Annotated in this window: 52 protein-coding genes (1 of these 52 only partly in view); 23 read left to right on the plus strand and 29 right to left on the minus strand. The window is 65.7% G+C overall.

Features of this window, described 5'->3' with window-relative positions:
* From brnQ to sdhC, 10 genes are all read right to left on the minus strand, one after another.
* Positions 1 to 1,121: branched-chain amino acid transport system II carrier protein (gene brnQ, locus QO207_RS20895; RefSeq protein ID WP_301534226.1), on the minus strand; the 1,121-nt coding region annotated here is incomplete at its 3' end.
* Between the two features lie 482 nt (positions 1,122 to 1,603).
* Entirely contained in the window at positions 1,604 to 2,485 is an 882-nt protein-coding gene (gene sucD / locus QO207_RS20900; RefSeq protein ID WP_038803160.1) for a succinate--CoA ligase subunit alpha, read from the minus strand.
* Positions 2,485 to 3,651 carry an ADP-forming succinate--CoA ligase subunit beta gene (gene sucC / locus QO207_RS20905; protein ID WP_296290622.1) on the minus strand — a complete coding sequence of 389 codons (1,167 nt, stop codon included), beginning with the start codon at positions 3,649 to 3,651 and terminating at the stop codon, positions 2,485 to 2,487. Before sucC ends, sucD begins: the two co-directional genes overlap by 1 nt.
* A gap of 159 nt (positions 3,652 to 3,810) precedes the next feature.
* Positions 3,811 to 5,247: a dihydrolipoyl dehydrogenase gene (gene lpdA, locus QO207_RS20910; protein ID WP_301534227.1), complete on the minus strand. Its 1,437-nt coding sequence runs from the start codon at positions 5,245 to 5,247 to the stop codon at positions 3,811 to 3,813.
* Between the two features lie 81 nt (positions 5,248 to 5,328).
* Positions 5,329 to 6,561 carry a 2-oxoglutarate dehydrogenase complex dihydrolipoyllysine-residue succinyltransferase gene (gene odhB / locus QO207_RS20915; RefSeq protein ID WP_301534228.1) on the minus strand — a complete coding sequence of 411 codons (1,233 nt, stop codon included), beginning with the start codon at positions 6,559 to 6,561 and terminating at the stop codon, positions 5,329 to 5,331.
* A gap of 42 nt (positions 6,562 to 6,603) precedes the next feature.
* Positions 6,604 to 9,435, minus strand: a complete 2,832-nt coding sequence (locus QO207_RS20920) for a 2-oxoglutarate dehydrogenase E1 component (RefSeq protein WP_301534229.1) — start codon at positions 9,433 to 9,435, stop codon at positions 6,604 to 6,606.
* Between the two features lie 250 nt (positions 9,436 to 9,685).
* Positions 9,686 to 10,393, minus strand: coding sequence for a succinate dehydrogenase iron-sulfur subunit (locus tag QO207_RS20925; protein WP_045208028.1), 708 nt, complete (start codon positions 10,391 to 10,393; stop codon positions 9,686 to 9,688).
* Positions 10,394 to 10,404: 11 nt separating this feature from the next.
* Positions 10,405 to 12,177: a succinate dehydrogenase flavoprotein subunit gene (sdhA, locus tag QO207_RS20930; protein ID WP_138216625.1), complete on the minus strand. Its 1,773-nt coding sequence runs from the start codon at positions 12,175 to 12,177 to the stop codon at positions 10,405 to 10,407.
* Positions 12,178 to 12,180: 3 nt separating this feature from the next.
* Entirely contained in the window at positions 12,181 to 12,549 is a 369-nt protein-coding gene (gene sdhD / locus QO207_RS20935; protein ID WP_081517058.1) for a succinate dehydrogenase, hydrophobic membrane anchor protein, read from the minus strand.
* The gene (gene sdhC, locus QO207_RS20940) at positions 12,543 to 12,929 is read right to left on the minus strand and encodes a succinate dehydrogenase, cytochrome b556 subunit (protein WP_167523168.1); all 387 of its coding nucleotides are present in this window, start codon (positions 12,927 to 12,929) and stop codon (positions 12,543 to 12,545) included. The genes sdhD and sdhC overlap by 7 nt, the downstream gene beginning before the upstream one ends.
* A gap of 354 nt (positions 12,930 to 13,283) precedes the next feature.
* Between sdhC and gltA the strand changes: the two genes are divergently transcribed.
* The gene (gltA, locus tag QO207_RS20945; RefSeq protein ID WP_184594752.1) at positions 13,284 to 14,567 is read left to right on the plus strand and encodes a citrate synthase; all 1,284 of its coding nucleotides are present in this window, start codon (positions 13,284 to 13,286) and stop codon (positions 14,565 to 14,567) included.
* 419 nt (positions 14,568 to 14,986) lie between these two features.
* Here gltA and QO207_RS20950 read toward each other — a convergent pair whose 3' ends face one another.
* From QO207_RS20950 to QO207_RS20960, 3 genes are all read right to left on the minus strand, one after another.
* Positions 14,987 to 15,592 (minus strand): START domain-containing protein, encoded by a 606-nt coding sequence (locus tag QO207_RS20950; protein WP_024765475.1) that lies wholly within the window; start codon positions 15,590 to 15,592, stop codon positions 14,987 to 14,989.
* A gap of 125 nt (positions 15,593 to 15,717) precedes the next feature.
* Positions 15,718 to 15,972 (minus strand): YkgJ family cysteine cluster protein, encoded by a 255-nt coding sequence (locus QO207_RS20955; RefSeq protein ID WP_054907940.1) that lies wholly within the window; start codon positions 15,970 to 15,972, stop codon positions 15,718 to 15,720.
* A gap of 22 nt (positions 15,973 to 15,994) precedes the next feature.
* Positions 15,995 to 18,196 carry an alpha-glucosidase gene (locus tag QO207_RS20960; protein ID WP_301534230.1) on the minus strand — a complete coding sequence of 734 codons (2,202 nt, stop codon included), beginning with the start codon at positions 18,194 to 18,196 and terminating at the stop codon, positions 15,995 to 15,997.
* A 118-nt stretch (positions 18,197 to 18,314) separates the two neighbouring features.
* Between QO207_RS20960 and QO207_RS20965 the strand changes: the two genes are divergently transcribed.
* The gene (locus QO207_RS20965; protein WP_301534231.1) at positions 18,315 to 18,656 is read left to right on the plus strand and encodes a DMT family protein; all 342 of its coding nucleotides are present in this window, start codon (positions 18,315 to 18,317) and stop codon (positions 18,654 to 18,656) included.
* Between the two features lie 63 nt (positions 18,657 to 18,719).
* On the opposite strand, the gene QO207_RS20970 is transcribed toward QO207_RS20965, so the two are convergent.
* Positions 18,720 to 19,598, minus strand: coding sequence for an NAD(P)-dependent oxidoreductase (locus QO207_RS20970; protein ID WP_301534232.1), 879 nt, complete (start codon positions 19,596 to 19,598; stop codon positions 18,720 to 18,722).
* A 102-nt stretch (positions 19,599 to 19,700) separates the two neighbouring features.
* On the opposite strand from QO207_RS20970, the gene QO207_RS20975 reads away from it, so the two are divergent.
* Together QO207_RS20975 and QO207_RS20980 are read left to right on the plus strand one after the other, a co-directional pair.
* Entirely contained in the window at positions 19,701 to 20,252 is a 552-nt protein-coding gene (locus QO207_RS20975; protein WP_301534233.1) for an exonuclease domain-containing protein, read from the plus strand.
* A 111-nt stretch (positions 20,253 to 20,363) separates the two neighbouring features.
* Positions 20,364 to 20,645, plus strand: coding sequence for a pyrimidine/purine nucleoside phosphorylase (locus QO207_RS20980; RefSeq protein ID WP_024765480.1), 282 nt, complete (start codon positions 20,364 to 20,366; stop codon positions 20,643 to 20,645).
* Between the two features lie 142 nt (positions 20,646 to 20,787).
* Here QO207_RS20980 and QO207_RS20985 read toward each other — a convergent pair whose 3' ends face one another.
* Entirely contained in the window at positions 20,788 to 21,705 is a 918-nt protein-coding gene (locus QO207_RS20985) for a GTP-binding protein (RefSeq protein WP_301534234.1), read from the minus strand.
* Positions 21,702 to 23,450: an amidohydrolase gene (locus QO207_RS20990; protein WP_301534235.1), complete on the minus strand. Its 1,749-nt coding sequence runs from the start codon at positions 23,448 to 23,450 to the stop codon at positions 21,702 to 21,704. Before QO207_RS20990 ends, QO207_RS20985 begins: the two co-directional genes overlap by 4 nt.
* A gap of 111 nt (positions 23,451 to 23,561) precedes the next feature.
* On the opposite strand from QO207_RS20990, the gene QO207_RS20995 reads away from it, so the two are divergent.
* A complete protein-coding gene (locus tag QO207_RS20995) occupies positions 23,562 to 24,608 on the plus strand; it encodes an AraC family transcriptional regulator (protein ID WP_301534236.1) in 1,047 nt (348 codons plus the stop codon).
* 86 nt (positions 24,609 to 24,694) lie between these two features.
* Here QO207_RS20995 and QO207_RS21000 read toward each other — a convergent pair whose 3' ends face one another.
* Together QO207_RS21000 and QO207_RS21005 are read right to left on the minus strand one after the other, a co-directional pair.
* A complete protein-coding gene (locus QO207_RS21000) occupies positions 24,695 to 25,111 on the minus strand; it encodes a VOC family protein (protein WP_296284366.1) in 417 nt (138 codons plus the stop codon).
* A 17-nt stretch (positions 25,112 to 25,128) separates the two neighbouring features.
* Positions 25,129 to 25,554, minus strand: a complete 426-nt coding sequence (locus QO207_RS21005; RefSeq protein ID WP_301534237.1) for a YciI family protein — start codon at positions 25,552 to 25,554, stop codon at positions 25,129 to 25,131.
* A 242-nt stretch (positions 25,555 to 25,796) separates the two neighbouring features.
* Here QO207_RS21005 and QO207_RS21010 point away from each other — a divergent pair, with 242 nt between their 5' ends.
* From QO207_RS21010 to QO207_RS21075, 14 genes are all read left to right on the plus strand, one after another.
* Positions 25,797 to 26,450 carry a hypothetical protein gene (locus QO207_RS21010; protein WP_301534238.1) on the plus strand — a complete coding sequence of 218 codons (654 nt, stop codon included), beginning with the start codon at positions 25,797 to 25,799 and terminating at the stop codon, positions 26,448 to 26,450.
* A 70-nt stretch (positions 26,451 to 26,520) separates the two neighbouring features.
* Positions 26,521 to 26,988, plus strand: a complete 468-nt coding sequence (locus tag QO207_RS21015) for a YbaK/EbsC family protein (protein ID WP_301534239.1) — start codon at positions 26,521 to 26,523, stop codon at positions 26,986 to 26,988.
* Between the two features lie 942 nt (positions 26,989 to 27,930).
* The gene (locus QO207_RS21020; protein WP_301534240.1) at positions 27,931 to 29,154 is read left to right on the plus strand and encodes an SfnB family sulfur acquisition oxidoreductase; all 1,224 of its coding nucleotides are present in this window, start codon (positions 27,931 to 27,933) and stop codon (positions 29,152 to 29,154) included.
* 9 nt (positions 29,155 to 29,163) lie between these two features.
* Entirely contained in the window at positions 29,164 to 30,537 is a 1,374-nt protein-coding gene (locus QO207_RS21025; protein ID WP_301534241.1) for an LLM class flavin-dependent oxidoreductase, read from the plus strand.
* Entirely contained in the window at positions 30,537 to 31,202 is a 666-nt protein-coding gene (locus tag QO207_RS21030; RefSeq protein WP_192434518.1) for a methionine ABC transporter permease, read from the plus strand. The genes QO207_RS21025 and QO207_RS21030 overlap by 1 nt, the downstream gene beginning before the upstream one ends.
* 128 nt (positions 31,203 to 31,330) lie before the next feature.
* Positions 31,331 to 32,101: a MetQ/NlpA family ABC transporter substrate-binding protein gene (locus QO207_RS21035; protein WP_301534242.1), complete on the plus strand. Its 771-nt coding sequence runs from the start codon at positions 31,331 to 31,333 to the stop codon at positions 32,099 to 32,101.
* Between the two features lie 174 nt (positions 32,102 to 32,275).
* Positions 32,276 to 33,511 (plus strand): SfnB family sulfur acquisition oxidoreductase, encoded by a 1,236-nt coding sequence (locus QO207_RS21040; protein ID WP_301534243.1) that lies wholly within the window; start codon positions 32,276 to 32,278, stop codon positions 33,509 to 33,511.
* A 9-nt stretch (positions 33,512 to 33,520) separates the two neighbouring features.
* Positions 33,521 to 34,720, plus strand: coding sequence for an SfnB family sulfur acquisition oxidoreductase (locus tag QO207_RS21045; RefSeq protein WP_301534244.1), 1,200 nt, complete (start codon positions 33,521 to 33,523; stop codon positions 34,718 to 34,720).
* A 289-nt stretch (positions 34,721 to 35,009) separates the two neighbouring features.
* Positions 35,010 to 36,407, plus strand: a complete 1,398-nt coding sequence (locus tag QO207_RS21050; protein ID WP_301534245.1) for an LLM class flavin-dependent oxidoreductase — start codon at positions 35,010 to 35,012, stop codon at positions 36,405 to 36,407.
* A gap of 22 nt (positions 36,408 to 36,429) precedes the next feature.
* The gene (locus QO207_RS21055) at positions 36,430 to 37,227 is read left to right on the plus strand and encodes a MetQ/NlpA family ABC transporter substrate-binding protein (RefSeq protein WP_301534246.1); all 798 of its coding nucleotides are present in this window, start codon (positions 36,430 to 36,432) and stop codon (positions 37,225 to 37,227) included.
* A gap of 241 nt (positions 37,228 to 37,468) precedes the next feature.
* Entirely contained in the window at positions 37,469 to 38,530 is a 1,062-nt protein-coding gene (locus QO207_RS21060; protein WP_301534247.1) for a methionine ABC transporter ATP-binding protein, read from the plus strand.
* A complete protein-coding gene (locus tag QO207_RS21065) occupies positions 38,493 to 39,167 on the plus strand; it encodes a methionine ABC transporter permease (RefSeq protein WP_301534248.1) in 675 nt (224 codons plus the stop codon). Before QO207_RS21060 ends, QO207_RS21065 begins: the two co-directional genes overlap by 38 nt.
* 135 nt (positions 39,168 to 39,302) lie before the next feature.
* Complete coding sequence (locus tag QO207_RS21070; protein WP_301534249.1) at positions 39,303 to 39,812, plus strand: hypothetical protein; 510 nt, start codon at positions 39,303 to 39,305, stop codon at positions 39,810 to 39,812.
* Positions 39,813 to 39,850: 38 nt separating this feature from the next.
* Positions 39,851 to 40,204 carry a VOC family protein gene (locus tag QO207_RS21075; RefSeq protein WP_301534250.1) on the plus strand — a complete coding sequence of 118 codons (354 nt, stop codon included), beginning with the start codon at positions 39,851 to 39,853 and terminating at the stop codon, positions 40,202 to 40,204.
* An 80-nt stretch (positions 40,205 to 40,284) separates the two neighbouring features.
* Here QO207_RS21075 and QO207_RS21080 read toward each other — a convergent pair whose 3' ends face one another.
* Complete coding sequence (locus tag QO207_RS21080; RefSeq protein WP_301534251.1) at positions 40,285 to 41,106, minus strand: alpha/beta fold hydrolase; 822 nt, start codon at positions 41,104 to 41,106, stop codon at positions 40,285 to 40,287.
* Between the two features lie 262 nt (positions 41,107 to 41,368).
* Here QO207_RS21080 and QO207_RS21085 point away from each other — a divergent pair, with 262 nt between their 5' ends.
* Positions 41,369 to 43,309, plus strand: a complete 1,941-nt coding sequence (locus tag QO207_RS21085; RefSeq protein ID WP_301534252.1) for a hypothetical protein — start codon at positions 41,369 to 41,371, stop codon at positions 43,307 to 43,309.
* Positions 43,310 to 43,323: 14 nt separating this feature from the next.
* Here QO207_RS21085 and QO207_RS21090 read toward each other — a convergent pair whose 3' ends face one another.
* The 5 genes from QO207_RS21090 to QO207_RS21110 all read right to left on the minus strand — a co-directional run bounded on the left by QO207_RS21090 (position 43,324) and on the right by QO207_RS21110 (position 48,500).
* Complete coding sequence (locus QO207_RS21090) at positions 43,324 to 43,608, minus strand: hypothetical protein (protein WP_301534253.1); 285 nt, start codon at positions 43,606 to 43,608, stop codon at positions 43,324 to 43,326.
* 148 nt (positions 43,609 to 43,756) lie between these two features.
* A complete protein-coding gene (locus QO207_RS21095; protein WP_301534254.1) occupies positions 43,757 to 44,392 on the minus strand; it encodes a LysE family transporter in 636 nt (211 codons plus the stop codon).
* Positions 44,393 to 44,446: 54 nt separating this feature from the next.
* Positions 44,447 to 44,836, minus strand: coding sequence for a VOC family protein (locus QO207_RS21100; RefSeq protein ID WP_301534255.1), 390 nt, complete (start codon positions 44,834 to 44,836; stop codon positions 44,447 to 44,449).
* A 66-nt stretch (positions 44,837 to 44,902) separates the two neighbouring features.
* On the minus strand, positions 44,903 to 47,779 hold the full coding sequence (locus QO207_RS21105; protein ID WP_301534256.1) for a C1 family peptidase: 2,877 nt from the start codon (positions 47,777 to 47,779) through the stop codon (positions 44,903 to 44,905).
* 220 nt (positions 47,780 to 47,999) lie between these two features.
* Positions 48,000 to 48,500: a VOC family protein gene (locus QO207_RS21110; RefSeq protein ID WP_301534257.1), complete on the minus strand. Its 501-nt coding sequence runs from the start codon at positions 48,498 to 48,500 to the stop codon at positions 48,000 to 48,002.
* Positions 48,501 to 48,718: 218 nt separating this feature from the next.
* Between QO207_RS21110 and QO207_RS21115 the strand changes: the two genes are divergently transcribed.
* A complete protein-coding gene (locus QO207_RS21115) occupies positions 48,719 to 49,474 on the plus strand; it encodes a class II aldolase and adducin N-terminal domain-containing protein (protein WP_301534258.1) in 756 nt (251 codons plus the stop codon).
* Positions 49,475 to 49,611: 137 nt separating this feature from the next.
* Here QO207_RS21115 and QO207_RS21120 read toward each other — a convergent pair whose 3' ends face one another.
* From QO207_RS21120 to QO207_RS21130, 3 genes are read right to left on the minus strand one after another with little or no spacing between them, the layout of a single operon-like run.
* Positions 49,612 to 50,634, minus strand: a complete 1,023-nt coding sequence (locus tag QO207_RS21120; protein ID WP_301534259.1) for a GlxA family transcriptional regulator — start codon at positions 50,632 to 50,634, stop codon at positions 49,612 to 49,614.
* Positions 50,635 to 50,643: 9 nt separating this feature from the next.
* Positions 50,644 to 52,302, minus strand: a complete 1,659-nt coding sequence (locus QO207_RS21125; protein WP_301534260.1) for a choline dehydrogenase — start codon at positions 52,300 to 52,302, stop codon at positions 50,644 to 50,646.
* 3 nt (positions 52,303 to 52,305) lie between these two features.
* Complete coding sequence (locus QO207_RS21130; protein WP_301534261.1) at positions 52,306 to 53,472, minus strand: aromatic ring-hydroxylating dioxygenase subunit alpha; 1,167 nt, start codon at positions 53,470 to 53,472, stop codon at positions 52,306 to 52,308.
* A gap of 290 nt (positions 53,473 to 53,762) precedes the next feature.
* Here QO207_RS21130 and QO207_RS21135 point away from each other — a divergent pair, with 290 nt between their 5' ends.
* Entirely contained in the window at positions 53,763 to 54,404 is a 642-nt protein-coding gene (locus tag QO207_RS21135) for an HD domain-containing protein (RefSeq protein WP_301534262.1), read from the plus strand.
* Here QO207_RS21135 and QO207_RS21140 read toward each other — a convergent pair.
* Complete coding sequence (locus tag QO207_RS21140; RefSeq protein ID WP_301534263.1) at positions 54,401 to 55,324, minus strand: LysR family transcriptional regulator; 924 nt, start codon at positions 55,322 to 55,324, stop codon at positions 54,401 to 54,403. The two genes, QO207_RS21135 and QO207_RS21140, sit on opposite strands and share 4 nt — an antisense overlap.
* A gap of 131 nt (positions 55,325 to 55,455) precedes the next feature.
* Between QO207_RS21140 and QO207_RS21145 the strand changes: the two genes are divergently transcribed.
* The gene (locus QO207_RS21145; RefSeq protein WP_301534264.1) at positions 55,456 to 56,214 is read left to right on the plus strand and encodes an SDR family NAD(P)-dependent oxidoreductase; all 759 of its coding nucleotides are present in this window, start codon (positions 55,456 to 55,458) and stop codon (positions 56,212 to 56,214) included.
* Positions 56,215 to 56,330: 116 nt separating this feature from the next.
* On the opposite strand, the gene QO207_RS21150 is transcribed toward QO207_RS21145, so the two are convergent.
* A protein-coding gene (locus QO207_RS21150) for a DUF2025 family protein (RefSeq protein ID WP_301534265.1) crosses the window boundary here: on the minus strand, positions 56,331 to 56,523 show its 3' portion. Its footprint extends 128 nt past the window's final position; 193 of the gene's 321 nt are visible here — the last part of the coding sequence; the start codon falls outside the window, past its right edge; the stop codon is at positions 56,331 to 56,333.

Here is a 56,523-nt window from a genome sequence, read left to right on the forward strand (position 1 = left end):
ATCACCGGGGCGACAATGCGGGTCTGCGAACGCCACAGGCTGGCGCAGAAGCTCAGCGCCACCAGCACGATGCACGGCGGGTAGATGGCGGTCAGTACCGGGATCGAGAACTGGATGAGCTTGGTCAGGCCCAGGTTCGATACCAGCAGCGAGAAGCCGGCGAGGATCACCACCAGGCTGCGGTACGACAGCGGCACGATGCGGCAGAAGTACTCGGCGCAGGCGCAGGTCAGGCCTACGGCGGTGACCAGGCAGGCCAGCGCGATGAGCACGGCGAGGAAGGTGCTGCCCAGCGAGCCGAAGGTGTGCTGCACATAGGCGTGCAGGACCGCGGCGCCGTTGGCCGCACCGGCGGCGATGTCATGGCTGCCCGAGCCGAGGCGGAACAGGCTGATGTACACCAGCGCCAGACCGACCCCGGCGATCAGGCCGGCGATGATGGCGTAGCGGGTGATCAGCCGCGGCGAGTCGACGCCACGGGAGCGGATCGCGTTGACGATGACGATGCCGAAGACCAGCGCACCGAGGGTGTCCATGGTCAGGTAGCCATTTACGAAGCCCTGGGAGAACGCAGCAGCCTGGTAGGCCGGTTCGGCGACGCCGATGGGGCCGGCCGGCAGCATGAAGGCGGCGATGCCCAGCGCGGCCAGGGCGATGATCTTCAGCGGGGCGAGGAAGCGGCCAACGGTATCGAGCAGCTTGCCCGGATACAGCGAGATAACCAGCACCACCGAGAAGTACACCAGGCTGTAGAGGAACAGCGGCAGCGCGCCTTCACCGGTCAGCGGCGCCAGGCCCACTTCGAAGGATACGGTGGCGGTGCGCGGGGTGGCGAACAGCGGCCCGACAGACAGGTAGCAGACAGCCGCCAGCAGCCCGCCGGCGACCTTGCCGATGGGGTGGCTCAGGGTGTCCATCGCACCACCGACCTTGGCCAGGGCGACGACGGTGATCACCGGCAGGCCGACCGCGGTGATCAGGAAACCCAGCGCGGCCATCCACACGTGCGGCCCCGACTGCAGACCCACGATCGGCGGGAAGATGATGTTGCCCGCGCCAACGAACAGCGCGAAGGTCATAAAACCAAGTGCCAGGACGTCCTGGCCTTTCAAGACTTTCATGAGGGGAAATACCACAGTGCTGAAACGGTTTCGTGGTCTCCCAAGGCACCTCGACCGTACAGACGTGACAAAGCCGCATCGAACGGGATTGGCCAACTCACGCGGGGTGAGCCTGGGCATCCTGTGATGCTGCTGTCATCGGTACGGTGATTTGTTCTTGGAAGTCCGATAGCAGAGGTTTTCCATGGGCTCGTGGCCCGGTTGCTCCTGCATTCTGGTTATCCCGACATCCTTGCCGGTCAGGAATCGCCGTCGCTTCCGGGTAGGAATGGACGGTGAGCGAGCCTTCCCTTGTGGGGAACGCGACGCTTCATATAGTTGCTAGCCTAACGATCTATTCCGATGAGCTGCACTGACATACGTCAGATCGTCCGCGGAATGAAAGCGGGTGTCGCCTGAACGACACTTTGTAGACGCGGCCATAACGACAGAGGCCACCCGAAGGTGGCCTCTGTTGACGGGCGGTTAAATAAGCGAGGCGCTTACTTGACCGGCCAGCCGGTCAGCTCGGCCAGGGCCTTGCCGATGTCAGCCAGGGAACGCACGGTTTTCACACCAGCGTCCTGCAGGGCGGCGAACTTCTCGTCCGCAGTGCCCTTGCCGCCGGAGATGATGGCGCCGGCGTGGCCCATGCGCTTGCCGGGCGGTGCGGTAACACCAGCGATGTAGGACACCACCGGCTTGGTCACGTTGGCCTTGATGTAGGCAGCCGCTTCTTCTTCGGCCGAACCACCGATTTCGCCGATCATGACGATGGCTTCGGTTTTCGGGTCTTCCTGGAACAGCTTCAGGATGTCGATGAAGTTGGAGCCCGGAATCGGGTCACCACCGATGCCCACGCAGGTGGACTGGCCGAAGCCGGCGTCGGTGGTCTGCTTAACGGCTTCGTAGGTCAGGGTGCCGGAACGCGACACGATGCCTACCTTGCCCGGCAGGTGGATGTGACCCGGCATGATGCCGATCTTGCACTCGCCGGGAGTGATCACGCCCGGGCAGTTCGGGCCGATCAGGCGAACGCCCAGCTCGTCGCACTTGACCTTGGCTTCCAGCATGTCGATGGTCGGAATGCCTTCGGTGATGCAGACGATCAGCTTGATGCCGCCGAAGGCCGCTTCCAGGATCGAGTCCTTGCAGAACGGAGCCGGAACGTAGATGACCGAAGCGTCAGCGCCGGTAGCTTCCACGGCTTCCTTGACGGTGTTGAACACCGGCAGGCCCAGGTGGGTGGTGCCGCCCTTGCCGGGGGTCACGCCGCCAACCATCTTGGTGCCGTAGGCGATGGCTTGTTCGGAGTGGAAGGTACCCTGCGAGCCGGTGAAGCCCTGGCAGATGACTTTGGTGTCTTTATTGATCAGGACGCTCATTACTTACCCTCCGCGGCCTTGACGACTTGCTGGGCAGCGTCGGTCAGGCTGGTCGCCGCGATGATGTTCAGACCGCTTTCGGCCAGGACCTTGGCGCCGAGGTCGGCGTTGTTGCCTTCCAGACGAACGACAACCGGGATTTTCACGCCGACTTCTTTCACGGCGCCGATGATGCCTTCGGCAATCATGTCGCAGCGAACGATGCCGCCGAAGATGTTCACCAGAACGGCAGCGACGTTGCTGTCGGACAGGATGATCTTGAACGCTTCGGTCACGCGCTCTTTGGTGGCACCGCCGCCAACGTCGAGGAAGTTGGCCGGCTTGCCGCCGTGCAGGTTGACGATGTCCATGGTGCCCATGGCCAGGCCAGCGCCGTTGACCATGCAGCCGATGTTGCCTTCCAGCGCGACGTAGTTCAGTTCCCACTTCTGCGCATGGGCTTCACGAGCGTCGTCCTGGGACGGGTCGTGCATGGCGCGCAGCTTGGGCTGACGGTACATGGCGTTGGAGTCGATGTTGATCTTGGCGTCCAGGCAGTGCAGGTTGCCGTCTTTCTTGATCACCAGCGGGTTCACTTCCAGCAGCGCCAGGTCGTAGTCCTGGAACAGCTTGGCCAGGCCCACGAAGATGTGGGTGAACTGCTTGATCTGGTCGCCCTTCAGGCCCAGCTGGAAGGCCAGCTCACGACCCTGGTACGGCTGCGCGCCAACCAGCGGATCGATGGTCGCCTTGAGAATCTTCTCAGGGGTTTCATGCGCCACTTTCTCGATGTCCACGCCACCTTCGGTGGAGGCCATGAAGACGATGCGACGGCTGGAACGGTCGACTACGGCGCCGAGGTACAGCTCCTTGTCGATGTCGGTGCAGGATTCCACCAGGATCTTGCTGACCGGCTGGCCGTTGGCGTCAGTCTGGTAAGTCACCAGACGCTTGCCCAGCCAGTTGGCGGCGAACGCCTTGGCGTCCTCTTTGCTCTTGACCAGCTTCACACCGCCCGCTTTGCCGCGGCCGCCAGCGTGTACCTGAGCCTTAACGACCCATTCGGTACCACCGATCTTTTCACAGGCTTCTGCGGCCTCTTCGGGTGTGTCGACGGCGTAGCCCTTGGATACGGGCAGGCCGTACTCAGCGAACAGCTGCTTACCCTGATATTCGTGGAGATTCATGCTTGTCTACCGTTTTCGTCTTGGGTATTGCGCATAAGGCGCGGCGCTCGTGGCGCCACGCCACCTGTGACCGAGTCCCCACAGGGGGACAATCGATCCGGCGGGTCGGGGGCAGCCCCTCGCAAAAGACTGCCGCCCTCCCCGCCGTGGTCCCGTTCCTTAGCGCTTCTTGCGGTTGGCGATGTGGATGGCGTGGCCATTCACTGCCAGGGCCGCTTCGTGCAGCGCTTCGGACAGAGTCGGGTGGGAGAAGACCATCATGCCCAGGTCTTCGGCACTGGTGCCGAATTCCATGCCGATCGCGCCCTGCTGAACCAGCTCGGCGGCGCTCGGGCCGATCACGTGGACGCCCAGTACGCGGTCGGTCTTGGCATCGGCGATGACCTTGACCAGGCCGGTGGTGTCGTTGGCAGCCATGGCACGGCCGCTGGCAGCGAACGGGAAGGTGCCGATGTTGATTTCGACGCCTTCACCCTTGAGCTGCTGCTCGGTCTTGCCGACCCATGCGATTTCCGGGTGGGTGTAGATCACCGACGGAATCAGGTCGTAGTTCATCTGGGCCTTGTGGCCGGCGATGCGCTCGGCAACCATCACGCCCTCTTCCGAGGCCTTGTGCGCCAGCATGGCGCCACGGACCACGTCACCGATGGCGTAGACGCCCGGAACGCTGGTCTTGCAGTGGTCGTCGACGAAGATGAAGCCACGCTCGTCCAGGGTCACGCCACTGTCGGCGGCCAGCAGGTCGGTGGTCACCGGGCGACGGCCCACGGCCACGATCAGCTTGTCGAAGACTTCCTTCTGCTCGCCGTTGGCGTCGGTGAAGGTCACGGTAACCTGCTTCTTCTTCACTTCCGAAGCGGTAACGCGAGCGCCCAGGCGGATATTCAGACCCTGCTTGGTCAGGACCTTCAGGGCTTCCTTGGCGATCTGCTCGTCGGCAGCCGGGAGGAACTTGTCCAGGGCTTCCAGGACGGTGACTTCAGCGCCCAGGCGAGCCCAGACCGAACCCAGTTCCAGGCCGATGACGCCAGCGCCGATCACGCCGAGCTTCTTCGGTACGCTCTGGAATTCCAGGGCGCCGGTGGAGTCGACGATCACGTCGTCGGTCAGCGGAGCCGGCGGGATTTCCACCGGGCGCGAGCCCGAAGCGATGATGATGTTGTCGGCTTCCAGAACCTGGGTCTTGCCGTCCAGACCGGTCACTTCGATCTGCTTGTTGGCGAGGACCTTGCCGTGGCCTTCGAAGGAGGTCACGCCGTTGGCCTTGAACAGGGTGGCGATGCCGCCGGTCAGGTTCTTCACGATGTTGGCCTTGCGGCCGATCATCGCCGGAACGTCCATCTTCACGCCGCCGGTGGAGATACCGTGGACGTCGAAGCCTTCTTTGGCTTCCTTGTACTTCCAGGAGCTGTCCAGAAGGGCCTTGGACGGAATGCAGCCTACGTTCAGGCAGGTACCGCCGAGAGCAACCTTGCCCTCTTTACCGATGTACTTCTCGATGCAGGCGGTCTTCAGGCCGAGCTGGGCGGCACGGATGGCGGCTACGTAACCGCCGGGGCCGGCACCAATCACAACCACGTCGAATTTCTGGCTCATGTCTCAATCCTTATTCCGGTGAAGCGGACGGCCCCTTGCGGGGCCGTCGTGTAGTACGGGGCCGTCGTGTTAATGGACGAATCAGACGTCCAGCAGCAGGCGAGCCGGATCTTCCAGCAGATCCTTCATGGTGACCAGGAAGCTTACCGCTTCCTTGCCATCGATCATGCGGTGATCGTAGGACAGCGCCAGGTACATCATCGGCAGGATGACCACTTGACCGTTAACGGCCATCGGGCGCTCCTGGATCTTGTGCATGCCGAGGATGGCGGTCTGCGGCGGGTTGACGATCGGAGTCGACAGCAGGGAACCGAATACGCCACCGTTGGAAATGGTGAAAGTACCACCGGTCATGTCTTCGATGGACAGCTTGCCGTCTTTGGCTTTCTTGCCGAAGGTGGCGATGCCGTTCTCGATCTCGGCCAGGCTCATGAACTCGGCGTTGCGCAGTACCGGTACGACCAGACCGCGGTCGCTGGAAACTGCCACACCGATGTCCTGGTAGCCGTGGTAGACGATGTCGTTGCCGTCGATCGAGGCGTTGACGCCCGGGAAGCGCTTGAGGGCTTCGGTGGCGGCCTTGACGAAGAAGGACATGAAGCCCAGGCGCACGCCATTGTGCTTCTTCTCGAACAGGTCCTTGTACTTGTTGCGCAGGTCCATGATCGGCTTCATGTTGACTTCGTTGAAGGTAGTCAGCATGGCCATGGAGGACTGGGCTTCGACCAGACGCTCGGCAACCTTGGCGCGCAGGCGGGTCATCGGTACGCGCTTCTCGACGCGGTCGCCAGCGGCGAACACCGGAGCGGCGGCAGCCGGGGCTGCAGGCTTGGCGGCCGGAGCGGCAGCCGGGGCGTTCTTCTTGGCTTCAACGGCGGCTACGACGTCTTCCTTGGTCACGCGACCGCCCTTGCCGGTGCCGGCCAGGCTGTTCGGGTCGATGCCATTCTCTTCGGCCAGCTTGCGGGCGGCCGGCGAGAGGATGTTGTCGTCGCCAGCGGCGGCAGCGGCAGGAGCAGCGGCGGCCGGGGCGGCAGCCGGAGCCGAGGCAGCAGCCGGAGCGGCAGCGGCAGCACCGCCTTCGTTCAGCTTGCCCAGCAGCTCGTTGGAAAGAACGGTGTCGCCTTCGTTCTTGACGATCTCAGCCAGGACGCCGTCGGCCTCGGCCAGTACTTCGATCACGACCTTGTCGGTCTCGATGTCGACGATCAGATCGTCACGCTTGACGGCTTCACCGACCTTCTTGTGCCAGGTTGCGACGGTGCCGTCGGCAACCGATTCCGGGAAGGTTGGGGCTTTGATTTCGATAGCCATTATGTGTGTTTCCTTAAATTCGGTATCAACTGCGCGTTGGCGTTAAACGGTGAAGGCGTCCTGCAGCAGTTTTTCCTGCTGCTCGGCGTGCATCGAAGCGTAGCCGCAAGCCGGAGCTGCCGAGCCTTCGCGGCCCGCGTATTCCAGGTTGAGACCCTTCTTGTGCGCGGCGATGACACGACGCATGTGGTGCTGCGAGCAGAACCAGGCGCCCTGGTTCATCGGCTCTTCCTGGCACCAGACGATGTGCTTGAGGTTCTTGTACTGCGACAGTACCTCGGCCAGATCGTCTTCCGGGAAGGGATACAGCTGCTCGAGACGAACGATCGCGATGTTCTCGAGACCTTCGGCACGACGCTTCTCCAGCAGGTCGTAGTAGACCTTGCCGCTGCACAGCACGATGCGGTCGACTTTCTTCGGATCCAGGCTGTCGATCTCGTTGATCACAGTCTGGAACGAACCGTCGGCCAGATCTTCCAGGGTGGAGATGGCCAGCTTGTGACGCAGCAGCGACTTGGGCGTCATCACGATCAGCGGCTTGCGCAGCGGACGGATCACCTGACGGCGCAGCATGTGGTAGACCTGAGCCGGGGTGGTCGGCACGCAGACCTGGATGTTCTGCTCCGCGCACAGCTGCAGGTAACGCTCCAGACGCGCGGAGGAGTGCTCCGGACCCTGGCCTTCGTAACCGTGCGGCAGCAGCATGGTCAGACCACACAGGCGTTGCCACTTGGTTTCGCCGCTGGTGATGAACTGGTCGATCACGACCTGCGCACCGTTGGCGAAGTCACCGAACTGCGCTTCCCACACCACGAGTGCATCCGGGGTGGTGGTGGCGTAGCCGTATTCGAACGCCAGTACGGCCTCTTCCGAGAGGTAGGAGTCGTACAGGCTGACGCGCGGCTGGCCGTCGAACAGGTTGGCCAGCGGGATGTAGACCGAGTCGTCCTTCTGGTTGTGCAGCGCCGCGTGGCGGTGCGAGAAGGTGCCGCGGCCGACGTCCTGACCGGTCATGCGCACCGGGTGACCTTCGAACAGCAGGGTGGCGTACGCCAGGTTCTCGGCGAAGCCCCAGTTGATCGGGAAGCCACCGGCAGCCATCTTGGCGCGGTCTTCGTAGATCTTCTGTACCTGACGCTGCATGACGAAGCCGTCCGGGGTTTCCAGCAGCTTGTTGGACAGGTCCTGCAGGGTCTTCAGGTCGCAACGGGTGTCGTGACGCGCGGTCCAGGCGTGGCCGATGTACGGACGCCAGTCGACGAAGAGCTCCTTGTTGGGCTCCTTCACCAGGCTCTTCACCACGTGCAGGCCGTTGTCGAGAGCGTCGCGGTATTCGTCGACTTTCTCCTGGGCCTGTTCGGTGGTCTGCACGCCAGCGGCGATCAGCGCGTCGGCATACAGGTCACGGGTAGTGCGCTGCTTGGCGATCTGCTGGTACATCAGCGGCTGGGTGCCGCTCGGCTCGTCGGCCTCGTTGTGGCCGCGACGACGGTAGCAGACCAGGTCGATGACCACGTCACGCTTGAACTGCATGCGGTAATCGATGGCCAGCTGGGTCACGAACAGGACCGCTTCCGGATCATCGCCATTCACATGGAAGATCGGCGCCTGGATCATCTTCGCCACGTCAGTCGCGTACTCGGTGGAACGAGCATCGTCCTGACGGCTGGTGGTGAAGCCGACCTGGTTGTTGATCACGATGTGGATGGTGCCGCCCGTCTTGTAAGCACGGGTCTGCGACATCTGGAAGGTTTCCATGACCACGCCCTGCCCCGCGAAGGCGGCATCGCCGTGGATGGAGATCGGCACGACCTTGTCGCCACTGCCGTCCTTACGACGGTCCTGGCGGGCGCGTACCGAACCCTCGACCACCGGGGAAACGATTTCCAGGTGCGAGGGGTTGAACGCCAGGGCGAGGTGGACTTCGCCGCCGGTGGTCATGACGTTGGAGGAGAAGCCCTGGTGGTACTTCACGTCACCGGAACCCATCTCGACCAGCTTCTTGCCTTCGAACTCGTCGAACAGCTCGCGCGGGTTCTTGCCCAGGGTGTTGACCAGGACGTTCAGGCGGCCACGGTGGGCCATGCCGATGACGATTTCCTTCACGCCGTAGGAGCCGGAGCGCTGGATGATCTCGTCGACCATCGGGATCAGGCTCTCGCCACCTTCCAGGCCGAAACGCTTGGTGCCCGGGTACTTGGTGCCCAGGTACTTTTCCAGGCCTTCGGCAGCGGTGAGGCGCTCGAGCAGGTGGGAACGGGCGTCGACAGAGTACGTCGGACGGCCACGGACGCTTTCCAGGCGCTGGGCGAACCAGTGACGCTGCTCGGAATCGACGATGTGCATGAACTCGGCGCCGATGGTGCTGCAGTAGGTCTGCTTCAGCGCGTCGATGATTTCACGCAGGGTCGCCTCTTCCTTGCCGATGTAAAGCTCACCGGTACGGAAGGTGGTGTCGAGGTCTGCAGCGGTGAGCCCGTAGTGTTCGAGCGACAGATCAGAGGGAGCGGTACGTACCCAGAGACCCAGCGGATCGAGCGATGCTGCCTGATGTCCACGCAGTCGGTATGCCAGGATCAGACGCAGGACTTCAACCTGCTTTTTCTCGTGCTCGGTGCTTACGCTGCCAGCGGAAACAGGCGCAGCGCGGCGCTGGTTCTTGGCCAGAAGTACGAAATGATCACGGATAGAGGAATGCGAAACGTCAGGGGCAGGATTGCCGTCGGCGGGGAGCTTCTGGAAGTACGTGCGCCACTCTTCTGGCACAGCGTTCGGGTCGTGCAGGTAGAGCTCGTAGAGCTCTTCGACGTAGGCAGCGTTTCCACCGGATAGATGGGCACTGTTCCACATCCGCTGCATTACGCTTTCGTGCATGCTTGGTCACCCTCGGTAAGGGGACTCCACCTGTGGAATCTCTGGCGCGAAGTCATACACAGCGACTTCAAGCCACCGATCCCCGCAGATAGTCCGGGTACCAGCCCGGATGCCCCTGCTGGTCATATATACGTTTTCAAAACAGGACCCCCGCTTTGTGGGCTTGGGTCCTAGGGACTGTACCGCCGGACAATGTTCCGGCGGCACAGGTGTCGCTCTTGCATTGATCTGAGGGCGCAAGGCCCGCAGATCAAGTGCCGCTTTGCAGCAGCATGTTACGGATGTGACCGATTGCCTTGGTGGGGTTCAGACCCTTCGGGCAGACGTTCACGCAGTTCATGATCCCGCGGCAGCGGAACACGCTGAACGGGTCATCCAGGCTCGCCAGGCGCGCCTGAGTTTCGGTGTCACGGCTGTCGGCCAGGAAACGATAGGCCTGCAGCAGAGCGGCGGGACCCAGGAACTTGTCGGGGTTCCACCAGAACGACGGGCAGGAGGTCGAGCAGCAGGCGCACAGGATGCACTCGTACAGACCGTCCAGCTTTTCGCGCTCTTCCGGGCTCTGCAGACGTTCGATGGCCGGAGCTGCATATTTGTTCTGCAGGAACGGCTTCACGCTCTCGTACTGCTTGTAGAAGATGCGCATGTCGACGACCAGGTCACGGATGACCGGCAGGCCGGGCAGCGGGCGAATGACCAGCTTGCCACCCTTCAGGCCAACGGCCGACAGGGGGGTGATGCAGGCCAGGCCGTTCTTGCCATTCATGTTCATGCCGTCGGAGCCGCAGACGCCTTCACGGCAGGAACGACGGTAGGAGAAGCCCTCGTCCTGTTCCTTGATCAGCGCCAGCACGTCCAGGACCATGATGTCCTTGCCGTCGGTATCGACCTGGAAGTCCTGCATGTAAGGTGCAGCGTCCTTCTCAGGGTTGTAGCGGTAAACACTCACTTGCAACATGGCGGGCACCCTTAGTAAGTACGAACCTTGGGTTCGAATGCCGGAACAGTTTTCGGCGCGAAGTTGACGGCACGCTTGGCTACACGCTTCTCACCCGGGAAGTACAGGGTGTGGCACAGCCAGTTCTCGTCATCGCGCTCCTCGAAGTCTTCACGGGCATGCGCGCCGCGGGACTCTTTGCGGGCTTCTGCCGCAATCGCAGTGGCTTCAGCCACTTCGAGGAGGTTCTGCAGTTCCAGCGCTTCGATACGCGCCGTGTTGAATGCCTGGCTCTTGTCGTTGATCTTGACCGCAGCGATACGCTCACGCAGATCAGCCAGCTGAGCGATACCTTTCTGCATGTACTCGCCGGTACGGAACACACCGAAGTAGTTCTGCATGCAGGATTGCAGCTCGCGCTTGAGCGGAGCGACTTCTTCGCCGCTGGTACGCTCGTTCACGCCGTTCAGGCGCTTGAAAGCGGATTCCAGGTCGGACTCGGAGGCCTGGCGGTGCTCGATACCGTCCTTGAGCGCCTTCTCCAGGTGCAGACCGGTGGCACGACCGAACACAACCAGGTCGAGCAGCGAGTTGCCGCCCAGGCGGTTGGCGCCGTGTACCGATACGCAAGCCACTTCGCCGACGGCGAACAGGCCTTCGATGATCTGCTCGTTGCCGTTGGCGTCCATGGTCAGGGCCTGGCCATGGATGTTGGTGGCAACGCCGCCCATCATGTAGTGGCAGGTCGGGATAACCGGGATCGGCGCGACGACCGGGTCGACGTGGGCAAAGGTCTTGGACAGTTCGCAGATGCCGGGCAGGCGGCTGTGCAGAACTTCTTCGCCGAGGTGGTCGAGCTTCAGCAGTACGTGGTCCTTGTTCGGGCCCACGCCGTTGCCGGCGATCACTTCCTTGACCATGGAGCGGGCAACCACGTCGCGGCCGGCCAGGTCTTTCGCGTTCGGAGCGTAACGCTCCATGAAGCGCTCGCCGTGGGCGTTGATCAGGTAACCACCCTCACCGCGGCAGCCTTCGGTAACCAGTACACCAGCGCCGGCGATGCCGGTCGGGTGGAACTGCCACATCTCGATGTCCTGCACCGGCACGCCAGCACGCAGGGCCATACCGATGCCGTCACCGGTGTTGATCAGGGCGTTGGTGGTGGAGGCGTAGATACGGCCGGCACCGCCAGTGGCCAGGACCACGGCTTTGGAACGGATATAAACGGTGTCGCCGGTTTCGATGTCGATGGCGATGACGCCAACCACATGACCGTCCTGGTTCTTCACCAGGTCGACGGCGTACCACTCGTTGAGGAAGGAAGTGCCGCTCTTCAGGTTGGCCTGATAGAGGGTGTGCAGCAGGGCGTGACCGGTACGGTCAGCCGCGGCGCAGGTACGGGCAGCCTGGCCACCCTTGCCGAAGTCCTTGGACTGGCCACCGAACGGACGCTGGTAGATGCGGCCCTGCTCGGTACGGGAGAACGGCAGGCCCATGTGTTCCAGTTCGAACACGGCTTCCGGGCCGACGGAGCACATGTATTCGATAGCGTCCTGGTCACCGATGTAGTCGGAGCCCTTGACGGTGTCGTACATGTGCCAGCGCCAATCATCGTTCGGGTCGGACGAAGCGATGGCGCAGGTGATGCCGCCCTGGGCGGATACGGTGTGCGAACGGGTCGGGAAGACCTTGGTCACCACGGCAGTCTTGTGACCGCCCTGGGCCAGTTGCAGCGCTGCGCGCATGCCGGCGCCGCCACCACCAACGATGATGGCGTCGAAGGAAAGAGTACGAATGCTAGCCATGGATCAGTTACCCCAGAGAATCTGCACACCCCAGACGAAGAATGCGAACATGGCCATGCCGCATACCGCCTGGACGAGGAAACGCACGACAGTCGCGGACTTGCCCAGCGCCATCGGAGTCAGGTAGTCGGTAGTGATGGTCCACATACCAACCCACGCGTGCACGCTCAGGGAAACCAGCGTCAACAGGCTGAAGATCTTCATCAGGCTGTGGGAGAACAGACCATGCCACTCGGTGTAGGTGATACCCGGGTGAGCGATCAGGAAGCCCAGCAGGAAGAGAACATAAGCCGCGAGAACGACCGCGGAGACGCGCTGGACCATCCAGTCATAGAGACCCGAACGCGACAAGTTAGTGACGTTAGTTACCATACCCATACCCCCGCCAGAACGATCAGCACCACTGCGACAGCGATGACGATTTTCGAACCACGCTTACCGCCTTCCAGTGTTTCGCCAATGCCTGCGTCCATGACGAGGTGACGAATACCGGCTACCAGGTGGTACAGCAGCGCAGACAGCAGGCCCCAAATCACAAGCTTGACCAACGGATGGGTCAGACACGCCTTCACCTGCTCGAAGCTTTCTTCCGAAGCGAGGGAACGGTCCAGTGCAAACAGCAGCACTGCGATGCCCACGAACAGAATGACGCCAGAGATGCGGTGGAGAATCGACGTGTAAGCAGTGATAGGGAGTTGGATGGTCCTTAAGTCTAGGTTTACGGGTCGTTTGCTATTCACGGCTTTTTTCACACTGAGAGCCCTTCTATGAATCAGGGCTAGTTGTCGGGAGGTGCACTTGTCAGGTACCCATCACCTTCGGGAGTGACAACCGCCCATCAAGCGAGGCCGGACGGCCCTTGGCGGCTGGTCGCCGAGTATAGACAGTTAGGTTCCTAATGACAACGGAAAGACCTCCACCTAAGGACTAATTGCCGCACCCCCATAAAAGGCGTAAACAGGCAAATTTTTCCGGCAAAACAGGGGCTTGGAGGAGCCAAACTTCTCCGATTGTGCAAATTGACATTCGGATTTATCTCTCTATAGTGGTGCGGGCCCTGCGTGGGGGGTCGTACAGATGATTTCAAGCATAAATAGGAGGCCATCATGGCTGACAAAAAAGCGCAGTTGATCATCGAGGGCGCTGCCCCCGTCGAACTGCCTGTCCTCTCCGGCACGCTGGGTCCCGATGTTGTCGACGTGCGGGGCCTGACCTCCACGGGTCACTTCACTTTCGACCCCGGCTTCATGTCCACTGCCTCCTGCGAGTCGAAGATCACCTACATCGATGGTGATAAAGGTGTACTGCTGCACCGCGGCTACCCGATCGAACAACTCGCCGAGAAGTCCGACTACCTGGAAACCTGCTACCTGCTGCTCAACGGCGAACTGCCCACTGCCGAGCAGAAAGAGAAGTTCGTCGGCACCATCAAGAACCACACCATGGTTCACGAGCAGCTGAAGACCTTCTTCAACGGTTTCCGCCGTGATGCGCACCCGATGGCCGTGATGTGCGGCGTGATCGGTGCCCTCTCCGCCTTCTATCACGACTCCCTGGACATCAATAATCCGAAGCACCGGGAAGTCTCGGCGCATCGTCTGATCGCCAAGATGCCGACCATCGCCGCCATGGTGTACAAGTACTCCAAGGGCGAGCCGATGATGTACCCGCGCAACGACCTGAACTATGCAGAAAACTTCCTGCATATGATGTTCAACACCCCTTGCGAGACCAAGCCGATCAGCCCCGTGCTGGCCAAGGCCATGGACCGCATCTTCATCCTGCACGCCGACCACGAGCAGAACGCCTCCACCTCCACCGTGCGCCTGGCGGGCTCCTCGGGTGCCAACCCGTTCGCCTGTATCGCCTCGGGCATCGCCGCCCTGTGGGGACCGGCTCACGGCGGTGCGAACGAAGCCGTTCTGCGCATGCTGGACGAGATCGGTGACGTTTCGAACATCGACGCGTTCGTGGCCAAGGCCAAGGACAAGAACGATCCGTTCAAGCTGATGGGCTTCGGCCACCGCGTGTACAAGAACTTCGACCCGCGCGCCAAGGTCATGAAACAGACCTGCGACGAGGTTCTCCAGGAGCTGGGCATCAACGACCCGCAACTGGAACTGGCCATGAAGCTGGAAGAAATCGCCCGCCACGATCCCTACTTCGTGGAGCGCAACCTCTATCCGAACGTGGACTTCTACTCCGGCATCATCCTGAAGGCCATCGGCATTCCGACCAGCATGTTCACCGTGATCTTCGCCCTGGCACGTACCGTGGGCTGGATCTCGCACTGGCAGGAAATGCTCTCCGGTCCGTACAAGATCGGCCGTCCGCGTCAGCTCTACACCGGCGCCACCCAGCGCGACTTCGTGGACCTCAAGGCCCGCTAAGCGCTACGGCGTACGAGAAAAGGCCGCCTTCGGGCGGCCTTTTTTATTGCCTGCAGCCTGCGGTGTTCGACCATTTCGTAGGAGCGGACTTCGTCCGCGATAGGCCAGCCCGCGCGCTGCAATCAATCGCGGACAGAGTCCGCTCCTACGCTTGACCAGACAACATAGCTCCGGCGGTTCGCGAGCAAGCTCGCTCCCACGAAGAGCGCCTGCCCACTCCAAACAACGAGCGCCGCGCCGGACCGGCTGTTGTAGGAGCGGATCTTATCCGCGATCCGGCCGCCAGGCCGGCTGCCCCATGTCCCGGCTGCGCAGGGATTTCGCGGAGAAGCTCCGCTCCTACATGAAACCCGGCCCTCTGCAGAAGCGAAAAAGCCGCCCGAAGGCGGCTTTTTCATGGCAGGCAACGACAGCGTCTACTACTTCTCGGCAGCGCTGCGCAGGCCCTTCAGGGTGTTCATCGGCGCATCGACCACGAAGCTGTTGGCCAGCCACGACGGGATGCTGCCGCCCGGCTCGGTCTGCACCTGGTAGGTAACTTCGGTCACGCCGGCGCCCTTGGGTACCAGCTTCCACTCGCCGATCAGCTTCGGCACGCGGATTTCGCCCTTCTCTTCCGGGATGTACGTCGGCTCGGCCTTCAGGTGACGGATCAGGCCGCCGTCGGCGGTCTTCTCGGTAGTCACGTGGATCACCACGTCGCGACCGGTCACCGGCCACGGCATGTCGATCTTCGAGTAGGTCCAGGAATTGTCGCCTTCGGTTTTCAGCAGGCGCATTTCGGCGCAGGCGTGAATCCACTTGCAGGAGCCGGCCACGTCTTCCTGCAGGGCGTTGATCTTGGCCACATCGGCCTTGATGTCGACGACGCCACGGTAGGCCTTGTACTTGGAGCCTGCTACAGGGCTGAGGAAGACCTTGACACCGTCGTCTTCCTTCTCCAGCTTCCAGTCATCCGCCAGGGCAGTGCCGGCAAAGCCCATCACGGCAGTGGCCAGCAGGGTCATACGCAATACACCACGCATCGTCATACCTCTCTTTATTCTTGATCTTGTGGGGGCCGGCACAGGCCGTTGCCCCGTCGCAATCCGCGGTCTTGAGCGGGTTGGGGCGTCAGTATGGACCGCGAAAACGTGACTTCCAAGTCACATCAGGCGGCGGTGATGCGCTCCCACTCGGTGAGTATCTGCAAGGCCTGCTCGTTGCTGCTGCCACAGGCATCGGCATCCGCATCGAAGGCCGCACAGACCTTTGGACGCCGCGAGTCGCCGAATAGTTTGCACAGATTGCGCTCATCCAGCTGCACGCAGCGCACACCCGCCGGCTTGCCGTCGGGCATGCCGGGGATGGGCGAGGAAATCGACGGCGCTATGCAGCAGGCGCCACAGCCGATACGGCATTGCATGGATGAACTCTCGACAGGGAAATCATGGGCTGGAGCGCAGCAGCCCCTGCTTGCGCAGGGCCGCCACCAGATGCTCGCCATCGGCGGAGCCGGCGCGGTAAAACACTGCCGGTTCGCCAATCGGCGCGGGGACATCCACCGTCCCGCCGGCGGCAACCTCGAAGGTCGCGCCGCTCCACAGATGCACCCAGCGGCCCTCGGGCAACGCCACGGTTAGACGCTGCACGCCGGGCTCCAGCGCCGGGGCCACCAGAAATTGGTCGCCGAGCATATAGCTCGTCGGCGTTTCCGCCAAGCTGGCCGGATCAGCGGGGAACTCCAGCCACAGCGGGCGCACCAGTGACCAGCCGTGCTGCGTCGCCTCGTCCATCAGGCGCTGACGGTACGGCGCCAGCTCGCGGAACACCGTGGCGAAGCGCTGCAACTGCGCCACAGTGGCCGGGGTGCTGTAGGCCTGCACGTTGTCGTCCGGTCGGTTGCCCTCGTGGGTGCGCAGCAGGCTGGTGAAGGCGGAGAACTCCATCCAGCGCAGCAGCAGCTCCTCGCTGCGGTGGTAGTTCTTCAGCGGGTTGCTGATGGTGGTGTAGCCGCCGGTATCGCTGTGATTGAGGCTGAATCCCGACACACCGCCCGACAGCAATCCCAGCAGCGCGCTATGCAGGCCGTCGTCGGCATCCCAGGTCACCAACTGGTCGCCCAGCCACATACTGGTGGTCAGGCCGGGGCTGCGGCTGTAGGCGGAACGCATGAAGAACAGCAGATCCCCTGCGCCTTCCTCGTCCACCAGTTGCCGGTTGAGCTTCGCCCACAACTCCGGATAGCGGTTGTGCAGCGCCGCAGCCGATTCGCCCGAGGCCAGCTTCGCCTCGTAGGGCAGCGCCTCGCCGAAGTCCGCCATCCAGCCGGAGAAGCCCGCGCCAAGCATCTCCTGACGCATCACCCCGCGCAGCCAGTCGGCTGCCTGGGGATTGGTCAGGTCGACCAGGCCGGCGCTGAAGCTGGTGTTCTGCAACAGCAACGGCTGCCCCTGCTGATTCTCGGTCAGGTAGCCCTTTTCCAAGGCCTCGCGGTAGAGATTGCGGGTCGCCCCGCCCTTCTCCGCCGTGTCCACCAGGAAGGGATTCACATAGGCCAGGCTGCGGATGCCCTTGGCGCGCAGCTCGGCGTTGAAAGCCGACCAGCCCGGATAGCGCTCGCCATCCAGTACCCAGTTCCACCACAGCTGCTTGCCGAAGCTGGTGCTGCGCTGGCCGACCCAGTCCTGCACCCAGACACCCGCCAGCGGCACCTTCGCCTGCTCCAGCTGCTGGACGATACCGCGCACCCGCTCGGTGCCGCCCTGCAGTCCGAGGATCGCACCTTGCTGGGTCCAGGCCGGTAGCGGCGGCATGCGCCCGACCACCGAGGTGTGCGCCTCGATCAGCGCCTTGGGGCTGCTGCCTTTATAGAAGTGTGCCTGGAGCTTGCCGGCGTGCACCTCCAGCGCCACCCGCTGCGCGTCGCGCAGATCGAAGACCTGGTACTCCGCCGCCTCGCTGAAGAAGCCGTGCAGGCGCGAGGTGAGATAGAAAGGCACCGGCGCGTAGGTGGTCCACCAGTCGCCGCCAGCACGGGCGCTGAGGTCCGCGGCCAGGGTGATTGGTTGCAGGCCGCGCCCAACGCCCTGTTCCTGCACCAGGATCGGCAGTCGCCGGCCGCTCAGGTCGAAGCGGGTGAACTGCTCGCCGAAGCCGTGGAACTGCTCATCCGCCTCCCGTGCCCAGGCCAGATAAAGACGGTTCAATGCTGGCTCGGACAGGCTCACGTCCATCACCACGCCGCGTTCGCCATCGGCACGCAGGGCAAGGGTGTAGGCAGTCTGGCGGCCGTCGGCGCAGTCCAGCTTGCCGGAGATCAGCAGCCTGTCAGCCTCGGCCCGTACGTCATCCAACTGTTGCTGGCGGCACAGCAATTCTCGGTGTTCGTGGACGAACATCGCACCGCGATGCTCCTCGGCGTCGACCCGGCCGATGCCGGCAGCCAGGAAGCCGCCACGGGTCTGCCACAACGTCTGCGCGGGATGCTCACCCGCGCGCAGGGCAAACGAGGCGCCGTCCCAGTCCAGGCGATAGCCATCCAGCTCCCAGCTCTGCGGCGCAGCCATGGCCGGCGCCACCGTCAGCTGCGCCCACACCGGCCGCTGCTGCCACCATTGCCAGCCCTGCCAGCCGGTGAACCCCAGCATCCCCAACACCAGCAAAGCGGCGCCGCCGCGCAATATGAACCTGATCAATTCCTCGCCCCTTGGCTGTCGCGCGGCGCTCCACTAGGCTCAGGCGCAGTCCCCCACTGGAGCCGCTGCCATGCCGGTCTGGCTGCAAACCGCTTTTCTGCTGTGTCTTTCCAACCTGTTCATGACCTTCGCCTGGTACGGCCACCTGAAGACGCTGAACAGCAAGCCGTGGATCATCGCGGCGCTGGTCAGCTGGGGCATCGCACTGTTCGAGTACCTGCTGCAGGTGCCGGCCAACCGCATCGGCTACACGGTGATGTCGGTGGGGCAACTGAAGATCATGCAGGAGGTCATCACACTGGCGATCTTCGTGCCGTTCAGCGTGTACTTCATGCAGCAGCCACTGAAGCTCGACTATCTATGGGCCGGCTTGTGCCTGCTGGGCGCGGTGTACTTTATCTTCCGCGCCTGAGGCGGACAGGAGCGGCGCACGACGATCTCTGCGACCGATGGCGCCACCTGCGGGGAGAGGAAATCAGGACTCGGGCGGGTCCTGCAGGCGGGTGATCAGGCTGGATGTGTCCCAGCGCCCGCCGCCAGCGGCCTGGACCTCGGCGTAGAACTGGTCCACCAGCGCCGTGACTGGCAGTTGCGCGCCGTTGCGGCGAGCCTCGTCGAGAACGATCCCCAGGTCCTTGCGCATCCAGTCGACCGCGAAGCCGAAGTCGAAGCGCCCTTCCAGCATGCTCTGGTGGCGATTCTCCAGCTGCCAGGATTGCGCGGCGCCCTTGCTGATCACTTCCATCGCCGCCAGGCCGTCGAGGCCGGCGCTCTGGGCGAAATGCAGCGCCTCGGACAAGCCCTGCAACAGGCCGCCGACGCAGATCTGATTGACCATCTTGGTCAACTGGCCGCTGCCCACCGGGCCCATGCGGCGCACCATGCGCGCGTAGGTAGCAATGACCGGTTCGGCGCGGGCATAAATGTCCGCATCGCCACCGACCATGACCGTCAGCGCGCCATTCTCGGCGCCAGCCTGACCGCCGGAGACCGGCGCATCGAGGAAGCCCAGCTCGCGCTCGGCCGCCGCTATCGCCAGCTCGCGGGCCACCTCGGCCGACGCCGTGGTGTGGTCCACCAGCACAGCGCCAGGCTGCATGCCGGCCAGGGCGCCGTCCTCGCCCAGCACCACGCTGCGCAGGTCATCGTCGTTGCCGACGCAGCACATGACGAAGTCCGCCCACTGCGCGGCTTCGCGCGGGGTCTTTGCGGAGGTTCCGCCGAACTGTTTGACCCATTGCGCCGCGCGAGCTTCGCTGCGGTTGTAGACGCAAACCTCATGTCCTTCCCGGGCCAGATGCCCGGCCATGGGATAGCCCATCACGCCCAGGCCGATGAATGCCACTTTCGCCATCGCTTTCCCCTTGTCCTTGAAGCCGATCAGCCTAGCACAGCGGTTTGCCGGTCCAGCAAACGCCTTCCATACTCGATCCGAACCCAACCACGAGCACCGACTATGCCCCACTGGCTGGTGATCGACCTGGAAGCCACCACCGAGGAAGGCGGCTGGCCGGTCGAAGAAATGGAAATCATCGAGATCGGCGCCAGCCTGGTGGCCGAGGCCGACGGCCGCGAGCTGGATCACTTCCAGCGCTTCGTCCGCCCGCAGCGGCGCCCGCTGCTGACCAGTTTCTGCCGCGAACTCACCCACATCACCCAGGCCAACGTCGATACCGCCGCCCCGCTGCGCGAGGTCTGGCCGCAGTTCGAGCGCTGGCTGGCGCAGCACAGCCCACGCCTGGTGGGCTGGACCAGCTGGGGCGACTACGACCGCCGCCAGCTGGAGCTGGAATGGCGCCGGCAGAAGCTCGACAGCCACCTCGCCCGCGTGCCGCACATCAATCTCAAGCAGCGCTTCGCCGAAGCTCGCCAGCTCAAGCGTCCGGTCGGCCTGAACACCGCCCTGCACCTGGCCGGCCTGAACTTCCAGGGCCAGCCACACCGCGCCCTGGAAGACGCCCGCAACACCGCCCGCCTGCTGCCTCTGGCCCTGCCGGTTGCCGGTTAGTTCCGGCAATTTTTGCTGACCGCCCGGTCGCCGCCCGCGCTCTAGTGACGGGGCCGGCGGCCTTGGGCATACTGGCCAGCCCTTTTTTCACCCCTCTAGCAGGAGATGCCCATGTTCAAGGTCAACGAGTACTTCGACGGCACCGTCAAATCCATCGCCTTCGACATGACCGCAGGCCCCGCCACCATCGGCGTGATGGCCCCCGGCGAATACGAATTCGGCACCAGCCAGCTGGAAGTGATGCATGTCGTCGCCGGCGCGCTGACCGTCAAGCTGCCGGGCAGCGACAGCTGGGAAACCTTCGAAGGCGGCAGCAACTTCACCGTGCCGGCCAACAGCAAGTTCCAGCTGAAAGTCGCCCAGGACACTGCCTACCTCTGCGAATACCGCTGAGTTAGGTGCGTGATGAAAAACCGGCCCTGAGGGCCGGTTTTTTATTGCCTGCTGCTCGGGAGCAGACCTTGTAGGAGCGAGCTTGCTCGCGAACCTCTTCCCGGCAACTCCGGCGCTGGGCTGTTCGCGAGCAAGCTCGCTCCTACGAAGAGCAGCTATGCAGGCCGGCCTCAAGATCCGCCCGCAACCCCGCATCCTTCTCGGCAATGAACACCAGCCGCGAACCCTGCGCCGCCTCAGCCGCCGTTGCCGGGCGCAGTTGGTAGCGCCCGCCCACGTACTGCAACCACAGCGCCTCGTCCCTGCCAGCAAGGCGGATCAGACCCTTGAGCCGCAGCAGGCCGCGCGGCAACGTCTCCAGCCAGTGCTTCAGGCGCGCGCCGTCGAATCTCGACTCGCCCTGCCAGCTCCAGCTGTCGAACAGCTCGCCATGGTCGACAGCGTCCTGCCCGTGGGGCCGCAGCTTGCGCGACGGCTCGCCGAGCAGCAGCTCATCGGGAATCTGCGCCTGAATGGTTTCCAGCACCCGCGCGCCGCGGCCGAAGCGCTCGCGCTGGGCAACCAGCTCATCCGCCTGCAGCAGGTCGCACTTGTTCAGCAACAGCAGGTCGGCAGCCGCCGCCTGCATGCGCTCCAGTCGCGCGTACTCGCCTTCCAGCGGTTCGCGACGGGCAGCGTCGACGACCGTGAGAACCGCATCCAGATGCAGGCGCCGGCGCAGCTTCGGGTAGCCCAGGGTCTGCACGATGCGCTGCGGGTCGGAGACTCCGCTGCACTCGATCACCACCTGCTCCAGCGGTGGATGCATGTTTGCCAGGCGCTCCAGTTGCGCCAGCAGGTCGTCCTGCACGCTGCAGCAGATGCAACCGTTCTCCAGGCTGTACACCGCCTCGGTCTGCTCGGCGATCATCCCGGCATCGATGTTCAGCTCGCCGAAGTCGTTGACGATCACCGCCAGGCGCCGGCCTTCGCAGCGCTCCAGCAGGTTGCGCAGCAGCGTGGTCTTGCCCGCACCGAGGAAGCCGGCGACCACCGTCACCGGGATGCTCGCGGCGTTCATGCGTTGACGCCTTCGATGCGCGGCGGTTCGCCCTGCCACACCGCCGCCAGGGCGGTGTCGCTGAACTCGCCGAGGCGGTCGTACACCGGGCGGCCCTCGACGAAGGTCAGCTGCACTTCGGTGCGGTGGATGAAGTTGCGCGCCGGCTGCTCGAAGAGGTTGCGGTCGAGCACGATGAAGTCCGCCGACTTGCCCGCCTCCAGGCTGCCGGTGAGCTTTTCCAGGCCCATGGCATAGGCGCCGTTGAGAGTCGCCACGCGGATCGCCTGCTCCAGGCTGATCGGCTCGCCGAAGCAGGCCGGGTCGTCGTTCCACGGGTTCTGTCGGGTCACCAGGGTTTCCAGCGCCAGCCAGGGATCGATGGACGCCACCGGCCAGTCGGTGCCGAACACCGCGATGCCGCCGGCAGCCAGCACACCCTTGAAGTCATAGATGCGCTTCAGGCGATCCGCGCCGTAGCCGGAGCGTGCGCCGCTGGCAAAGGGCGTCGGATACCAGGCGGCCGGGGAGAACTCGGCGATCACTTCCAGCTCTCGGAAGCGCTTGAGGTTTCCCGGATGCAGGATGGTGCTGTGCGCGCACTGGTGGCGGATACCGCTGAAGCCGTTGCGGCGGCGCGCTTCGGCGACCGCATCGAGGAACACGTCGGACGCCGCATCGCCGGTGCAGTGGGCGATGACGCGGATGCCGCGGCTGTCCATGTCCACCACCATGTCGGTGATGTGCTCGGGGGTCAGGTTGAGCTTGCCGCGCCAGGCGTCCTCACCCGGCCAGGGCGTAATAAGGAAAGAGGAACGCGGCTCGACGGTGCCGTCGAAGTGGAACTTCACCGCGTTCGCCGACAACCGCGCACTGCGGTAGTAGTGGCGCTCGCCGCTGAGCAGCTCCCAGCGACGGCGCACCGGGAAGATATCGTCCTGCCAGCTGATCGCCGCTTCCACCCGCAAGGTCAGTTGCCCGGCGTCGTCGAGGTACTTGAGGGCATCGAGGCGGTTCTCGCAGACGTGCAGGTACTTGGCCGCGGTGACTCCGCGCGAGCTCTGGAAGTGCACGCCCTCTCGGTAGGACTGGCGCAGTACCTTGGCCGGGGTCGGCGGCATGGCAGCGTGGATCAGCGCGTAGCCGCCGTCGATCATCAGGCCGTTGGGCTCACCGGTCAGCTCGTCGCGCTCCAGGTAACCGTTGCGCGGGTCGGGGGTGTTGGCGTCGATGCCGGCCAGCTCCAGCGCGCGGGAGTTGACCATCATGGTGCCCCACATGCGGTCGAGCAGTGCCACCGGGCGGTCCGGCAGGATGCTGTCGAGCCACTCGCGGCCCGGCTTCAGCCCGGCTTCGCGGAAGGTGTAGCGCACCCAGTACTGGCCGTAGACCCAGCCGTCGCCGGGGTGGCTGTCGGCGTAGTCGCGGATGGCCTTGGCCAACTGATCTGGAGTCGGGTCCTCAATGCCCACATCGAGGTCGTCGGCGTAGCGCGGATTCAGCGCCAGGTCCGGGTGGGTGTGCATGTCGTGCAGACCGGGCATGCAGAACGCGCCTTCGAGGTCGCGCACCAGGGTGTCCGGGCCGATCAGATGCTCCATCTCCTCGTGGCGCCCCACCGCCAGCAGCCGGCCATCACGGATGGCCACGGCCTCGGCCCAGGGCTGGGCGGGGTCGAGGGTGTAGAAGCGGCCGTTGTGCAACAGCAGTTCGGCGAAACGGTCGGTGGGGGAATTGGAGGAGCGGAAACGGTCCGGCGCAGTCATGGGAAGCCCTTGTTGTTCTTGTCCGTGGAGGCAGTATAGGGCTCGGCATTTGGCCATCGACTAGCATAAGATGACAACTCGCTAGCAGCAGACGACAGCTTGAGCCCACCCATGCCTACCGCGTCCTTCGACATCGATTACGCTGCTCGCCAGCTGTTTCGCCACTTCCTCGACGAGTGGCGCGCCCGCCCCGCTCTGCCGGCCCTGGCGCCGCTGCTGGGCGGCCTCGGCCTGCCCGGCAGCAGCGAAGCGGCCGCCGCCGAGATGAACTTCGCCCGCTATTACCGCCTGCTGCAGCAGGCCGCCGGGCTACTCGGCCCAAGCGACTTTTTCCTGCGTCTGGGTCAGCGCTACAACCTCTATGACCTGGGCGTGATCGGCTACGCGCTGATCAGTGCGGCCAACCTGCGGCGCTCGTGGGACATCTCCCTCGGCCAGCCATCGAGCCTGATGCCACACCCGATCCACACCCACCGCGAGGAAGTCGGCGAGCACATCCGCCTGACGCTACAGCTACCGCCCTTCGGCGAGGTGGAGCGCATCGCCCTCTGCGAGGAATGGCTGAGCAGCACCTGGCGCTGGCTGTGCCAGCGTCTTCCGGACCTGGAGAACTGCGCCGGCATGCAGCTGCACCTGCCCTACCCGCCGCCGGCGCACGCCGCCTTGTATGGCGAACTCTTCCCCGGCCCCTGCCAGTTCAATGCCGGACAGGCCGAGCTGTGGATGCCCAAGGCCTTCCACGACCAGCCCTTCTCCACCGCCAACCCGTCGGTGAGCCGGCTGTGCCAGGCCCAGGGCGCCGCGACTTTGGCCAGCTTCGAGCGCGGCCCTGCGCTGCCGGACGATGTGCGCTACTACCTGCTGCAGAATGCGCGCATCCCGCTGCCGGACCTGGAGCAGACCGCCGCCTGGCTTCGCCTGCCGCCGCATACGCTGCAGCGCCGGTTGCGCGAACACGGGCTGACCTTCAAGGGAATCGTGCTGGAGGTAAGGATGGCGCTGGCCCAGCGTTACCTGCTGGCCAGCCGGATGGCGCTGCAGGAGATCGCCTTCCTGCTTGGGTATGAGCACGTCACCAGTTTCCACCGGGCTTTCCAGCGGTTCACCGGGACGACGCCGGAGCGGTTTCGTGCAGCAGGCGGGATTTCGCCGGAGTGAATCAATCGTGGACAGAGTTCGCTCCTACGCCAGGGCTGGTCCTTGTGTAGGAGCGGACTCCGTCCGCAATCGGCTCGACGCTGCGCCTAAGCTTCCTTCTCGCAATTGATCATCCACGGCACCCCGAAGCGGTCCTCCAGCGCGCCGAACAGCTCGGCCCAGAAGGTCTGCTCCAGCGGCATGGTGACCTTGCCGCCCTTGCCGAGGGCTTCGAAGATGCGCCGGGCTTCGGCCTTGGTGTCGACGTTGAGGGTGATCGACACGCCCTTCACGCCCTCGTACTGGCCGCACTGCGGCGAAGCGTCCGAGCCCATCAGTACGTGGCCGCCCACTTCCAGGCGAACGTGGATGATGCGGTTCTTCAGCGCCTCGGGCATGTCCTCGCAACCCGGCGCATCGGAGAAGCGCATCAGGTGCGGCAGCTCGCCGTGCAGCACTTCAGCGTAATAACGGAAGGCCTCTTCGCAGTTGCCGTCGAAGACCAGGTAGGCATTCATCAACATGGCGGTATCCTCCAGGCTCAGGATTTACTGGCGATTTCGGCGCGCAGGCGTTCTTCCTGTTCGCGCAGTTCAGGGGTGAATTCGGCGCCGAAGTCCTCGGCCTCGAAGATCTGCCGGATCTCGATCTCGGACTCGCCGTCGAACGGATTGGGCGAGCGTTTGACCCAGTCGATGCACTCCTGCAACGAGGCGGTCTGCATGATCCAGTAGCCGGCGATCAGCTCCTTGGTCTCGGCGAACGGGCCGTCGATCACCTGCCGCGACGCGCCATCGAAGCGCACCCGCGCCCCCTTCACGCTGGGGTGCAGGCCCTCGCCAGCGAGCATCACACCGGCCTTCACCAGTTCCTCGTTGTACGCCCCCATGGCGGCGAGCAGCTCTTCCTTGGGCATCACACCGGCTTCGGAGTCGGCGGTGGCTTTGACGATCACCATGAAACGCATGGTCTTTCTCCTCTTGTTGTCATTATCAGCGTGGCGGCCGGTTGCTTCCGGTTCCTGACGAATAGTCGAAGGGCGCGACGGCAGATCGACAGGCCATGCAAAATATTTTCTCGAGCGGGGCTACGGGGGCTTTGAGCATAGGTCGGCCCCCGACTTTCCGGCGGGGATATAGGAATATTCACCATGGACTCAGCCGACCGGCAGCATTAGAACGTGCCGCTCAGCAAACTCCCGGCGTTCCCATGCAGGTCCAGCTCATCCCCGTTATCGAAATGTTCTATCTGCTCGACTCGGTACCCGTGCCGCCGGTCGGGCCTTACTGGGAGCATGTCGAGCGCTGGCGGGAATACCACGCTCGCAACCTGCGGGCCAACGGCTTCAGCCCGCAGCTCAGGCCCTATCTGCCAGGCAGTGCGTTCCATCGCATCGCCGACCTGAGCGACGCGGACCTTTCCCGACTAATCCTCCTGCACTGCGCCGAAGGGCTGAAGGGGTCCGGCGACTGGCGGCAGGTATCTCCCCTGCCCGGCGGCTATGTGCTGCGGGTGGGCGGGCTGGATGTGCTGTTCCCGCAGTGCTGCAGCGATCTGGGCGACTTGCAGAGCTGGAAGCGCATCGCCGCTGGCAAGGCAGCCTACCTCTATAGCGGCCACCCATCGCCCGACATCAACCAGCAGAACCAGTCCGCCAGCTTCGACTTCAATGGCCAGGGCGAGGTTTTCGTCCCGCCGCCGGCCTTGCACTCGGTCAGCGTGCCGCTGGTCGAGCTGCTGCGCGCGACGCGGGATGCCGAACGCGAGCTGCGGGTATTCGCCGCGCGACTGGAACTGCTGAATGCCGAGCAGACACTCCGGGTGCCCGACATCGAGGCCCTGCTCATCCATGGACGCCGGTAATCCCGGTCTGGACAGAGCCGGCGGCGCTCCCTAGATTCAGTCCTTTTCGCACGACACGGAGCAACGTCCCATGAGCCTGGAATCGGTTCGCGCCTTCTTCGCCGAAAAGGCCCCCGACATCACCATCATCGAGCTGGAGACCAGCACCGCCACGGTCGCCCTCGCCGCCGAGGCCCACGGCGTGGAGCCCGGCCGCATCGCCAAGACGCTGTCCCTGCGCGTCGGCGAGCGCACCGTGCTGGTGGTGGCCCGCGGCGATGCGCGGCTGGACAACCGCAAGCTCAAGGAGGCTTTTGGCGGCAAGGCCAAGATGCTCGGCGCCGAGGAAGTGGTGGAGCTGACCGGCCACCCGGTGGGCGGCGTCTGCCCGTTCGGCCTGGCAACGCCGCTGCCGGTGTATTGCGATGTGTCGCTGCAGGCGTTCGACGAGGTACTACCGGCGGCCGGCGCGGTGCACAGCGCGGTGAGGATCGACCCGCAGCGCATGGCGCAGTTGGTGGCGGCGGATTGGATCGATGTTTGTCAGGAGTTGGCCTGAGGGTTCAACCGCACACACCCTGTAGGAGCGGGCCATGCCCGCGACCTGCAAGCAAGTCCATCGCACCGACGTTCGCCGGGCCTGTCGATGGATCCGCCAGGGACTTCGCGGACAAGGTCCGCTCCTACGGGGAAGCGTCGAGTTGGGCGGGTTCGCGAGCAAGCTCGCTCCTACGAAAAGCGAATGAGCTGCTCTGGCTCTGGCTCTTAAGGTCTTCCAGAGAAATATCCGCACACTCCGACTGCCCCGTTCAGGAGGCCTCGTTGAATTGGAGTTTCAGGGGTTGAGCGACATGGATGTCGCGAGAGCCGCGATGGGCCAGGGATGGCCCTTCGCGGCGTGCCCCTGAAACTTCAATTCAACGAGGGAATTTTTCGCCTAAGCGAAAAACCGGATGTCCGGGGCAAGACCTTTTGGTTCCTTTTGGGGCGTTTGCCAAAAGGAACTCGCCCGAGGGGGCGAAACACGGAGTCCGCGCGCACGCCGAAGCGGCGCAAAAACTCCCAATCCCAAGCGCGTAGGGCGTAGGGCGCACAACCCGAAACGGGGTATCCGTCGATACCACAACGGCGGATAACGCTGGCGCGTTATGCGCCCTACGGGATGCTCGCGATACCCAGCCTGCCCTGGGCGTACCGCAATTGATGGGTATCGCTGCGCTCCACGCCATCCTACGTTGGTGCTTTGCCGGTGGTTTGCGTGTGGCTGGGAACTCTGATCGCGGAGAAGCTCCGCTCCTACAATGCTAATCACTGCACCAACACTGTTGCCCCAGCAACACTCGCCCAACACTTTGCTGCCCGCCCAGCGCTTCAACTGTTGGGAATAAATCTCAAGCCATTGATTTATATATAAATTAATTTCAGGCACAGCTTGTGCAATGACCTCATCAGACAGACCCGAACGCCGGGTCGATTCATCTGCCGAGGTCGCTGTACTGCCATGCCCCAACTCCCCGAATCCGCCCACTACGACATCCGCGAGCCGAACGCGCAGCGGATCGGTTCCGACGCGCAAGCCATCGAAGTCGCCCACCAGGTCGCCGCGTTCCTGCTCGAAGGCGCCGCCGAACGCGACCGCAACCGCGAAGTCCCGCCCGAGGTCGTCGAGGTCTATTCCAACAGCGGTCTGTGGGGCATCAGCGTGCCCCGCGAGTTCGGCGGCGCCGAGGTGTCCTACGCGACCCTCGCCGAAGTCATCGCCATCGTCTCCGCCGCCGACCCGTCGCTGGGGCAGATTCCGCAGAACCACTACTGCCTGCTGGAAGACATCCGCCTGCAGGGGACCGACGAGCAGAAGCGTTTCTTCTTCGACCTCGCGCTAAAGGGCAACCGCTTCGCCAACGCGCTGTCGGAAACCGGCGGCAAGAACGTCCAGGACATCCAGACCCGTCTGCGCCATGACGGCGACAGCGTGGTCATCGACGGCCGCAAGGGCTACTGCACCGGCTCGCTCTACGCCCACTGGATCGGCGTGCTCGGCCTCGACGAGCAGAACAACGCCCAGCTCGCCTTCGTCCCGCGCGGCACGCCGGGGCTGGTGATAGTCGACGACTGGGCCAGCATCGGCCAGCGCACCACCTCCAGTGGCAGCGTGCTGGTGGAAGGCCTGCGCGTGCCGGCGTTCAACGTCTTCCCCACGCACCGCTCCTACGACGTGCCGACCCTGGCTGGCCCGTTCGCGCAGATCACCACCGCCGCCATCGACGCCGGCATCGCCCGCGCGGCGCTGCGCGACACCATCGCCTTCGTTCGCGAGCAGGCGCGTCCGTGGATCGACGCCGGCGTGGAGAAAGCCAGCGAAGACCCACTGACCATCATCCAGGTCGGTGAACTGGGCATCCGCATCGAAGCTGCCGACGCCCTGCTGGAACGTGCCGGCAAGGTGATGGACGCCGCCCGCCCGGCGCCGGACGAAGACAGCGTGGCCCGTGCCTCGGTCGCCGTGGCCAAGGCCAAGGTGCTGACCACCGAAGTCGCCATCGACGCCGCGAACAAGCTCTTCGAACTCGGTGGCACCCGCTCCACCCTCGCCCGCCACGGCTTCGACCGCCACTGGCGCAACGCCCGCGTGCACACCCTGCATGACCCGGTGCGCTGGAAGTACCACCTGGTCGGCAACTGGCTGCTCAACGACAAGCGCCCGCCGCGCCACGACTGGAACTGAGGACGCGCGATGAGCAAGCAGATTCGCCTCAACGCCTTCGCCATGAACTGCGTCGGCCACCTTTCGCCCGGCCTCTGGCGACATCCGCGCGACCAGCAGGCCGCGCGCTACACCGACATCCACTACTGGATCGAGCTGGCGAAAACCCTCGAACGCGGCAAGATCGACGGGCTGTTCCTCGCCGACGTGCTGGGCGTCTATGACGTCTACCACGGCAGTGCCGACGCCGCCCTCAGCGCCGGCGCACAGGTGCCGGCCAACGATCCGCTGCAACTGGTCCCGGCCATGGCTGCGGCCACCGAGCACCTGGGCTTCGGCATCACCGCCTCGGTGTCCTTCGAGCACCCGTTCCCCTTCGCCCGGCGCATCTCCACGCTGGATCACCTGACCGGTGGCCGCGCCGGCTGGAACATCGTCACCTCCTACCTCAACAGCGGCGCGCGCAACCTGGGGCTGAAGCAGCAGCTCAACCACCAGCAGCGCTATGCGCTGGCCGAGGAGTACCTGGAGGTCTGCTACAAGCTCTGGGAGGCCAGCTGGGACGACGACGCGGTGGTCGCCGATCGCAAGACCGGGGTCTACGCCGACCCGCGCAAGGTGCACCCCATCGAGCACAAGGGCGAACACTTCGAAGTGCCCGGCTTCCACCTCAGCCAGCCGTCGCCGCAGCGCACCCCGGTGCTCTACCAGGCCGGCGCGTCGAGCCGCGGCAAGGCCTTCGCCGCCGGCAATGCCGAGTGCGTATTCGTCGCCGCGCCGACCAGGCGCATCCTCCGCGACCAGGTCGCCGACCTGCGCCGCCTCGCCGTGGCAGCCGGCCGCCAAGCCAGCGACGTGCTGGTGCTGAACCAGCTCACCGTGATTGTTGCGCCGACCGACGCCGAAGCATTGGCCAAGCTGGAAGACTACCGCCGCTACAGCGACCGCGAAGGCGCCCTGGCGCTGGTTTCCGGCTGGACCGGCATCGACTTCGGCCAGTACGCGCCGGACCAGGTGTTGCGCCACGTACAGAGCGATGCCATCCAGTCCGCGGTGGACGCCTTCAGCGCCGCCGACCCGGAGCGCCAGTGGACCGCCGCCGAGATCGCCGACTACTGCGCCCTGGGTGGCGACGGCCCGCTGCTGGTGGGCTCGCCGCAGACCGTGGCAGACCAGTTGCAGGCCTGGATCGAGGAGACCGACGTCGACGGCTTCAACCTGTCCAGCCTGGTGGCGCCGGAAACCTTCGTCGACATCGTCGACCTGCTGGTGCCCGAGTTGCAGGCGCGCGGGCTGTTCAAGCGCGAGTACGAACAGGGCACCCTGCGCCACAAGCTGTTCGGCCAGGGCGACCGCCTGCGCGCGCCGCACCGTGCTGCGCAGCTTCGCCGAGGTCAGCAGTAATGGACGGCTGGTTCCGCAACCTCGACTGGCACGACCTCGCCCAGGCCTGCCTGGACACCCTCGCCATGCTTGGCGGCGCGCTGGCCTTCACCGTGCTGCTGGGCCTGCCGCTGGGCGTGCTGCTGTACCTCACCGGCAAGCGTCAGCTGCATGCGAAACCCGGCCTGTACCGCGCGCTGTCGGTGGTGGTGAACATGCTGCGCTCGCTGCCGTTCATCATCCTGCTGATCGTGCTGATCCCGGTCACCACGCTGATCACCGGCACCTCGCTGGGCGTCGCCGGGGCCATCCCGCCGCTGGTGGTGGGCTGCACACCGTTCTTCGCGCGGCTGGTGGAAACCGCCCTGCGCGAAGTCGACCGCGGCCTGGTGGAAGCCACCCAGGCGATGGGCGCCAGCACCTGGCAGATCATCTGGCACACCCTGCTGCCGGAAGCGCGCACCGGGCTGATCGCCGCCGTGACCGTCACCGCCATCGTGCTGGTGGACTACACCGCGATGTCCGGCGTGATCGGCGGCGGCGGCCTCGGCGACCTGGCCATCCGCTTCGGTTACCAGCGTTTCCAGACCGACGTGATGATCATCACCGTCGCCCTGCTGATCCTGCTGGTGCAGGCCCTGCAGATGAGCGGCGACCGCCTCGTCGCGCGTTACACCCGACGCTGAATTCCCCGCCCACTCCCCATCCGGGAGCGGCACTTGCGATCCACCCGCCGGCAGCCGGGCCCCGCTGCCACCAAGGCCCCACGTCCACACCACGACGGCCCACCCACTATTGCCAAGGAGCAACACCCATGAAAAAGGCCATCGCCATTCTGGCGGCCGTCGTCGCCTTCTCCGCCCACGCGGGGGAGAAACTTGTTGTCGGCGCCACCCCGGTGCCCCACGCCGAGATCCTCGAATTCGTCAAACCGCAACTGGCCAAGGAAGGCGTCGACCTGGACATCAAGGTCTTCACCGACTTCATCCAGCCCAACCTGCAGCTCGCGCAGAAGAACCTCGACGCCAACTACTACCAGTACCGCCCCTTCCTCGATGATTTCAACAAGACCCGCCACACCGACCTGGTGCCGGTGGTGGGCATCCACATCGAGCCGTTCGGCGCGTACTCGACCAAATACAAATCCCTTGCCGAGCTGCCCGACGGCGCCAGCGTGGCCATCCCCAACGACCCGGTGAACACCGGCCGCGCCCTGGTGCTGCTGGCCGAGAGCGGCCTGATCAAGCTCAAGGACCCGACCAACCCGCAGTCCACCGAGCGCGACATCACCGACAACCCCAAACACCTGAAGATCCGTGAACTGGAAGGCGCCCTGCTGGCCCGCGCGGTGAAGCAGGTGGACCTGGCGTTCATCTTCGCCAACTACGCGCTGGAAGCCGGGATCGACACCAAGAGCGCGCTGATCGTGGAGAAAGGCAAGGACCTCTACGCCGAGTTCCTCGTCGCCCGCCCGGACAACCTCCAGGACCCGGGCATCCAGAAGCTGGCCAAGGCGCTGAATTCGCCGGAAGTCCGCCAGTTCATCCTGACCCGATACAAGGGCGAGATCGCCCCGGCGTTCTGATCGAGTTCCGGAATCGGTCTGCTGCGCGTCGGCCATGCCGCGTTGGGCAGGGACTCGTAATGCTCATTCACTGGAGTGAACTGCGCTTCCGAGTCCCTGCCCGCCTTGCCTGGCTCTAGCTCGCAAGACCTTGATCTCACTGGTGGCAACAAAAGCAAAAACAGAAGGCAATGCATGACCAACGAATCCGCACCCAAGGACCTTCGTGACCAGGCGCCCCGGCAACTCCCGGCGCGCCGCATCGACAACGACGCCCAGGCCATCGAAGCCGCCCACGAAGTGGCCCGCCTGGCGAAACCCGGCGCTGCCGCCCGCGACCGCGAGCGCGCGCTGCCCTGGCGCGAGCTGGAGCATTTCACCTCCCTCGGCCTGGGCGGCATCAGCATCCCCCGCGAGTACGGCGGCGCGCAGGTCTCCTACGCCACCGTGGGCGAAGTCTTCCGGGTGGTCTGCGCCGCCGATCCGGCCCTGGGGCAGATTCCGCAGAACCAGTTCGGCCTGCTCAACGTCATCGACAACGTCGCCAGCGATGCGCAGAAGCGCGTGCTGTTCGGCGGCGTACTCAACGGCCGACGCATCGGCAATGCCGGCCCGGAACGCAACACCCGCAATACCCTCGAACTCAAGGCGCGGCTGGTGCGCGACGGCGAACACTTCCGTTTCAGCGGCGAGAAGTTCTACTCCACCGGCGCACTGTTCGCCCACTGGGTCGCGGTGAAGGCCATCGACGAAGAAGGCCGCGCGGTGATGGGCTTCGTCGAGCGCGGCGTGGAAGGCCTGCGCATCGTCGACGACTGGTCCGGCTTCGGCCAACGCACCACCGCCAGCGGCACCGTGCTGCTGGACAACGCCCCCGTCGCCGCTTCGCTGGTGATCCACAACGGCCGCCTCGCCGACGTGCCGAATATCCAGGGCGCCGTGTCGCAACTGATCCAGGCCGCCATCGATGCCGGCATCGCGGCGAACGCCCTGGAAGACGCCATCGAGTTCATCCGCACGCGCACCCGCCCCTTCATCGACGCCAACGTCGAGCAGGCCAGCGAAGAGCCCTTCACCATCGCCGAGATCGGCCGCCTGCAGGTCGAACTGCACGCCGCCGAGGCGCTGCTGGAAAGAGCCGGCCATGTGCTCGACGAAGTCAGCGCACGGCCCATCGACGACGAGTCCGCCGCCCGCGCTTCCATCGCCGTGGCCGAGGCCAAGGTACTGACCACCGAGATCAGCCTGGCCGCCAGCGAGACGCTCTTCGAGCTGGCCGGCAGCCGCGCCACCCTTGCCGAATTCAACCTCGACCGCCACTGGCGCAACGCCCGCGTGCACACCCTGCACGACCCGGTGCGCTGGAAGGTCCAGGCGGTCGGCGCCTACCACCTCAACGGCGCCCGACCCGCGCGTCATTCCTGGATCTGAGGAGCGCCGATGAACAGCCTCGTACAGCCACTAACTCACATCATTCGCAGCGACGACGAAGCCCTCGACGTCGCCCGCGCCCTGGCCGCCGACTTCCGCGAAGGTGCCATCGCCCGTGACCGCGAGCGGCGCCTGCCCCTCGACGAACTGGAGCGCTTCAGCCGCTCCGGCCTGTGGGGCATTACCGTGCCGCGCGAGCATGGTGGCGCGGGGGTTTCCCGCGTCACGGTGGCCCGCGTGATCGCCATCATCTCCGCCGCCGACGGCTCGCTGGGGCAGATTCCGCAGAACCATTTCTATGCCGTCGAACTGCTGCGGGTGAACGGCAGCGAAGAGCAGAAAGCCCGACTGTTCGCCGAGGTGCTGGCCGGTGTGCGCTTCGGCAACGCACTGGCGGAAGTCGGCACGCGCACCGCCCACGACCGCACCACCCGCCTCAAGCGCGAAGGCGGTCAACTGCGCATCCATGGCCGCAAGTTCTACTGCACCGGCGCGCTCTACGCACAACGCATTCCGACCCTGGTGATCGATGACGACGGCATCCACCAGTTCGCCTTCATCGCCCGCGACAGCCAGAGCGTGGAAGTGATCGACGACTGGTCCGGCTTCGGCCAGCGCACCACCGGCAGCGGCAGCGTGGTGTTCGATGGCGCGCCGGTGAGCGAGGACGACATCGTGCCGTTCCAGAGCGCCTTCGAGCGCCCGACCACGGTCGGCCCGTTCGCGCAGATCCTGCACGCCGCCATCGATGTCGGTATCGCCCGTGGCGCCTATGAAGACGCGCTGGTGTTCCTGCGCGAAAAGGCGCGGCCGTGGATCGATGCCGGCGTGGACAAGGCCAGCGACGACCCGCTGGCAATCAACGAAGTCGGCCGCCTGGCAATCCGCCTGCACGCCGCCGAAGCCCTGCTGGATCGCTCCGGCCGCGTGCTCGATGCCGCCACCGCCGAGCCAAGCGCCGAGAGTGTTGCCGCCGCTTCCATTGCCGTGGCCGAGGCGCGGGCAATCACCACCGAGGTCTCGCTGCTGGCCGGCTCCAAGCTGATCGAACTGGGCGGCAGCCGCGCCAGCCTCGCCGAGCTGGGCCTGGACCGCCACTGGCGCAACGCCCGCGTGCACACCCTGCACGACCCGGCGCGCTGGAAGTACTTTGCGGTGGGCAACTACTACCTCAACGACCAGCTGCCGCCGCGCCGGGGGACGATCTGATGCCCTGTGCATTTCGCCAACGAGAGCCCCTCACCCTGACCCTCTCCCGCACGCGGGAGAGGGGACCGTTCGGTGCAGGGAGAAACCACAGCTTCAGCCGGCACGGCCTGCCCCCTCTCCCTCCGGGAGAGGGCTGGGGTGAGGGGAAAACGCTCGCTCCAATCGTCCCCGGAATCATCGGTGTAGGGCGCATAACGCCCCGGGCGTTATCCGCCATTGTGGCGGCGGATAAGCCGTTCCGGCTTATCCGCCCTACAGGCTATGGCGCCATTGCCAGCAAGGATTTCCCATGAGCCAGAAGCAGATTCTCCTCAATGCCTTCAGCATGAATTGCGTCGGCCACATCAACCACGGCCTGTGGACCCACCCGCGCGACCGCTCCAGCGACTTCAACAAGCTCAGCCACTGGACCAACCTAGCCCGTCTGCTGGAGAAGGGCCTGTTCGACGGCCTGTTCCTCGCCGACATCCTCGGCGTCTACGACGTCTACCAGAACGGCATCGAGCTCACCGCCAAGGAGGCCATCCAGCTGCCGGTGAACGACCCGCTGATGCTGGTCTCGGCCATGGCCGGCGCAACCGAGCACCTGGGCTTCGGCGTCACCGCCAACCTCACCTACGAGGCGCCCTACCCGTTCGCCCGGCGGCTCTCGACGCTGGATCACCTGAGCGACGGCCGCATCGGCTGGAACATCGTCACCGGCTACCTGGAAAGCACCGCCCGCGCCATGGGCCAGGAACGGCAGATCGACCACGACCGCCGCTACGACCGCGCCGACGAGTACCTGGAGGTGCTCTACAAGCTCTGGGAAGGCAGCTGGGAAGACGACGCGGTGGTCGCCGATCGCCAGCGCCGCGTCTACGCGCAGCCGGGCAAGGTGCAAAAGGTCCGCCACCACGGCGAGTTCTTCGACGTCGAGGGTTACCACCTCAGCCAGCCTTCGCCGCAACGCACGCCGTTGCTGTTCCAGGCTGGTGCGTCGAATCGCGGGCTGGCCTTCGCCGCGCGCCACGCCGAGTGCGTGTTCGTCTCGGCGCAGACCCGCGAAGCTACCCGCGTGCTGGTGGAGCGTATTCGTCAGGCCGCAGTGGATGCCGGCCGCCGCGCGGACGACATCAAGGTGTTCATGGGCATCAACGTCATCGTCGCGCCGACCGCAGCCGAGGCCCGCGACAAGCTCACCGAGTACCGCCGCTTCGCCAGCGCCGAGGCAGGCCTGGCGCACTTTGCCAGCACCACCGGCATCGACTTCTCGCGCTATGCACTGGACGAGCCGATCCGCTACGAGAAGACCAACGCCATCGAGTCCGCCACCAGGGCGCTGACCGTCGCCCGCACCGACGCCACCGTGCGCCAGCTGCTCGAACAGCTCGCCCTCGGCGGCCGCTACACCACGCTGGTGGGCGACCCGCTGCAGGTGGCCGATGAGCTGCTGGCCTGGATCAACGATACCGGCCTCGACGGCTTCAACCTCACCCGCACCGTGGAGCCGGAAAGCTACGCCGACTTCATCGACCTGGTGGTGCCCGAGCTGCAGAGCCGCGGCGCCTACAAGACCGCCTACGCGGACGGCACCCTGCGGGAAAAACTCTTCGGCGCCGGCCGCGCCCGACTGCCCGAGCGGCACGTCGGCGCGAGCTACCGCCAGGCAACCGCCACTGGAGCGACTCCGGCCCTCACTGTTTGAAAATCAAAAAGGATTCGTTGCCATGCATGCACGCTTCAAGCTATCCCTCGGACTGTCCCTCAGTCTCCTCGCCGCCGGCCTCGCCCAGGCCGCCGACACCCTGCGCCTGGGCACCACCGCCGCCTTCGCCCCGCCGCTGGAAGTCGCGGTGAAGGAAGCTGCCCAGCAGGGCCTGAAGGTCGAGCTGGTGGAGTTCACCGACTGGAACGCACCGAACATCACCCTCGACCACGGCGACATCGACGCCAACTACTTCCAGCACACGCCCTTCCTGGAAAACGCCAACCGCGAGGGCGGTCTGCACCTGAAGGCGTTCGCGCCGGGGATCATCAACAACGTCGGCCTGTATTCCACCCGGTACAAGGCCATCGCCGACCTGCCCGACGGCGCCAAGGTCGCCATCGCCAACGACCCGATCAATGGCGGCCGCGGCCTGCAGCTGCTACAGAAGGCCGGGCTGCTCAAGCTCAAGGAGGGCGTCGGCTACAAGGCGACGCTCGACGACATCGTGGCCAACCCCAGGCACCTCCAGATCATCGAGCTGGAAGCCGTGCAGCTGGTGCGCGCGCTGGACGACGTCGACCTCGCCCAGGGCTACCCGCACTACATCCGCCTCGCCGGCACCATCGACCCGAACAGTGCGCTGCTGTTCGACGGCATCGAGAACCGTGAGTACGTCATCCAGTTCGTCACCCGCGATGACTACAAGGACCCGGACGGCAAGCTGAAGCAATTCGTCGATCTCTACCAGCACTCGCCGCAGGTCCGCGCCGCGCTGGACAAAGCCCACGGCTCGCTCTACCAGCCGGGCTGGAACTGACCCTGTAGGAGCGAGCTTGCTCGCGAACCTGCCACCTGCAGCGGGGCTGTTCGCGAGCAAGCTCGCTCCTACGARGAGCACGTACCTTCACCGTATCTACGGTCGTAGAGCGCATAACGCGCCAGCGTTTACGTAGGAGCGGACTCCGTCCGCGATCGGTCCGCATCGCGCCGGATGCCATCGCGGACGAAGTCCGCTCCTATGCCAGCCCTCGCCCCTACATCAGAACAGGCCCCCACCCATGGTCAGCTTCAACCGCAATCTCGAACTCGCCACCCAGCACATCGCCCTGCGCGGCCTGGGCAAGACCTACACCGGCCACCACGGCCCGGTGGAGGCACTGAGCGACATCGAACTCTCCGTCCGCCGTGGCGAAGTGTTCGGCATCATCGGCCGCAGCGGCGCCGGCAAGAGCTCGCTGATCCGCACCCTCAACCGCCTGGAGCAGCCCAGCGTCGGCCAGGTGCTGATCGACGGCGAGGACATCGGCGCCTTCGATTCCCAGCAACTGGTCGGCCTGCGCCGTCGCGTCGGCATGATCTTCCAGCACTTCAACCTGATGTCGGCCAAGACCGTCGCGCAGAACATCGCCCTGCCCCTGCGCGTGGCCGGCGTGCCCAAGGCGCGCATCGCCGAACGGGTAGACGAGCTGCTGCAGCTGGTGGGCCTGGAAGACAAACGTCACGCCTACCCCGCACAACTTTCCGGCGGGCAGAAGCAGCGCGTCGGCATCGCCCGCGCGCTGGTGCACCAGCCGGAAATCCTGCTCTGCGACGAGGCCACCTCGGCGCTGGACCCGGAGAGCACCCAGGCCATCCTCGCGCTGCTGCGCGACATCAACCGCCGCCTCGGCCTGACCATCGTGCTGATCACCCACGAGATGGCGGTGATCCGCGAAATCTGCGACCGCGTGGTGGTGCTCGAACGCGGGCGCATCGTCGAACAGGGCGACGTCTGGGAAGTCTTCGGCAACCCGCAGCACGAGGTCAGCCGCACCCTGCTCGGCTCGCTGCAGCAGCACCTGCCGCCGGACCTGCTGGCACGGCTGGAGCACCCCTCGGACAACGAAGTCATCCTCGACCTGCACTACACCGGCGTGCGCGAACAGGAGCCGGACCTGCTGGCCATCGCCCAGGCCCTGGGCAGCCGCATCAGCCTGCTGCACGGCGGCATCGAGCGCATCCAGGGCCGCGCCCTCGGCCGCCTGCTGCTGAGTGTCGCCGCGCCTGCCGCCAGCGCCCCGCAACTGCTCGAACGTGCCCGCGATGTCGCCGATCGCCTGGAGGTGCTCACCCATGCCTGATCGCCTGCTGCAAGGCCTGCTCGACACCCTGCTGATGATCGGCGCGTCCTCGGCCATCGTCCTGCTGGTGGGCATCCCGCTGGCCCTGGTGCTGGTCACCACCGGCGCCGGCGGAATCTTCCAGGCGCGCCTGGTCAACCAGGGCCTGGGCAGTGTGGTCAACGTGCTGCGCTCGATCCCGTTCCTGATCCTGATGGTCGCGCTGATCCCCTTCACCCGGCTGATCGTCGGCACCAGCTACGGCGTGTGGGCGGCAGTCGTGCCGCTGACCATTGCCGCCACACCGTTCTTCGCACGCATCGCCGAGGTCAGCCTGCGCGAGGTCGACCACGGCCTGATCGAAGCGGCCCAGGCCATGGGCTGCCAGCCCCGGCACATCATCTGGAACGTACTGCTGCCCGAGGCGCGACCGGGCATCGTCGCCGGCTTCACCATCACCCTGGTGACCATGATCAACTCCTCGGCCATGGCCGGCGCCATCGGTGCCGGCGGCCTCGGCGACCTCGCCTACCGCTATGGCTACCAGCGCTTCGACACCCAGGTGATGCTCACCGTGATCATCCTGCTGGTGGCGCTGGTGACCCTGATCCAGTTCGGTGGCGACCGCCTGGCGCGCTGGCTCAACAAGCGCCTGTGACGTTCGTCGGCTGGAACCCGTACGGCCTTACTGCCATGCGGGTTACGTCTAACCTGACAACACACCCGCCCCTCCGTGCCCAGGCACAGTTCGTGGATGCGTGGCGTCCCTGTGCAAACCGCGGAGGCGTTCGTCATGGCCAATCCCCTTTCCACCCTGGGCATCGTGCATACCGCCATCAGCCTGGTGCCACTGGTCGCCGGGCTGTGGGCGTTCTATCAGGCGGGGCGCATCGACCCGCGCAGCCCGGTCGGGCGCTGGTATGTCTACGGGATGATCCTCGGCGTGCTGACGGCCTTCGGCCTGTCCAGCACCGGCGGCTTCAACGCCGGCCACGCCATCGGCATTCTCTGCCTGATCGCCATCGCGGTGGGCAGCTACGCGCAGCGGATCAGTGCGCTCGGTGGTCTGGGCGAATACCTGGAAACCGCAGCGATGAGCTTCAGCTTCTTCCTGATGATGATCCCCACGCTCAACGAATCGCTGTCGCGCCTGCCGCCGTCCAACCCCATCGGCCAGGGCCCGGACTCGCCGCCGGTGCAGACGGCGGTGATGGTCGCGCTGCTGGTGCTGGTGATCGGCGTGCTCTACCAGTTCTACCGCATCCACCGCCGCCGCATGCCACCGGCACGCCCGGCCCACTGAGGGTCTATGCTGGCGGACTGCTCAATCGGAGTTCCGCCATGATCGTCCGCCGCATCGTCGCCAACCTCGCCACCGGCAAGCCTGCCGAGGTGGCCCGCTTCTACCGCGAGCTGTTCGACCTGGACGTGGTGATGGACCACGGCTGGCTGATCACCCTCGCCAGCGGCGAAAACGCGCTGACCCAGCTGAGCCTGGCCAGCGAAGGCGGCTCCGGTGCGCCGGTGCCGGACCTGTCCATCGAGGTGGACAATCTCGACGAAGTGCACCAGCGCGCCCTCGCGGCCGGCCACGAGATCACCTACGCACTGACCGTCGAGCCTTGGGGCGTGCGGCGTTTCTTCCTGCGTGACCCGCTGGGGACGCTGCTGAACGTACTGGAGCACAGCCGTTGATGGGGGGACTCGCGAGCAAGCTCGCTCCTACAGGGGAGACGCCGAAGCATTCGTAGAAGCCAGCCCGCTCACGACTGGCCTCAGCGATTGAGGAAGCCCAGCAGGTCCTCGTTCACCTGGTCGGCCATGGTCGTGCACATGCCATGGGCGCCACCCTTGTAGACCTTCAGCGCGCCACGCTGGACGAACTCCATCGAGCGCTTGCCGGCGGCGTCGATGGGCACGATCTGGTCATCGTCGCCATGCAGGATCAGCACCGGTACGTCGATCTTCTTCAGGTCCTCGGTGTAGTCCACCTCGGAGAATTCGCGGATGCACAGGTATTGCCCCAGGTGCCCGCCACTCATGCCCTGCAGCCAGAAGTTGTCGATCACGCCCTGGGACGTCTTCGCGTTCGGCCGGTTGTAGCCGTAGAACGGCAGCGCCAGGTCCTTGTAGAACTGCGAACGGTCTTCCTTCACTCCCTTGCGGATGCCATCGAACACCTCGATCGGCAGGCCACCGGGGTTGGCCGCAGTCTTCAGCATGATCGGCGGCACCGCGCCGATCAGCACGGCGCCAGCCAGGCGTCGGGTGCCATGGCGACCGATGCAGTGCGCCACCTCGCCGCCGCCGGTGGAGTGGCCCACCAGCGTCGCGCCCTTGAGGTCCAGCGCATCGAGCAGCGCCGCCAGGTCATCGGCGTAGGTGTCCATGTCGTTGCCATTGGCCGGCTGCCCGGAACGCCCATGCCCGCGGCGATCATGGGCAATGACCCGGTAGCCCTTCTGCACCAGGAACAGCATCTGGGCATCCCAGGCATCGGCATTCAGCGGCCAGCCGTGGGAGAACACCACCGGCTGCCCGCTGCCCCAGTCCTTGTAGAAGATCTCGGTGCCATCTTTCGCTTTGACGAAGCTCATTTGGGTCGTTTCCTTCAGGGAGTGGTTGAAAAGAAACGCCGCGACTGCTGCGACTGCGGACCGCTCTACGGCGGCCTAGAGCATAGTTGGGTCGCTGCGCCCACCCGAACGCGGAGGGATAAATCCGACGAGCGACGACACGCCGCCAGCGATGCTCGATTTCCGATACTCTTGCCGGCCATTTGTCGGGATTGCCGGCGAACACGCTCTGCGCCATTGCTCGCGCACGAACCCAGAAGAACCATTCATCGAGACGCCCTCCATGCTCGACAAGAGGAAACTGCTGCCACTGGCACTGCTGCTGGCGGGAGTGCTCAGCCTGGTGCTGCAGTACCTGGCCGGAAATCCGCTGCAGGTCAGCCTGTTCAACTCCGATGGCCTGTACCTGCCGACGCTGCTCTCCGACCTGACCGCCCACGGCGGGCAACTGGCCGACTGGTACCTGACACCGGCGCCCTACTTCTTCCCGGACATGCCGATGTTCGCCGTAGCCCAGGCGCTGGGCCACGGCGCCTACCGAAGCTTCCTGATGTTCGCCTCGCTGCAGACACTGGTGCTGTTCGCCAGCCTCTGGGCAATAGCTCGCCTGTGCGTCGGAAGGGACGACAGTACGCTCGCCGCCCTGGCCACGCTGGCGCTGGTCGGCCTCGGTCTCGCCGGCCGTGAACCCTTTTCGCTGCTGTTCGTCAGCGCCTATCACTACGGCATCTTCCTCGCCGCGCTATGGCTGGTCTTCTGCTGGGCGCGGTTCGAGGCCGACGAAAGCCGGGCCGCATCCAGTGGTCGCCGCTGGCTCGGCGCTGCAGCGGCGATCGCCTTCGTCGCGGCACTTTCGGACAACCTGTTCATCGTCCAGGCGCTGATCCCCCTGCTGGCGACTGCAGGTGTGCTGGCCCTGGCCCAGCGGGAACTCGTGCTCAAGAAACACCTGCCGGTGCTGGCTCTCATGCTGGCCGGGGCGCTAGGCTACGGGTCCTACAAGTTCCTCGTCCCGCACCCCCAGCGCTACAGCGCCAGGCTGGGCCTGGAAAAGCTCCCGGAGAACGTCTCGTTCTGGTGGCACCTGCTGCTGGACATGCTGCAACAGCAGCCGATCTTCGCCCTGGCAGTGCTGTTGTACGCCTGCGCCATCGTCTGGAGCATCCGCAGCCTGCTGCGCCTGCCGCAAACCAGCGCCGGGGAGCGTCGCCTGACCTGGCTGGTGATCTTCTCGGCGATGTCCATCGGCTCCACCCTGGCGACCGTCAGCCTGCTCAAGAGCCTGCCGATGAGCCCCCGCTATCTCATCCCGGTGGTGTCCTGGCCGGTAGTGATCGCCGCCCTCTTCCTGCGTCACTGCGCAGGGCAATACTTCCTCTGGCTGGGCAGCTCACTGTCGGTGCTGCTGGCCGCAATTCTCCTCGCCAACGCCTACGGCACCACCACAAGCCGTGGGCTCCAGCAGGAGTTCTACCCCGCCGAATTCGCCTGTATCGACAACGCCCTGGCGAGCGCGGGRGCCCGCAACGGCATTGCGCAGTACTGGGACGCCAAACTGCTGCAGAACTTCAGCCGCCTGGACCTGACCCTGGCGCAGTACCTGGAGCAATTGGACGAAATGCGCTGGATCACCTCCGCGCGCTACTACCGCGACAGCTACGATTTCGCCATCGTTTCCGAGAACGCCACGCCCCCCTTCAAGCTTTCGACGCAAGCCATCGAGCGTCTCAATGGGCCGGCCAGGCAAGTGGTGCGTTGCGGCGAGCGCTCGGTCCTTCTCTACGGCAAGGACGGCCTGAAGGTCCGCCAGATACTGGCAGTGGGTGAAAGCCGGCAATGGAGAGCCTGTGAGCTGCCCAGCCAGATCGGCGCCCCCGTGGAGGGTTGCCGGGTGCACAAGCGTGACGATGCCCAGGTGGGGTACCTGACTTTTGGCCCGTACCAGTTGCTTTCGCCGGGACGCTATCGCCTGGAACTGGACTACGCGAGCAGCGCCGCAAGCAGCGACAGCATCGCCGACTGGGATGCCGTCGTCGCCCTGGAGAAGGAAGCCCGCGTGGTCGGCAAGGGCAGCCTTGTCGGAACCGCAGGGGCAGACGGCAAGCTCAGCGCAGAGTTCGTGCAGAACGTCGAGGGCCAGGCACAGAAAGTCGAGGTGCGCACCTTCGCTCACGCCGGCAAGGACCTGGAGATCCAGCGCCTGCGCCTGACCCGGCTGGATTGAGTGGACGCGCCGCCCTAGACAAACGGCTGGTCGTGGAACCCACGCGGCAGGCGCTGGCTGCCCGGCATGGCCACCAGGCGTTTTTCCCAGAAGCTGCGCCAGTCGTTGTGCACGGCTTCGGCGCGGGCCTTGCGCTGGGCGCGGCGGGCGGCGTTGCGGGCGTCGCGGCGGGCTTCCTTGTAGACCTCGGTGTTGCGGCAGCTGCGGCACTTCACGCGGTTCAGTTCGCTGGTGGACTCCAGGTGCTTGCCGCTATGACCGCAGGCCAGGTGGCCCTTGACCTTGTAGTGAGTGACCATCGCAGATTCTCCCTGACCGACGAGCGCACCCTCGTCGCTTGGCGGTGCCGCAATCAGGCATGGGGTGCGTGCCGGGTGATTGCGACGCTCAGGGAGTTGGACGGGCCGCTGCGCTGGCGGGTTCGAAATTTCTGCGGCGTGGCCAGCCTCAGTGGGTCGCCAGCATCCGCGCGCCGAACAGCAGGTAGCAGCAGCCGGCGAAGCGATCCAGCGCCCGGCGGAAGCGGCGGTAGACACCCGCCATGCGCTCGCTGGCGAACACCAGTACCACGCAGCAGTACCAGCTGAAGGACAGCGTCACCATCAGCGCGATGGCCATCGCCAGCAACGGCGCGGAGGGCGAAGCCGGCATCGCCGTGGCAAACAGCGTGGCGACGAACAGCGCGGTCTTGGGATTGGTCAGGTTGCCCAGCAGGCCGAGGCGGAACACCGACCAGGCGCTACGCTGGCGCGTCACCTCGGCCAGACTCTCGCCTCCATCAGCCGGTGCCCGGCGCTTGAGCAGCTTGATGCCGAGGTAGACCAGGTAGGCGCCACCAGCCAGCTTGAACAGCAGGTAGAGCGAAGGCGCGGCGCTGAACAGCGACTTGATTCCCAACCCGCCCGCCAGCCCCCAGATCACGGTGCCACTGGCCACGCCTAGGGCGGCGATCAGGCCGAGGCGGCGCGAATGCACGGCGGCGATACGCGCGGTGGTGAAGAAGTTCGGTCCCGGCGTGATCACCGCCACGATCCACAGCAGGGCCACGGAAAGCAGCGGAGCGAAGTAGGTGGCAGCGGTCATGGCGGGCTCTCGTTGCAGGGGGCAAGCACGCATTCTAGCGCCCGTGCGCCGGCCTCACTCGTCCAGATGACAGACGCAGCACAGCTTGTTGCCGTCCAGGTCGCGCACGTAGGCGCCGTAGTAGGTCGGCGAATAGTGCAGGCGCAGGCCCGGCGCGCCTTCGTCCGCGCCGCCCAGCTGCAGTGCGCGGGCATGGAAGCTGTCGACCTGGTGCCGCGTGCGCGCCTCGAAGCCCACCAGGCTGCCGTTGCCCACCGTCGCCGGGCGGCCGTCGATGGGCCGGTAGACGCAGAACACTACGTCGCTGTCCGGGTGGGCGAACAGCGCCCGCTCCGGCTGGTGCCGACGGGCCTTGAGGACGATACCCAGTGGCCCCAGCACCCGCGTGTAGAAGTCGATGGCGCGGTCCAGATCGTTGCTGCCGACGGTGATATGGCTGAACACTCTTCCACTCCCGGTTTGCGGCGCCCGGCCAGCGCGAGCGCGGGCCGGGCGGTTCGAAGCGGGCTGTCAGTAGCCCCGCAGATCATCCACCGGCATCGCCAACTTCGCCTGCCCGGTGATCCGGGTCAGGGTGCGGCTGACGATGTCGATGGCGTTGTCGAAGCAGCCGTGACCAACGGCAATCGAGGTCGACGGGCTGACGCAGGTGAGCACCTGGCGGTCGTCCAGCAACTGGATCTGCTTGCCCTGCACCAGCCCCGCCGAGGCCAGCGCCTGGCGCCAGATGCTCAGCGCCGCGCCGGTGGCGGAGGAGCCGTCCCAGCCACGGTAGTTGGGGTCGAGTACGTTGGCCAGGCCGAGGATCGGCGTGCGCAGGTCCCCTTCCAGGGCATTGGACACCAGGTACAGCAGCGACTTGCGGTACACCGCGGCGGTGTTGTCGTCGCGTTCGGCGCGGTCGGAGAGGATGTCCAGGTACAGGCGTTTCATCAGGTCGTCGTGGGGCGCGTAGTGACGGTTGGCGAACTGCACCGTGCAGGCCGGCGCATAGAGATGGATCGACTTCACCCGCGCCGCGACGCCCCGCGCAGCCATCACGTCGATCAGCCAGCCAAGGATGATGGAGCCGGCGGAGTGCCCGACCAGGTGGATTTCCAGCTGCTCGCCCCAGGTGGTCACCAGGTTCTGCAGGGCGGTCACCAGCAGGTCGCCACCGCGGGTGGGCAGGGTCGAGAATTCGGCGTTCTCCTTCATCTCGCTCCAGATCGGCCGCGCCATGGGGCGGCCCACGGTGCTTTCGAGCAAGGCATCGGAGGCATCGGTGAGCGCCTCGCGGATGCCGCCGGCGCGGGACGGCTCGCTGCGGAAGCGGTCGGCGATGATGTCGCCGATGGACTCCAGCAGCCCGGTCTTCCACACCAGGAACAGTGGGTAGCAGCCATTGCCGAGGAAGAACCGGCCCATGGCGCGGGCGCGGTCGATGGCCGCCTCCTCGCTGTTCAGGCCGCCGTGGCAGTAGATCACCAGCCGCTTGGGCGTACCAGGCTGGTTGCGCAGCCACTGGTCCGGCAGGGTGCAGGCCTGGAACAGCAGGGTGCGGGTCAGTTCGTCCTGGGTCAGGTAGCGGCTGACCCGACCGTCGTTGCCCATGACGATGCTGTGCTCGTAGGCGGTGGCCTCGTCCCACCACAACGCCTTGTTCGCCCCACCGACCCGCGCCGCGCCGGACTTGCTGCCAGCGGCCAGTTGGCCAAGCACCACGCCGGGCACACCCAGCGCGGCGACCCAGGCGTCCATGGCGTTGGCCAGCCAGTCGGCGTAGCTGAGGATGGCGAAACCGCCGCTGCCCCAGGTGGTGCCCCAGGAGTTCTGCACGATGAAGCCCTCGGTGTTGAAACCGACCAGGGCAAAGGCGTGGCCGCCGCTCTGCGACGGTGGGCCATCGAAGGGAATCTTCTGCAACGTGCCATGGGTGATCGGTGCCGAACGCGCGGGCTTTTTCGCGCCCTTGCGCGGCACAGGCGTGCCGGGCAGCTGGTTCCAGCCATCGTGGGTGTAGGCGGACACGTAGATGGCGCCCACTTCCTGGATCGCCGCCTGCAGGTCGGTGATGGATTTCACCTCGATGCGGTAGTACACGCCCAGGGTGTTCTGGGTCGCCCGCGTGGCATAGCCGAACTTCGGCTGGACGATGCCCTGGGCGGTATAGGGCCAGTCCGCTTCCAGGCACACGCCATGGTGGAACCAGCCCTTGAGCGCCCCGCGGCAGCTGGAGCCGTCGTAATCCTCGCCGGAATACTCGTCGTAACGGCGGGCGAAGTCATAGAGCATGCGCGGGCTGACCGACTCGAAGTCGCTCTGCGGGAAGCCCGCCTTGCGCCAGCGCAGGTAGTTGACCACGCAGGCCAGGCCGAAGCCGGTGCAGGCGCCTTCAAGCCCCTGGTCGAGGATCAGCCCGGACTGGCTGTACTCGCCCAGGTAGCGGGCGACGTCGGCGTTGCTCGGGAACAGGTCCGGCAGGCTCGCCGGCGGCGGCAGGTACGCGCGGTCGCGCAGGTCCTGCGGGTCCTTGCTGGCGTTCAGGCGTGGCACGGCCTTGGCACGCGTGGCAGCGGCGCGGCCCGACGGGGCCGGCCAGGCTTTAGTGGCCAGGTCGAACACACTCCAGAAGCGGTCGATGCCGTGGCTACCGCCATTGACCAGCTTGCGCGCGGCGAGGAAGTCCTTGGGCTTGCCGCTCAGGTTCGCCGGTAGCGCCTTGCGCATCCGCGTGGCACGGTCGGCGAGGAACAGCGCCAGCAACGTTGCCGCCACTTCCGGGGCGTTGGCCAGGTCAGGCTGCTCCACCAGGTCGACACCGATGCGCTGGGCGTAGGTGGTGTAGTTGTCGCGCCCGGTGAGCTGGACGAAGCCGCGCCCGCGGTACTTGGCGCCATCGCCGGGCTGGGTGTTGCCAATGTCCGTGCGCCCCTCATAGGCGCTGAAGGCGGATTGTCCGGGGCGGGTATTGAACTGCGAGGGGAACTCGGAGATCGGCACGAAGCCTTCGGTTTCCGCGCGGATGCTGCCCAGCGCCGCCAGCACCATGGGCCGGTCGGTGAGGCCGGCGGCCTGCAGTGCCGCCGTCACGTAGGGCAGATAGCGCCGTACGTTGGAGGGCTTGGTCGCCGGGAACAGCAGCTGCGTATTGGGCAGCGGGATCAGTTCCGCCTGCGCCGGCAGCAGCCCGAGCAAGCCGAGGCAATAGGGGCCGACCACCCCGTCGGCGATCACCCCGACGCCGGCCTGCCAATGGCGTACCGCCGCGCCGGTCTGGGCATCGAACTCGCTGCCCTTGTCCAGCCCCGGATAGAGCGCCGCATCCGCTCCCAGCAGCGCTGCCAGACGTTTGCGCAGCTCGCCTACCGCCTTGCCCTTCTGTCCTTGCACCAACAGTGTGTCCATGACTTCGTCTCCGCTTGTCCGCTGATGGATTCCGATGCAACACGGCACGTGCCCATAGAAAATCCACCGACCGACAACCGCGAATCACGGCCACACCATTCCACGAGAGCAGCATGCTGCGGGGCACTGCCCCGCCAATGGACGAGCGCCCCTCCCTGCTGCCTGGCGCGCGCATCCCGTTCTGAACTATAGGCGGGCGAAGCGCGCCCGCCAGCACCGATCAGTTCCCTGCGTGGGCGCGTTCGATGGCGGCCATGTCGAGCTTCTTCATGCCCATCACCGCCTGCAGCGTACGGCTCGCCCTGGCCTTGTCCGGGTCGGCGACCATGTCGCCGACGTGGCGCGGGCAGATTTGCCAGGACACCCCGTAGCGATCCTTCAGCCAGCCGCAGATCTGCGCCTCCTCCGGGCCGCCGGCGCCGAGCTTGTCCCAGAAGTGGTCGATCTCCTTCTGGCTGTCGCACATCACCTGCAGCGACAGCGCCTCGGTGAAGTTGAAGGTCGGCCCGCCGTTGAGGGCGATGAAAGTCTGGCCGTCGAGCACGAACTCCACCGTCAGCACCGAACCGGGCACGCCGCCGTGACGGTCCTTCTCGGCCTCGGGGTAGTAGGCGGTCTGCACGATCCGCGAGTTGGGGAAGATCGCGGTATAGAACTGGGCGGCCTCCTCGGCCTTGCCGTCGAACCACAGGCAGGGAGTGACGCGTTGCAGGCTGGACATGATGAGTCTCCTGATTCTCGCGCGGTCGGCATGACCGGCATGCAGTCTGGTCGCCTGGGCGGCGAAGGAATCGACAAGTCTAGGCGGAGTTTTTCGCCGCACCGGACGATCGGTCGGGCGGCATCGGGAGTCGTTGCGCGTCAAGTTTTCCGGATGTGTCGCCCTAGACTCGAAGCCAGGCCCCGCCGCGTTGGCGCGGGCATCCGCCGGGAGCCGTCATGCCCACACTCGCCCCTTCACTGCAGGACGCCAGCCTGGAACGCCAGGCCCGCCTCGACCTCGCCTGCGCCTTCCGCTGGGCCGCGCGCCTGAACCTGCACGAGGCCATCGCCAACCACTTCAGCCTGGCGCTGTCGGCCGATGGCCGGGACTTCCTGATCAACCCCTACGGCCGGCATTTCTCGCGCATGCGCGCCAGCGACCTGCTGCGCCTGCACACCGACGACCCCGATGCGCTGCAGCGCCCGGACGCGCCGGACATTACCGCCTGGGCCCTGCATGGCGCATTGCACCGTAACAACCCGCAGGCGCGTTGCATCCTCCACGTGCATTCGAAGTACGCCACCGCCCTCGCCTGCCTGGCCGACTCGCGCCTGCCGCCGATCGAGCAGAACAGCATGCGCTTCTTCGAGCGCGTAGCCATCGACGAGGGCTTCGACGGCATGGGCCTGGGCGACGAGGCCGAGCGTGTCAGCCGCTTGCTCGGCGACAAGCCGATCCTGCTGATGGGCAACCACGGCCTGCTGGTCGCGGCGCCCAGCGTGGCCCAGGCCTTCGATGACCTGTACTACTTCGAACGCGCCTGCGAGGTCTACCTCACCGCCCTGGCCAGCGGCCGCCCGCTGCGTATCGCCAGCGACGATGTGGCGCGCAAGACCATGCGCCAGTGGCTGGAGTATCCGGGGTTTGCCGAGCGGCATTTTTCCGCGTTGCGGGAGATGTTGCTGGAGAGCGAGCCGGAGTTTGCCGAGTGAAACGCGCCCATGGTTACAGACGCGCGTAGGAGCGGACTCCGTCCGCGATCGATTGGCCCAAGCTCCGTTCGAGACAGGCGTTCGGCAGGGCCGATCGCGGACAAAGTCCGCTCCTACGACAGCCGGAGAACACGTAATCAGGAATCCCGCCCCAGCGGCTGGCGCATCACCGGGGCGCTGTAGGTCTGGGTGCGGTCGGCGCTGGGCGGGCAGCCGAAGTGCGCGCGGTAGGCGCGGGAGAAGTGCTCCAGCGAGCCGAACCCGGAGCTGGCCGCTACCTGGGCGACGCTCAGGCGTGTCTGCTGCAGCAGGCTGTGGGCGCGGCCCAGGCGCAGGACGATGTAGTACTTGAGCGGCGACAGCCCGGTGTGCTGCTTGAACTGACGCTCCAGCTGGCGCCGCGAGAGGCCGACGCGCTCGGCGATGGCGTCGCACTCCAGCGGTTCCTCCAGCGCCTGCTCCATCAGCGCGATGGCGCGCCGTACCTTGCCGCCATGGGCGTGGGCGTCGCTTTGCCGGCCCTGCAACTGGTGCGCGCCGGGTTCGCGGGTCTCGCCCAGCAGCAGGTGCATGGCGATCTCCCGCGACAGGTCAACATCGACCCGCTGGCCGATCCAGCCGAGCATCAGGTCGAGGATGGCGCTGGCTCCGGCGCAGGTCAGGCGCTGGCGGTCGAGGGTGTAGAGCTGCGCGCGAGCCTGGACTTTCGGGTAGCTCTCCTGGAAGCCCTGCAGGTTGTCCCAGTGCACCGCCGCCGGGTAGCCATCGAGCACCCCGGCAGCGGCCAGCAGTTCGGTGCCGGTTTCGATACCAGCCAGGGTGGTGCCGAACGCCGCCTGCCGGCGCAGCCAGCTCTTCAGCGGGCGATTGCGCGCGTGCTTGTGCACGTCGAAGCTGGCGATGACGAAGCAGGCGTCCCAGCCGCGCTCCGGGTCGATAGCCTCGTTTACCACGCTGGTCAGGCCGTTGCTGGCGGTCACCGGCTTGCCATCCAGCGACAGCAGCGTCCACTCGAACAACGCCTCACCACCCAGCCAGTTGGCGATGGCCAGCGGTTCCACCACCGCCGCCAGCCCCAGGCCGGGGAACGACGGCAGCAGCAGGAGCGCGACGCGCAGGGGCTCGCGGCGAAACCGGGAAGGCGGTGAAACACTGGCCATGCGGACTCCTCAGCGCTGCCGGCTGTGCCATTGCGGGTGCAGCCAGACCGGGACGTTGGCCGCCTGCAGTGGCGGCAGCCCCCGAATCATATCGCTGGCCTTCTCGGCGATCATCACTGTCGGCGCATTGGTGTTGCCGCTGACGATGCTCGGCATGATCGACGCATCCACCACACGCAGCCCATGCAGCCCATGCACACGCAGCTGCGCATCGACCACCGCCTCGGGATCGTTGGCCGGGCCCATCTTGCAGGTGCCGCTGGCGTGGTAGCCGGTTTCGGTCACCCGCCGCGCCCAGGCGTCCAGCTCGGCGTCGCTGCGGGCCAGCGGGCCGGGAGTCAGCTCCTCGCCGGCAAAGGCGCGCATCGCCGGTTGCTGCATCAGCTCGCGCACCAGGCGCGCGCCGGCACGCATGTCGGCACGGTCCTGCTCGCTCTGCAGGTAGTTGAAGAGGATGCGCGGCGCCTGCCGCGCATCGCTGCTGCGCAGGGTCACGCTGCCCAGGCTGGTGGGGCGCATCAGGTCGATGTGGACCTGGAAGGCGTGGTCCGGCACCGGCGCCACGCTGCCCGGCTGCACCGCCAGCGGCATGAAGGTGAGTTGCAGGTCCGGGTGCTCGACGCCGGCGCGGGAGCGGATGAAGGCGCCCGCCTCGAAGTGGTTGCTCGCCGCCAGCCCGTCGTGGCTGGCGAACCAGCGCGCGCCGATCCACCACTTGCCCGGCGCGCGGGTCCAGGGATAGATCGACACCGGTGCCTTGCAGCGGAACTGCACGACGCTGTCCGGGTGGTCGTTGAGTCGCCGGCCGACGCCGGGCAGGTCATGCTTCACCGCGATGCCCAGCGCGCGCAGCTCCTCGGCCGGGCCAACGCCCGAGAGCATCAGCAGGTGCGGCGAGTTGATCGCCCCGGCAGTCAGCAGCACTTCGCGTTTCGCCCGCGCTGTCAGCGTGCGGCCGCTCTGCGCATAGTCCACGCCCACCGCCCGCTCGCCTTCGAAGAGGATGCGCAGCGCCAGCGCGTCGGTCGCCACCGTGACGTTGCCGCGCCCCAGCGCCTCGCTCAGGTAGCCGCGCGAAGTGCTCCAGCGCCTGCCCTGACGCGTGGTGCGATCCACCGGGCCGAAGCCTTCCTGGCGATGGCCGTTGAGGTCGGTGCTGCGTGCGTACCCGGCCTCCTCGCCCGCCGCGACGAACGCGGCGCACAACGGCGTGTCGATGTCGCCGGGCGTGACGTGCAAATGCCCCGTGTCGCCGTGGTAGGCATCGGCGCCATTGGCGTGGTTCTCCGAGCGGATGAAGTACGGCAGCACCCGCTGGTAGTCCCAACCCTCGCAGCCCTGGGCTGCCCAGCCATCGTAGTCGCGGGCGTGGCCACGGATGTAGACCATGCCGTTGATCGAGGACGACCCGCCCAGTGTTCGCCCACGTGGCGTGGCGATGCGTCGGCCGTCCAGGTAGGGCTCGGGCTCGCTGCTGTAGCTCCAGTTGAAGCGCGTACCGCCGACCACCATGCCCACCGCAGAGGGCATGTCGATGGTCCAGCTGCTATCGGCCGGCCCCGCTTCCAGCAGCAGGATGCGCACGGCCGGGTCGGCGCCCAGGCGGTTGGCCAGCACGCAGCCGGCCGAGCCCGCGCCGACGATGATGTAGTCGTAGTCCATCGCCATTCCTCAGAGCTGTGCGCCGTGGATGCCCTGGAACACCAGGCGGTGGAAGTGATGCACCAGGTGCTCGCTCTCGTTGCTGCGCTCGGCGTCGATCATGTAGCGCCCCTGGTCGTAGCCCATGGAGCGCAGGCCCTTCTGCACGCTGATGTTGAGGGCGATGTCTTCCGGCCCCAGCTCCTCGTTCATCCAGCGCATGCAGGCCTTGCTCACCTCGGCGGTTTGCGCGTTGGCCGAGTAGTAGCCGAAGCGCAGCAGGGAGCGCTCGGCATCCAGCGGGAGCATGATGAAAGTGCCGAGGAACTCGGAGAACGGGAAGGTGTAGAAGGTGTTGTTCGGCCACATGCCGATGTTGAAGAAGCACTCGTCGGGGTTGAGGTCGCTGCGCAGCTTCACGCCGTAAGCCTCGCCGGCCTCAAGGTTGGCCGGAGCGATGTAGGTCCACCAGTTGTCGCGCTTGCTCAGGCGGTAGCCCTTGAAGTCGATCAGCTTGGCCAGGTCGATATGGCACGGCCCGGAGAGCTTGAAGTGATAGCCCTCGATGGAGTTGTCCATGATCACCTTCCAGTTGGCCGGCACAATCACGTCGGCCTCCTCGATCAGGCGCATGTCGGCAAGGTTGGGGAATACCCGGTGCATCTCGGCATCCGCGCCGGGGAACAGCTCGGCCAGCGAAGGCGCTTTGGGGTCGAGGTTGAAGTAGAGGAAGCCGCCCAGTTCCTCCAGGCGCACCTGCGGGATGGCGAATTCCTCCTTGTCGAAGTTCTTGATCCGCTCGCAGCGCGGCGCACTGCGTAACGAGCCGTCCATCTCGTAGCACCAGGAGTGGTAGGCGCAGCGCACGATGCCGCCGGTGTTGCCGCGACGCTCTTCCAGTAGGCGGTTGCCGCGGTGCTGGCAGACGTTGTGGAAGGCACGGATTTCCCCGCCACGGCTGTGGGCGATGACGATGCTCTGGTCGAACAGGTCGCAGACCACGAACTGCCCGACTTCGGCGAACTCGCTCAGGTGCCCGGCGACATGCCAGGAGCGCAGGAAGATGTTGTCGCGCTCGGCGGCGAACAGCGCCTCGTCGTAGAAGTAGCGCGACGGCAGGGTGAAGGCCTGCTCCGGGTCCTGGCGGTCCCAGCCGTCGATGGAAGTACGCAGTTTCAGGCTCTCGATGGACGACATGCTCGACTCTCCTCGGCTTTCTCTGGCTTGCCGGGCGCGGTGGCCGGCGGCTCGGTTCGAGGACAAATCTAGGGGCACGCCTGCGCCCGCTCTTGATGAAAAACGACAAGTTTTCCGGCGGACGCATCAAGGCGAAGCGACTGGCGAAACGGGCTCTGGCAGCAAAGGATGCATGGCTGTCCGGATTCGCTCCCCCGCCCTCGTTGTCCCGCGCGCGCTGCGGATTTCCAATGGCATGGAGCGCGATGCAGCCCGTTTCGCGCGTTGCAGATCCAGCCCAGGAGCCCGCCATGAGCCTCGACCTGAACGGCGTCAAAGTCCCCGACAGCGCCCTCGCCAAGGCCATCACCGAGATGGTCCGCGACAACGCCACCCCGCTGCTCTTCCACCACTCCTCGCGCGTCTACTACTGGGGCGCACTGACCGGTGCGCGCAAGGAACTGAAGTTCGACGCCGAGCTGCTCTACGCCGGCGCGATGTTCCACGACATGGGCCTGATGCCGCGCTACTGCAGCCAGTGCGAACGCTTCGAAGTGGACGGTGCCGACTGCGCCGCGGAGTTTCTACGCAGCCATGGCATCGCCGAGAGCGACATCGACACGGTGTGGACCGCCATCGCCCTGCACACCACGCCCGGCATCCCGCAGCACATGAAGCCGGAGATCGCCCTGGTCACCGCCGGGGTGGAAATGGACGTGCTGGGCATCGCCTATCCGCAGTTCCCCGACGCCCAGCGCGACGCCGTGGTCGCCGCCCACCCCCGCGGCGAGCAGTTCAAGCAGGACATCCTGCAGGCCTTCTACGACGGAATCAAAGGCAAGCCGGAAACCACCTTCGGCAACGTCAAGGCCGACGTGCTGGCGATGAAAGATGCCGACTTCGTGCGCGGCAACTTCTGCGAAGTGATCCTGAATTCCGACTGGGCCAGCTAGGCCTTCGCGGCCACGGGCGTGCCCAGCACACCGGGCTCGCCCAGCAGTTGCGTCAGCCACTGCATGAACGCCCGCACCCGCTGCGGCAGGCGGCGGTGGGCGTAGAGCAGGGAGATCTCCATGGGCGGCAGCGCTATGTGTTCCAGCACCGCCACCAGGCGCCCGGCTTCCAAATCATCGAGCACGCCATGGATCGGCACCTGGATGATCCCCAGCCCACCCATCGCCGCGCTTTCGTAGGCCTCGGCGTTGTTCACCGACAGCGCCCCACCCATCGGCACGTAGCGCACCTCGCCGTGGTGCAGGTACTCGAAACCCGGCGGCCGCGCCCCCAGCACCGTCACGTAATGGATCAGTTGGTGCCCGGCGAGATCATCCAGCGACTGCGGCACGCCATGCTCGGCGAGATAGGCCGGGCTGGCGCAGGTCACCTGCGGGAACTGCCCGAGGGTGCGCGCCACCACCGACGGATCGTTCACCGAGCCGACCCGCACCACGCAGTCGAAACCCTCGCGCACCAGGTCGACGCGGCGGTCGGTACAGCTCACCTCCAGCTCCAGCGCCGGGTGCCGCGCGAGGAATTCCCCCAGGCGCGGCATCACCAGCTTGCGCGCCATCACCGTCGGCATATCCACCCGCAGGCGGCCGCCGAGGGCTTCATCATCCTGTCGGAACAGGCCCTGCAACTCATCGAGCTGGGCCAGCATGTCCTTGCTGCGCTCGTAGAGCACCAGGCCATCCTGGGTTGCGGTGACGCGCCGGGTGGTGCGCTGCAGCAGGCGCGTGCCGAGCAGTTCCTCCAGCGCCTGGATGTGTTCGGACACGGTGGAGCGCGGCAGGCCGAGCTGCTCGCCGGCCTGGGTGAAGCTGGCCAGCTCGGTGACGCGGACGAAGGTGCGTAGAAGGTCGGGACGGATCATCGGACAGTCCAGCCATTGTTCGGTAGTACCGACCAGTATTTCCGATTTACGCCGGTTTATCACAAGCCAATCGAACAATAAGCTTTCCCTCAATCCCACCCGCTCTCCAGACCCCGCACAGGAGCTTCGCCATGACCCGCAAGATCGCTCTCATCACCGGCGCCAGCCGCGGCCTTGGCCGCAACGCCGCCCTGCACCTCGCTGCCGCCGGGGTCGACATCATCGGTACCTACCGCAGCCAGGCTGACGAGGCCCACGCGGTCGCCGCCGAGATCGAGCAGCACGGCGGCCGCGCCGTGATGCTGCAACTGGACGTGGCCGACAGCAGCCGCTTCGCCGCCTTCGCCGAGCAGATCCGCGCCACCCTGGGCGAGACCTTCGGCCGCCAGGACTTCGACTTCCTGGTGAACAATGCCGGTATCGGTCTCTACGCCAGCTTTGCCGAGACCAGCGAGGAGATGTTCGACCAGCTGATGAACATCCAGCTCAAGGGGCCGTTCTTCCTGACCCAGAAGCTGCTGCCGCTGATCGCCGATGGCGGTCGCATCCTCAACGTCTCCAGCGGCCTGACGCGCTTCTCGCTGCCCGGCTACGCCGCCTACGCGACCATGAAAGGCGCCATGGAAACCCTGACCAAGTACCAGGCCAAGGAACTGGGTGCGCGCGGCATCGCCGTGAACATCCTCGCCCCCGGCGCCATCGAGACCGACTTCGGCGGCGGCCAGGTGCGCGACAACGCCGAACTGAACAAGCAGATCGCCAGCAACACCGCCCTGGGCCGCGTCGGCCTGCCGGACGATATCGGCGCGGTGATCGCCACCCTGCTCTCCGACGGCGGCCGCTGGATCAACGGCCAGYGCGTGGAAGCCTCGGGCGGGATGTTCCTCTGACAGAGCTGATGGCATGACCTGAACGTAGGAGCGGACTCCGTCCGCGATAGGCTTCCGGCGCGATGCGGACCTATCGCGGACGGAGTCCGCTCCTACGCACCCGGTTAGCTCTGTGATTACTTGAGCTTGCGCTCGGCGGCGATCTCCGGCAGGTCGGTGCGGCGCAGATAGGTCAGCAGCGCTTCGTTGAGGTTCAGGCGGTCGTGGATGTTCTGCTCGACGAGAATCTGCAGGCACTCACGGCTCAGCGTCATCACCACGCCATTCTTCTGCGCCCAGACGAATTCGCAGGCGGGACGGATGCTGTCC

Source organism: Pseudomonas sp. CAN1 (genome assembly GCF_030462585.1).
Taxonomy (GTDB): Bacteria; Pseudomonadota; Gammaproteobacteria; order Pseudomonadales; family Pseudomonadaceae; genus Pseudomonas.

Bases quoted from the DNA above. Each gene is read 5' to 3' on its own strand.
- QO207_RS21105 (WP_301534256.1), bottom strand. From the start codon at position 47,779: ATGGACACACTGTTGGTGCAAGGACAGAAGGGCAAGGCGGTAGGCGAG.
- sdhD (WP_081517058.1), bottom strand. From the start codon at position 12,549: ATGGTAACTAACGTCACTAACTTGTCGCGTTCGGGTCTCTATGACTGG.
- QO207_RS20920 (WP_301534229.1), bottom strand. From the start codon at position 9,435: ATGCACGAAAGCGTAATGCAGCGGATGTGGAACAGTGCCCATCTATCC.
- QO207_RS21060 (WP_301534247.1), top strand. From the start codon at position 37,469: ATGGTCAGCTTCAACCGCAATCTCGAACTCGCCACCCAGCACATCGCC.
- QO207_RS21045 (WP_301534244.1), top strand. From the start codon at position 33,521: ATGAACAGCCTCGTACAGCCACTAACTCACATCATTCGCAGCGACGAC.
- QO207_RS21080 (WP_301534251.1), bottom strand. From the start codon at position 41,106: ATGAGCTTCGTCAAAGCGAAAGATGGCACCGAGATCTTCTACAAGGAC.
- QO207_RS21050 (WP_301534245.1), top strand. From the start codon at position 35,010: ATGAGCCAGAAGCAGATTCTCCTCAATGCCTTCAGCATGAATTGCGTC.
- QO207_RS21010 (WP_301534238.1), top strand. From the start codon at position 25,797: ATGCAGGTCCAGCTCATCCCCGTTATCGAAATGTTCTATCTGCTCGAC.
- QO207_RS21000 (WP_296284366.1), bottom strand. From the start codon at position 25,111: ATGTTGATGAATGCCTACCTGGTCTTCGACGGCAACTGCGAAGAGGCC.
- QO207_RS21035 (WP_301534242.1), top strand. From the start codon at position 31,331: ATGAAAAAGGCCATCGCCATTCTGGCGGCCGTCGTCGCCTTCTCCGCC.
- QO207_RS21115 (WP_301534258.1), top strand. From the start codon at position 48,719: ATGCCCACACTCGCCCCTTCACTGCAGGACGCCAGCCTGGAACGCCAG.
- QO207_RS20965 (WP_301534231.1), top strand. From the start codon at position 18,315: ATGCCGGTCTGGCTGCAAACCGCTTTTCTGCTGTGTCTTTCCAACCTG.
- sucC (WP_296290622.1), bottom strand. From the start codon at position 3,651: ATGAATCTCCACGAATATCAGGGTAAGCAGCTGTTCGCTGAGTACGGC.
- QO207_RS21015 (WP_301534239.1), top strand. From the start codon at position 26,521: ATGAGCCTGGAATCGGTTCGCGCCTTCTTCGCCGAAAAGGCCCCCGAC.
- QO207_RS21120 (WP_301534259.1), bottom strand. From the start codon at position 50,634: ATGGCCAGTGTTTCACCGCCTTCCCGGTTTCGCCGCGAGCCCCTGCGC.
- QO207_RS21090 (WP_301534253.1), bottom strand. From the start codon at position 43,608: ATGGTCACTCACTACAAGGTCAAGGGCCACCTGGCCTGCGGTCATAGC.
- QO207_RS21070 (WP_301534249.1), top strand. From the start codon at position 39,303: ATGGCCAATCCCCTTTCCACCCTGGGCATCGTGCATACCGCCATCAGC.
- QO207_RS21020 (WP_301534240.1), top strand. From the start codon at position 27,931: ATGCCCCAACTCCCCGAATCCGCCCACTACGACATCCGCGAGCCGAAC.
- QO207_RS20995 (WP_301534236.1), top strand. From the start codon at position 23,562: ATGCCTACCGCGTCCTTCGACATCGATTACGCTGCTCGCCAGCTGTTT.
- lpdA (WP_301534227.1), bottom strand. From the start codon at position 5,247: ATGAGCCAGAAATTCGACGTGGTTGTGATTGGTGCCGGCCCCGGCGGT.
- QO207_RS21135 (WP_301534262.1), top strand. From the start codon at position 53,763: ATGAGCCTCGACCTGAACGGCGTCAAAGTCCCCGACAGCGCCCTCGCC.
- QO207_RS21075 (WP_301534250.1), top strand. From the start codon at position 39,851: ATGATCGTCCGCCGCATCGTCGCCAACCTCGCCACCGGCAAGCCTGCC.
- QO207_RS20985 (WP_301534234.1), bottom strand. From the start codon at position 21,705: ATGAACGCCGCGAGCATCCCGGTGACGGTGGTCGCCGGCTTCCTCGGT.
- QO207_RS20980 (WP_024765480.1), top strand. From the start codon at position 20,364: ATGTTCAAGGTCAACGAGTACTTCGACGGCACCGTCAAATCCATCGCC.
- QO207_RS21140 (WP_301534263.1), bottom strand. From the start codon at position 55,324: ATGATCCGTCCCGACCTTCTACGCACCTTCGTCCGCGTCACCGAGCTG.
- QO207_RS21025 (WP_301534241.1), top strand. From the start codon at position 29,164: ATGAGCAAGCAGATTCGCCTCAACGCCTTCGCCATGAACTGCGTCGGC.
- QO207_RS20950 (WP_024765475.1), bottom strand. From the start codon at position 15,592: ATGCGTGGTGTATTGCGTATGACCCTGCTGGCCACTGCCGTGATGGGC.
- QO207_RS20970 (WP_301534232.1), bottom strand. From the start codon at position 19,598: ATGGCGAAAGTGGCATTCATCGGCCTGGGCGTGATGGGCTATCCCATG.
- QO207_RS21040 (WP_301534243.1), top strand. From the start codon at position 32,276: ATGACCAACGAATCCGCACCCAAGGACCTTCGTGACCAGGCGCCCCGG.
- QO207_RS21095 (WP_301534254.1), bottom strand. From the start codon at position 44,392: ATGACCGCTGCCACCTACTTCGCTCCGCTGCTTTCCGTGGCCCTGCTG.
- QO207_RS20990 (WP_301534235.1), bottom strand. From the start codon at position 23,450: ATGACTGCGCCGGACCGTTTCCGCTCCTCCAATTCCCCCACCGACCGT.
- QO207_RS21110 (WP_301534257.1), bottom strand. From the start codon at position 48,500: ATGTCCAGCCTGCAACGCGTCACTCCCTGCCTGTGGTTCGACGGCAAG.
- QO207_RS21125 (WP_301534260.1), bottom strand. From the start codon at position 52,302: ATGGCGATGGACTACGACTACATCATCGTCGGCGCGGGCTCGGCCGGC.
- QO207_RS20960 (WP_301534230.1), bottom strand. From the start codon at position 18,196: ATGCTGGGGTTCACCGGCTGGCAGGGCTGGCAATGGTGGCAGCAGCGG.
- QO207_RS21055 (WP_301534246.1), top strand. From the start codon at position 36,430: ATGCATGCACGCTTCAAGCTATCCCTCGGACTGTCCCTCAGTCTCCTC.
- QO207_RS21005 (WP_301534237.1), bottom strand. From the start codon at position 25,554: ATGCGTTTCATGGTGATCGTCAAAGCCACCGCCGACTCCGAAGCCGGT.
- gltA (WP_184594752.1), top strand. From the start codon at position 13,284: ATGGCTGACAAAAAAGCGCAGTTGATCATCGAGGGCGCTGCCCCCGTC.
- QO207_RS21065 (WP_301534248.1), top strand. From the start codon at position 38,493: ATGTCGCCGATCGCCTGGAGGTGCTCACCCATGCCTGATCGCCTGCTG.
- sucD (WP_038803160.1), bottom strand. From the start codon at position 2,485: ATGAGCGTCCTGATCAATAAAGACACCAAAGTCATCTGCCAGGGCTTC.
- odhB (WP_301534228.1), bottom strand. From the start codon at position 6,561: ATGGCTATCGAAATCAAAGCCCCAACCTTCCCGGAATCGGTTGCCGAC.
- QO207_RS20975 (WP_301534233.1), top strand. From the start codon at position 19,701: ATGCCCCACTGGCTGGTGATCGACCTGGAAGCCACCACCGAGGAAGGC.
- QO207_RS21030 (WP_192434518.1), top strand. From the start codon at position 30,537: ATGGACGGCTGGTTCCGCAACCTCGACTGGCACGACCTCGCCCAGGCC.
- QO207_RS20925 (WP_045208028.1), bottom strand. From the start codon at position 10,393: ATGTTGCAAGTGAGTGTTTACCGCTACAACCCTGAGAAGGACGCTGCA.
- QO207_RS20955 (WP_054907940.1), bottom strand. From the start codon at position 15,972: ATGCAATGCCGTATCGGCTGTGGCGCCTGCTGCATAGCGCCGTCGATT.
- QO207_RS21130 (WP_301534261.1), bottom strand. From the start codon at position 53,472: ATGTCGTCCATCGAGAGCCTGAAACTGCGTACTTCCATCGACGGCTGG.
- sdhA (WP_138216625.1), bottom strand. From the start codon at position 12,177: ATGGCTAGCATTCGTACTCTTTCCTTCGACGCCATCATCGTTGGTGGT.